The 57,671-nt window shown below is 30.2% G+C and carries 53 protein-coding genes and 1 rRNA gene (1 of these 54 running past the window's edge); 41 read left to right on the forward strand and 13 right to left on the reverse strand.

Annotated features, from left to right (window positions below):
- A 5S ribosomal RNA gene (gene rrf / locus OF377_RS00535) occupies positions 1-90 on the forward strand; the annotation flags it as partial.
- 110 nt (positions 91-200) lie between these two features.
- Positions 201-671, forward strand: coding sequence for a dihydrofolate reductase (locus OF377_RS00540; protein WP_263835955.1), 471 nt, complete (start codon positions 201-203; stop codon positions 669-671).
- Here OF377_RS00540 and OF377_RS00545 read toward each other — a convergent pair.
- Positions 661-1,017 carry an MG284/MPN403 family protein gene (locus OF377_RS00545; protein WP_263835956.1) on the reverse strand — a complete coding sequence of 119 codons (357 nt, stop codon included), beginning with the start codon at positions 1,015-1,017 and terminating at the stop codon, positions 661-663. The two genes, OF377_RS00540 and OF377_RS00545, sit on opposite strands and share 11 nt — an antisense overlap.
- 163 nt (positions 1,018-1,180) lie before the next feature.
- Here OF377_RS00545 and OF377_RS00550 point away from each other — a divergent pair, with 163 nt between their 5' ends.
- From OF377_RS00550 to whiA, 20 genes are all read left to right on the forward strand, one after another.
- Positions 1,181-2,353: a PstS family phosphate ABC transporter substrate-binding protein gene (locus OF377_RS00550; protein ID WP_263835957.1), complete on the forward strand. Its 1,173-nt coding sequence runs from the start codon at positions 1,181-1,183 to the stop codon at positions 2,351-2,353.
- A gap of 9 nt (positions 2,354-2,362) precedes the next feature.
- Positions 2,363-4,534, forward strand: a complete 2,172-nt coding sequence (gene pstA, locus OF377_RS00555; protein ID WP_263835958.1) for a phosphate ABC transporter permease PstA — start codon at positions 2,363-2,365, stop codon at positions 4,532-4,534.
- 161 nt (positions 4,535-4,695) lie between these two features.
- Positions 4,696-5,508, forward strand: coding sequence for a phosphate ABC transporter ATP-binding protein PstB (gene pstB, locus OF377_RS00560; RefSeq protein WP_263836076.1), 813 nt, complete (start codon positions 4,696-4,698; stop codon positions 5,506-5,508).
- A gap of 3 nt (positions 5,509-5,511) precedes the next feature.
- Positions 5,512-6,171: a PhoU domain-containing protein gene (locus OF377_RS00565; protein ID WP_263835959.1), complete on the forward strand. Its 660-nt coding sequence runs from the start codon at positions 5,512-5,514 to the stop codon at positions 6,169-6,171.
- 1,647 nt (positions 6,172-7,818) lie between these two features.
- A complete protein-coding gene (locus tag OF377_RS00570; RefSeq protein WP_263835960.1) occupies positions 7,819-8,106 on the forward strand; it encodes a hypothetical protein in 288 nt (95 codons plus the stop codon).
- On the forward strand, positions 8,093-8,923 hold the full coding sequence (locus tag OF377_RS00575; protein ID WP_263835961.1) for a F0F1 ATP synthase subunit A: 831 nt from the start codon (positions 8,093-8,095) through the stop codon (positions 8,921-8,923). Before OF377_RS00570 ends, OF377_RS00575 begins: the two co-directional genes overlap by 14 nt.
- A 42-nt stretch (positions 8,924-8,965) precedes the next feature.
- Complete coding sequence (locus OF377_RS00580; RefSeq protein ID WP_318032039.1) at positions 8,966-9,283, forward strand: F0F1 ATP synthase subunit C; 318 nt, start codon at positions 8,966-8,968, stop codon at positions 9,281-9,283.
- Between the two features lie 51 nt (positions 9,284-9,334).
- Positions 9,335-9,958, forward strand: a complete 624-nt coding sequence (locus tag OF377_RS00585; RefSeq protein WP_263835962.1) for a F0F1 ATP synthase subunit B family protein — start codon at positions 9,335-9,337, stop codon at positions 9,956-9,958.
- Positions 9,959-9,963: 5 nt separating this feature from the next.
- Complete coding sequence (gene atpH / locus OF377_RS00590) at positions 9,964-10,500, forward strand: ATP synthase F1 subunit delta (protein WP_263835963.1); 537 nt, start codon at positions 9,964-9,966, stop codon at positions 10,498-10,500.
- 18 nt (positions 10,501-10,518) lie between these two features.
- Positions 10,519-10,797 (forward strand): F0F1 ATP synthase subunit delta, encoded by a 279-nt coding sequence (locus OF377_RS00595; protein WP_263835964.1) that lies wholly within the window; start codon positions 10,519-10,521, stop codon positions 10,795-10,797.
- Between the two features lie 17 nt (positions 10,798-10,814).
- On the forward strand, positions 10,815-13,007 hold the full coding sequence (gene atpA, locus OF377_RS00600; RefSeq protein WP_263835965.1) for a F0F1 ATP synthase subunit alpha: 2,193 nt from the start codon (positions 10,815-10,817) through the stop codon (positions 13,005-13,007).
- 1 nt (position 13,008) lies between these two features.
- Positions 13,009-13,833 (forward strand): hypothetical protein, encoded by an 825-nt coding sequence (locus OF377_RS00605; RefSeq protein ID WP_263835966.1) that lies wholly within the window; start codon positions 13,009-13,011, stop codon positions 13,831-13,833.
- Position 13,834: 1 nt separating this feature from the next.
- The gene (atpG, locus tag OF377_RS00610) at positions 13,835-14,692 is read left to right on the forward strand and encodes an ATP synthase F1 subunit gamma (protein WP_263835967.1); all 858 of its coding nucleotides are present in this window, start codon (positions 13,835-13,837) and stop codon (positions 14,690-14,692) included.
- A 24-nt stretch (positions 14,693-14,716) separates the two neighbouring features.
- On the forward strand, positions 14,717-16,105 hold the full coding sequence (atpD, locus tag OF377_RS00615; protein ID WP_263835968.1) for a F0F1 ATP synthase subunit beta: 1,389 nt from the start codon (positions 14,717-14,719) through the stop codon (positions 16,103-16,105).
- Complete coding sequence (gene atpC / locus OF377_RS00620) at positions 16,105-16,512, forward strand: ATP synthase F1 subunit epsilon (protein WP_263835969.1); 408 nt, start codon at positions 16,105-16,107, stop codon at positions 16,510-16,512. The genes atpD and atpC overlap by 1 nt, the downstream gene beginning before the upstream one ends.
- A gap of 122 nt (positions 16,513-16,634) precedes the next feature.
- The gene (locus tag OF377_RS00625) at positions 16,635-20,777 is read left to right on the forward strand and encodes an AAA domain-containing protein (protein ID WP_263835970.1); all 4,143 of its coding nucleotides are present in this window, start codon (positions 16,635-16,637) and stop codon (positions 20,775-20,777) included.
- 145 nt (positions 20,778-20,922) lie between these two features.
- On the forward strand, positions 20,923-21,852 hold the full coding sequence (gene hprK / locus OF377_RS00630) for an HPr(Ser) kinase/phosphatase (RefSeq protein WP_263835971.1): 930 nt from the start codon (positions 20,923-20,925) through the stop codon (positions 21,850-21,852).
- Between the two features lies 1 nt (position 21,853).
- Entirely contained in the window at positions 21,854-22,885 is a 1,032-nt protein-coding gene (gene lgt, locus OF377_RS00635; RefSeq protein WP_263835972.1) for a prolipoprotein diacylglyceryl transferase, read from the forward strand.
- Between the two features lie 8 nt (positions 22,886-22,893).
- Positions 22,894-23,823 carry an NAD(P)/FAD-dependent oxidoreductase gene (locus tag OF377_RS00640; RefSeq protein WP_263835973.1) on the forward strand — a complete coding sequence of 310 codons (930 nt, stop codon included), beginning with the start codon at positions 22,894-22,896 and terminating at the stop codon, positions 23,821-23,823.
- The gene (gene whiA / locus OF377_RS00645; protein WP_263835974.1) at positions 23,810-24,784 is read left to right on the forward strand and encodes a DNA-binding protein WhiA; all 975 of its coding nucleotides are present in this window, start codon (positions 23,810-23,812) and stop codon (positions 24,782-24,784) included. Before OF377_RS00640 ends, whiA begins: the two co-directional genes overlap by 14 nt.
- A gap of 317 nt (positions 24,785-25,101) precedes the next feature.
- On the opposite strand, the gene OF377_RS00650 is transcribed toward whiA, so the two are convergent.
- Together OF377_RS00650 and OF377_RS00655 are read right to left on the reverse strand one after the other, a co-directional pair.
- Positions 25,102-26,013, reverse strand: a complete 912-nt coding sequence (locus OF377_RS00650) for a pseudouridine-5'-phosphate glycosidase (RefSeq protein ID WP_263835975.1) — start codon at positions 26,011-26,013, stop codon at positions 25,102-25,104.
- On the reverse strand, positions 25,995-26,900 hold the full coding sequence (locus OF377_RS00655; RefSeq protein WP_263835976.1) for a carbohydrate kinase family protein: 906 nt from the start codon (positions 26,898-26,900) through the stop codon (positions 25,995-25,997). Before OF377_RS00655 ends, OF377_RS00650 begins: the two co-directional genes overlap by 19 nt.
- Positions 26,901-27,093: 193 nt before the next feature.
- On the opposite strand from OF377_RS00655, the gene nrdF reads away from it, so the two are divergent.
- From nrdF to OF377_RS00725, 14 genes are all read left to right on the forward strand, one after another.
- On the forward strand, positions 27,094-28,113 hold the full coding sequence (gene nrdF, locus OF377_RS00660; protein WP_263836078.1) for a class 1b ribonucleoside-diphosphate reductase subunit beta: 1,020 nt from the start codon (positions 27,094-27,096) through the stop codon (positions 28,111-28,113).
- A gap of 2 nt (positions 28,114-28,115) precedes the next feature.
- On the forward strand, positions 28,116-28,580 hold the full coding sequence (gene nrdI / locus OF377_RS00665) for a class Ib ribonucleoside-diphosphate reductase assembly flavoprotein NrdI (RefSeq protein WP_263835977.1): 465 nt from the start codon (positions 28,116-28,118) through the stop codon (positions 28,578-28,580).
- The gene (gene nrdE / locus OF377_RS00670) at positions 28,573-30,741 is read left to right on the forward strand and encodes a class 1b ribonucleoside-diphosphate reductase subunit alpha (RefSeq protein WP_263835978.1); all 2,169 of its coding nucleotides are present in this window, start codon (positions 28,573-28,575) and stop codon (positions 30,739-30,741) included. The genes nrdI and nrdE overlap by 8 nt, the downstream gene beginning before the upstream one ends.
- A gap of 100 nt (positions 30,742-30,841) precedes the next feature.
- Complete coding sequence (locus tag OF377_RS00675) at positions 30,842-32,593, forward strand: hypothetical protein (RefSeq protein WP_263835979.1); 1,752 nt, start codon at positions 30,842-30,844, stop codon at positions 32,591-32,593.
- Positions 32,594-32,604: 11 nt separating this feature from the next.
- A complete protein-coding gene (locus OF377_RS00680; RefSeq protein ID WP_263835980.1) occupies positions 32,605-33,849 on the forward strand; it encodes a potassium channel family protein in 1,245 nt (414 codons plus the stop codon).
- Positions 33,850-33,863: 14 nt separating this feature from the next.
- A complete protein-coding gene (ligA, locus tag OF377_RS00685) occupies positions 33,864-35,873 on the forward strand; it encodes an NAD-dependent DNA ligase LigA (protein ID WP_263835981.1) in 2,010 nt (669 codons plus the stop codon).
- The gene (locus OF377_RS00690) at positions 35,854-36,552 is read left to right on the forward strand and encodes an MPN527 family putative ECF transporter permease subunit (RefSeq protein WP_263835982.1); all 699 of its coding nucleotides are present in this window, start codon (positions 35,854-35,856) and stop codon (positions 36,550-36,552) included. Before ligA ends, OF377_RS00690 begins: the two co-directional genes overlap by 20 nt.
- Before the next feature lie 75 nt (positions 36,553-36,627).
- The gene (deoC, locus tag OF377_RS00695; RefSeq protein ID WP_263835983.1) at positions 36,628-37,296 is read left to right on the forward strand and encodes a deoxyribose-phosphate aldolase; all 669 of its coding nucleotides are present in this window, start codon (positions 36,628-36,630) and stop codon (positions 37,294-37,296) included.
- Complete coding sequence (locus OF377_RS00700) at positions 37,296-38,828, forward strand: MATE family efflux transporter (RefSeq protein ID WP_263835984.1); 1,533 nt, start codon at positions 37,296-37,298, stop codon at positions 38,826-38,828. The genes deoC and OF377_RS00700 overlap by 1 nt, the downstream gene beginning before the upstream one ends.
- Entirely contained in the window at positions 38,806-40,161 is a 1,356-nt protein-coding gene (locus tag OF377_RS00705) for a DEAD/DEAH box helicase (RefSeq protein ID WP_263835985.1), read from the forward strand. The genes OF377_RS00700 and OF377_RS00705 overlap by 23 nt, the downstream gene beginning before the upstream one ends.
- Before the next feature lie 131 nt (positions 40,162-40,292).
- Positions 40,293-40,985, forward strand: a complete 693-nt coding sequence (locus OF377_RS00710; RefSeq protein ID WP_263835986.1) for a hypothetical protein — start codon at positions 40,293-40,295, stop codon at positions 40,983-40,985.
- A 15-nt stretch (positions 40,986-41,000) separates the two neighbouring features.
- Complete coding sequence (locus OF377_RS00715; protein ID WP_263835987.1) at positions 41,001-42,686, forward strand: ATP-binding protein; 1,686 nt, start codon at positions 41,001-41,003, stop codon at positions 42,684-42,686.
- An 11-nt stretch (positions 42,687-42,697) separates the two neighbouring features.
- Positions 42,698-43,012 (forward strand): hypothetical protein, encoded by a 315-nt coding sequence (locus OF377_RS00720; RefSeq protein ID WP_263835988.1) that lies wholly within the window; start codon positions 42,698-42,700, stop codon positions 43,010-43,012.
- 883 nt (positions 43,013-43,895) lie between these two features.
- Entirely contained in the window at positions 43,896-44,792 is an 897-nt protein-coding gene (locus OF377_RS00725) for a transposase (protein ID WP_263835989.1), read from the forward strand.
- Positions 44,793-44,852: 60 nt separating this feature from the next.
- On the opposite strand, the gene metG is transcribed toward OF377_RS00725, so the two are convergent.
- The 6 genes from metG to ytpR are packed head-to-tail and all read right to left on the reverse strand — an operon-like array spanning position 44,853 to position 50,686.
- Complete coding sequence (gene metG / locus OF377_RS00730; RefSeq protein WP_263835990.1) at positions 44,853-46,394, reverse strand: methionine--tRNA ligase; 1,542 nt, start codon at positions 46,392-46,394, stop codon at positions 44,853-44,855.
- 29 nt (positions 46,395-46,423) lie between these two features.
- A complete protein-coding gene (locus OF377_RS00735; RefSeq protein WP_263835991.1) occupies positions 46,424-47,656 on the reverse strand; it encodes a replication-associated recombination protein A in 1,233 nt (410 codons plus the stop codon).
- Positions 47,649-48,497: a 16S rRNA (cytidine(1402)-2'-O)-methyltransferase gene (rsmI, locus tag OF377_RS00740; RefSeq protein ID WP_263835992.1), complete on the reverse strand. Its 849-nt coding sequence runs from the start codon at positions 48,495-48,497 to the stop codon at positions 47,649-47,651. Before rsmI ends, OF377_RS00735 begins: the two co-directional genes overlap by 8 nt.
- Positions 48,497-49,048 (reverse strand): ribonuclease M5, encoded by a 552-nt coding sequence (rnmV, locus tag OF377_RS00745; RefSeq protein ID WP_263835993.1) that lies wholly within the window; start codon positions 49,046-49,048, stop codon positions 48,497-48,499. Before rnmV ends, rsmI begins: the two co-directional genes overlap by 1 nt.
- Positions 49,021-50,082, reverse strand: a complete 1,062-nt coding sequence (locus tag OF377_RS00750) for a ribose-phosphate diphosphokinase (RefSeq protein ID WP_263835994.1) — start codon at positions 50,080-50,082, stop codon at positions 49,021-49,023. Before OF377_RS00750 ends, rnmV begins: the two co-directional genes overlap by 28 nt.
- Positions 50,063-50,686 carry a YtpR family tRNA-binding protein gene (ytpR, locus tag OF377_RS00755; RefSeq protein WP_263835995.1) on the reverse strand — a complete coding sequence of 208 codons (624 nt, stop codon included), beginning with the start codon at positions 50,684-50,686 and terminating at the stop codon, positions 50,063-50,065. Before ytpR ends, OF377_RS00750 begins: the two co-directional genes overlap by 20 nt.
- A 679-nt stretch (positions 50,687-51,365) precedes the next feature.
- Here ytpR and OF377_RS00760 point away from each other — a divergent pair.
- The 5 genes from OF377_RS00760 (at position 51,366) to OF377_RS00780 (ending at position 54,959) form a co-directional block, all read left to right on the forward strand.
- Entirely contained in the window at positions 51,366-52,229 is an 864-nt protein-coding gene (locus OF377_RS00760) for a DegV family protein (RefSeq protein ID WP_263835996.1), read from the forward strand.
- Complete coding sequence (locus OF377_RS00765) at positions 52,229-53,218, forward strand: NAD(P)/FAD-dependent oxidoreductase (protein ID WP_263835997.1); 990 nt, start codon at positions 52,229-52,231, stop codon at positions 53,216-53,218. Before OF377_RS00760 ends, OF377_RS00765 begins: the two co-directional genes overlap by 1 nt.
- Positions 53,219-53,298: 80 nt before the next feature.
- The gene (rplM, locus tag OF377_RS00770; protein ID WP_263835998.1) at positions 53,299-53,754 is read left to right on the forward strand and encodes a 50S ribosomal protein L13; all 456 of its coding nucleotides are present in this window, start codon (positions 53,299-53,301) and stop codon (positions 53,752-53,754) included.
- Between the two features lie 2 nt (positions 53,755-53,756).
- Positions 53,757-54,149 carry a 30S ribosomal protein S9 gene (gene rpsI / locus OF377_RS00775; protein ID WP_263835999.1) on the forward strand — a complete coding sequence of 131 codons (393 nt, stop codon included), beginning with the start codon at positions 53,757-53,759 and terminating at the stop codon, positions 54,147-54,149.
- 225 nt (positions 54,150-54,374) lie between these two features.
- A complete protein-coding gene (locus OF377_RS00780) occupies positions 54,375-54,959 on the forward strand; it encodes an FMN-dependent NADH-azoreductase (RefSeq protein ID WP_263836000.1) in 585 nt (194 codons plus the stop codon).
- Positions 54,960-55,015: 56 nt separating this feature from the next.
- Here OF377_RS00780 and OF377_RS00785 read toward each other — a convergent pair whose 3' ends face one another.
- The 4 genes in view from OF377_RS00785 to OF377_RS00800 are tightly spaced (at most 1 nt apart) and all read right to left on the reverse strand, a layout consistent with a single transcriptional unit that may run on beyond the window.
- Entirely contained in the window at positions 55,016-56,086 is a 1,071-nt protein-coding gene (locus OF377_RS00785) for a Y-family DNA polymerase (protein WP_263836001.1), read from the reverse strand.
- Positions 56,079-56,807, reverse strand: coding sequence for a TlyA family RNA methyltransferase (locus OF377_RS00790; RefSeq protein WP_263836002.1), 729 nt, complete (start codon positions 56,805-56,807; stop codon positions 56,079-56,081). The genes OF377_RS00785 and OF377_RS00790 overlap by 8 nt, the downstream gene beginning before the upstream one ends.
- Position 56,808: 1 nt before the next feature.
- Positions 56,809-57,357 (reverse strand): hypothetical protein, encoded by a 549-nt coding sequence (locus OF377_RS00795; RefSeq protein WP_263836003.1) that lies wholly within the window; start codon positions 57,355-57,357, stop codon positions 56,809-56,811.
- A protein-coding gene (locus OF377_RS00800; RefSeq protein ID WP_263836004.1) for an ABC transporter ATP-binding protein crosses the window boundary here: on the reverse strand, positions 57,347-57,671 show its final stretch. The gene runs 767 nt beyond the window's last position; only the last 325 of its 1,092 coding nucleotides appear in the window; the start codon falls outside the window, past its right edge — the gene reads right to left on this strand; its stop codon occupies positions 57,347-57,349. Before OF377_RS00800 ends, OF377_RS00795 begins: the two co-directional genes overlap by 11 nt.

The following is a 57,671-nucleotide window of genomic DNA, read 5'->3' on the forward strand; positions in this document are numbered from 1 at the left end:
AAAGTGGAAATACCTGTTCCCATCCCGAACACAGAAGTCAAGCACTTTCGAGCCGAAGATAGTTTAAAACAAAATAGGAAATCGCCACGCAAATTAAATTAAAGAACTGAGTAATCAGTTCTTTTTTTTGTGTCTATGCCAAAACAAAATCGTAAATTATAGTAAAATTATGTATATTGGTAGATTCACAGGAGATTATTATGCTTAAATTTATTTGGTGTCAAACTGGAAATAAAGGTATTGCAAAAGACCAAAAAATTCCTTGGTATGTCAAAAAACAACATGACGCTTTTATTAATGAAATTAAAGGTCATATTGTTGTTTATGGACAGTATCTATTTGCTAACTTTCTTGGAAGCAAAACAATCCCTGAAGCGGATAATATTATTTATTCATCAACTATTCAACCCTCTGCCGATGGCTCGTACAAAGTTATTAATGAACAAAAACCAATTTTAAAATGAGCAGAAAAACAGGATGTGTTTGTTATTGGGGGTACCAAGATTTTTAACATCTTTGTTGATTATGTACAAGAGCTCATTGTTTATGAATTAAAAAATTATTATGATTGTAACCGATTTATGGATATTGATTTTGGAAAATTTCATTTAACTAGTGAGGTTGATGAGGGTGAATATTATCTTAAAAAATACATTCGCATTAGTAAGTAATACGTTCTGCAACTTGGGGGCATAAATTCATTAAAGTAATAAACTCATTTACTGCTTTTTTATGTTTCAAATAAAAACTTGATTGAGAATAATTTAATTGTTTTGCTTCTAACTCGTTGATATAGAGATGAGTTATGATTTCGCAACTTTCACGTGACATATGCATAAGAATTGTTTGTGTGTATTTAACAATTGTTCTGCATCAGTTAATATTTTCACTGTTACGACTAATTTTAGTTAGCGAACACTGATTAACAATATCGAGTGCCATTATTTGGTGTCGCGCTTTCTTATATTCTTGAAAAACAGCTCTAATTTGAGCAACTTTTGATGTAATTACTGGCATATATTAACCTCCATTTATATCTTATTTATACAAAGATTATCACAAGTAGAGAAGAAAAAAATAAAATTAGGACAAAAAACAAGCTATTGCTATATAATGATAAAATAGGAACAAAAAAATTATTAATAAATTAATAAACAACAATATAAAAAGTAGGAAAAAAGTGAAAAAAACAAACAAGTACAAACTTCTTTCTTGACCATTAATTGGGGCTAGCGCAATAAGTTTAATCGCAACAACAGCCTGTACGGTTGGAGAAACAAAAACTATTAATGTTAGTGGTTCATCCACTGTTTACCCATTTATTTCTAATTTATCAGATGTTTATACAAAAATTAATAATGATGTTGATATTATTACGACTCCAAACGGATCAGGTAGCGGTATTAAAGAAGCTCGTGATCTAAAAAAAGATTTTGGGATTGCATCGCGTTTTGCAAATAACAAAGAGATTAATAGCGATTGAGTTAGTAATGAAATTAAAACATTTACATTTGCATGGGACGGAATTGCAATTGTTTATTATGCTCCTGGTCTTGAATCTTTAAATATTAATAAGCAAGGTTTAATAAAACTCTATGAAGGGTTTGCTGGTTATAAAAAAATAACATTTGCAGATTTAGATCCACATGTACCGGCTAATTTTGCAAAAATAACTGTTAAACCATATGCGCGTTCAGGAGGAGCTGCCGCAAGTGGAACCGCAGAAGCGTTTTTAAATAATTCACAATTAGTTAACCATACAGACCTAGTAGACGAAACGTTTAATAATTTAGAAACCGGTAACTACGGTAAAAACACCAAAGTTACAGCAGAAGCAAATTCGCAAGCATTTCAACGAATTGACAGCGATAGAGAACTAGGTTCAATCATTTACTTATCTGCTGGTTTTGTTGAAACTAATATGCAAATTCTATATGACAGAGGTTTTCGAGTAGCAAGTATTGGATATGATAATTACAATGTTAAGCCATTTGATTATGATGTTGTAAATAAAGAATTGGTAGTTAAAGGTGGTAATGTCGCAAGAAGTTATCGTTGGTTTCGACCACTTAACATTATTTTTAGTGTAAACCATGTTGATGAAAAAACCAAAGACTTTTTATGATGAGTTTTAACAAGTGATAAAGCCGAAAAAATCATCAAAAAAACAGGAGGAATTCCGTTAACTGATCACCAAAAACTAATGATGTTTTTTGGTGATCAAAAAAATAAAGATTGACTAAAAGATGAAAAGAAAAATAAAAATTTCTTCTTTTCTGACTTAAAAGTATTTAAAATAAACAATAGCGAACCTATTGATTTGATGGGTTTTTATCAATCGAGTAAGGATTAAAAAACTGGTATGAGTAGGTTAAAAAATAAACAATTGAGTAATAACATTTTTAAAAACATTTCCCTTTTATTTGTTATTTTCTTTGTTTTTATTTTTATTGGTGTTTTCATTTTTATCATTGTAAAATCTATTCCGGGTTTTGAATATTACGGAGTTAAAAAGATTTTATTTAGTAGTGATTTCAATTTGCACTCCTTGGATAAAGCTACAGGAGTTTCGGTTTGGCTACCTTTGGCCATTACATTAGTTGTTTCATTTGGTGCACTATTAATTGCTGCACCAGTGGGTATTAAAGCGGCTACATTAATTAAGTTTCGAATTAAATCTCAACGAATTCAAAAAGTTTTAAAAATCATTATTCTTTCATTAGCTGGTATTCCATCAGTGATTTTTGGCTTGTTTGCAATTAACAGTTTAGGGCCCGTATTGAAAGCAATTTTTCAAACTCAGAGTGTAATGAATGTTTTTACTGCATTCGTAATGTTGTCGTTCATAATTCTTCCAACGATTATTGCAACAACATTAAACGCATATGATGCAGTAGATTACAAATTAATTGAAAACGGTATTGGTATGGGCTCTTCTTATACACGTTCGATTTACAAAATTTTCAAACTTGAGGCTAAAGGTAATATAGCAGTAGGCCTAGTACTTGGCTTAGGTCGTGCGATTGGTGAAACGATGGCTGTTAGTATGATCTTGAGTGACGAAGGTTATAATAACGTAATGAGCGATGGTTTGGTGAAGGTTTTAGGGTCGTCACTGCGTCCGTTAGGTGCATTGATTTCGATTAATATGTTCGGAGAAAATGTGGGTGAGCATTTAAAAGGGTTATTATATGTTTTTGGGATCATTTTGTTTATTGTGGTGATGATTCTGAATGGTTTTGTTTTATATTTGACTCGTAAAAGTAATAAAAATAAACACGCTTGATGAACAAAATTTACTCAACAAATTGGCCGAGTAGTAAATATTATTCCGAACTATTGTAAATATATTTTCGAAAAAGTAAGTTATCAAAATAAATATAAAGTTAGTGTTGATAATTTAAGCGAAGTTAATCAGTATATAACTTATCGAATTCAACATCATAAATTTATTAAGTTGTATGATGTTTATAAAATGTTTTGGGAAATAGTTGCTGGTTTAATTGCTTTTGGATTTCTGTTCTGAATTTCTTTTGATATTATTGTTAACGGTATTCTGACATTTATTAGTCCTAGTTTCGAATCAACAGTGTTTATGTATTCGAAAAATACAACAGGTCAGGCATTAATTAATACTTTATTAATAATTTTTCTTGCACTATTAATTGGTTTTCCAATTGCATTATTTGTTGCTATTTATTTAAATGAATATGCAAAAAACAAAACCCTTAAAAAAATTATTTATTTTTTTGTGGATAGTTTTGGATCTACACCATCAATTTTATTTGGAATGTTTGGTTTAGTGGTATTTATTGAAATTTTTGGGTGAACAGCATCAGGAAGCAAAGGGACATCACTATTAGTGGGTTCATTAACGATTATGTTAGTGATCCTGCCGGTATTAATTCGCTCGATTCAACAAGCATTACAAAGTGTTCCTGATAGTATTCGGATGAATGCTTATGGTTTAGGTAGCTCGAAATGGCAAACAATTCGTAAGTTAATTTTACCCCAAGCAATGCAAGGAATTATTTCTGCGATTTTTTTGACGATTGGACGGATTATTGCAGAAACAGCGCCGCTGTATTTAACAGCAGGTTTAACATCAGCGAAGGGAATTGGATATTTACAATCAGGACAGACATTAACAACGCGAATTTATGCGAATGCAATTATGGCAACCGATTTGAATCAAGCGCGATTCGTACAATATGAAACAGCTTTTATTACTTTATGAATTATGTTATTCCTAATTGTAGTTGGGTATGTGTTAGTTCCCTATATGTCAACTATTAAAATTAATTTAAAAAATTGAATTACTAAACGAAAAGCGTATTATAAAACGGCAATAGTTGATCACTTAGAAATTTTTAGTAGTCAAATTTACAAAAAAAATTTATTAATTACTTTCGAGCAAGCAAAGATTATGAATTATAATCTTGAAACAGTTCAGTACGCAAAAATTAAACATAAAATATATAAAATTAAATATGTCGATGAAACATATATTAACCAAATAATTCAGGCCCAATAATGACAAAAAAAGTAAAAATATATCACTTAAATCAGAAAAAGAACGAATGAAAAAACAAACCAATTGACCAAATCGTCGATTATTTAAATAACAAATCAATTTATAAACGTTGATGATTATTAAAACAACTAAAACATGACGATCGGGTTTTAGTAAAAAAAATGTTAAAAGAAAAAAAGGAAGCATTAAATAAAATTAAAGAAGATTTTAACGAGGCAAATGTTTTTGAGGTTAAAAACTTCAATTTTTGGTACCAAAATGGAGCAAAACATGCATTAAAAGATATTAATGTAGAAATTAAACGATTTAAAGTAACCGCTTTGATTGGTCCATCGGGATGTGGGAAGTCAACTTTTTTACGAAATTTAAATCAACTAAATGATTTGATTGACGGAACAACTTATAGTGGCGAAATTTATTTTGATGGGGTGAATATTCGGTCAAAGAAAATTAGTCAATTAGAGTTAAGAACCCGTGTAGGAATGGTTTTTCAAAAACCAACACCATTTGAAAAAAGTATTTTTGAGAATGTTGCTTATGGGCCTCGTCAAAACGGGATTAATGATTACAAAACCTTATCTGAAATTGTTAAGAACGCACTTATTAACGCTTCATTATGGGATGAGGTTAAGGATAATTTAGATAAACTAGGATCAGCTTTATCTGGTGGTCAGCAACAACGTTTATGTATTGCTCGGGCGATTGCCCAAGAACCTGAGGTTTTATTGATGGATGAACCGACATCCGCACTTGATCCGATTGCAACCGCAAATATTGAAAAATTAATTTTAGAATTAAAACAGAAATATTCAATTGTCATCGTGACACATTCAATGGCGCAAGCACAACGGATTAGTGATGAAACAGTTTTCTTTTATGAAGGCAGTGTTATTGAACAAGACAAAACAAGAAATATTTTTACCCACCCCAAAGATAAGAAAACAAAGGATTATGTTTCTGGAAAGATAGGCTAAATTATGGCAACAAACTATTCAATGATGAAAGAATCACAAACCGAATTATTTGATACTTTTAAAAACTTTTATAAAAGAGTTTTAGACAACACTCAAGATTTATGTGACAAATTAATGAATAAAGATTTAGGTTATAAAGAAATTTGTAATGATGCAGTATTCAAAGAAGAACAAGTTAATTTGATTTACTCAGATTTAATTGATGAGTGTGTATGAACAATTCAAAAAGATCAACCCCGTGCAGGGCATCTAAGGTTTTTTATTTCAGTGATTAACTCAGCAAAAGATTTGGAAAGAATTTCTGATCACAATGAAATTATTAGTGAATATTTTGAAGAATATGATTTCAGTGAACAAGAAAAAATACATTTTTTAAATGCGTTTCAAGCAAGCAATCAAATCCTTTACAAGTTTTTTGATTTGTTTACAATTAACAATTTTAATCCCGAAATGGTTGATGAAGTTAAAGCTATTCGTGATCAATACATGAACGAAACAAACATGAAGCAAATGCGAACGGTTTATATTCATGATGAATTAACTGATGAGGAAATGAATAGTCGTGTCAAATTAATCTTGATGTATCGTCATATCGAACGAAATATTGATCATGCGATTAATATTTTGCAAAACTTTGGGAATATTCATATTACGAGTAAATAAAAAACCAATGAATAAATTCTAGGCTAGAAATTATTGAATGAAAAAATAAAAGATTGTAGACTTAGCAATTATTATTGGTAGGATAAACATAAACGACAAAGAAAATATATTTTTGAGAAAGTCCTAATTCACCTTCAATAACAACATAAGAATTTATCCATAAATAATGGTAGACGCATTAGAAGGGAAAAAGAGACATTATACAGAATTAGGCAAAATAAAAACTGCACCTAACAACTTTATTTCCTTCTGTATAATATTTGCGAATTGGGTGTATTGCATTTACAAGCAATAGTGTTTTAATATCTCAAAATACAAAAAAGTATTATTGCAAATAATTTTCTAGATTCTTTACTTTCATTTTATTCAACCAGAAGTTAAAACTGAAAAAACCAAAAAATTAACCTTAATAGAAAGATAAAGGCTAATTTATTTGTTATTTAATTTCCAGTTTTTTATTCACTAATAATTAAGGTAAAAAAATCTTGGAATTTTAACAATTCTTTTTTCTACATATTTTTGTTATTTATTTTATGTAATTATTAATTTGCTAGAAAATAATTTTTTTCAATTCTTTATTGAAGGCAATTAAGAGATAATTAGCACTTATTGCGCTTAAAATTTTTTGAGATGATCCATTAGTATTATCATTCACTTTGCGATCTAATGACTAACATTTAAATGAGTTATAAATATAAGATTTTGAAATTAATTTTTTTAGTTTAATTAAGACTAAAAGTTAATTTAAAAAACAATTATTCTTTGAAATAATATTAACTCTTTCTATATAACCAGTTAATGTTGTAACATTATTTTCTTGTTTCAATAAACAATACTTCTGCATATTTATTGGTAATTCCTTGATACAACTCTGGAACTATTTAAATTAATAACAACCATCCTGAACATTTTTTATTCTTATCAAAGTATATTTACCTTCATTTTTATATGTTTGAGAAAAGAAATTATAATGAAATAAAAACTTACAAATTTCATTGATTCTTTTAATTTCTCATTTTCAGGCATATATTGTCTTAAAATATTGTTTTAAATAATTCTTTCACCTGGGGATTTATAAGGTTTTCCAAATTTATCAGGAAAGTTATATAAATTGAACCATTGATGAAAAACTGTCTTCATTTCTTCTTCTGAATTATCACTTATAATATTAAAAATACAATTCACAAACAACTATTATCAGGCAAGTTAATAGTTGTTTTTATTCCTATGAAAATAAACTTAACAAATTATTTAGAAAATGCACTTAATAAACCTATAATTATTGACTTTTTGGATAAAGAATTTATATTTTTTGCAAATAAATCATAAATCATTATATTTTTGTATTATAAATAGTTTTTTTATCCTTGTTTATTTATAATATAAATAAGTCAAATTGATTTTGGCTGAAAATATATAAGAGATTGATCAAAAGTGAAATTTAAACAAGCTTGACAAAATTACTTGACATCATTTTTAAGGGTTATAACAATTGGATTTTTAGTATGTCTAGTTGCTATAACCATTTCAAGTAATTTCGTCAACTTTTTTTATACATTTTTGATGTCAATCATATTGATGTTTGGACTGATGACTTTGCGATTGTATGCGATTGATCGTTTATGACACAAAAAGTGCTTAAATGTAGTGTCGGCACAACAACCAATGAATAAAAAACAAAAACGGTTAACAACCGTAGAGTTCGGTTTTGTATTTGCTATTTTTCAAATTCTGCAAACGTTACCGATTTTCATTGGGATTATCGTAAACACATTTGTCCAAACAAACCAGGGTGAGATTTTCAATACGCCTTTTTTGCTATCATTTAATATTTTGATAATTATTGGAAATATGATTAGTCAAATTTACAAACAAAGGCCGAAAAAAATGTTATCCGAACAAAAAATTATGGAGGTGTCAAATGGAAAATTATAAACCACTTGATGTGTTGGTAGCAGTTCCGCATATTGGTGCTGTAATTATGGTAACTTTAATCATTCTAACCATTTCGTTAGTTTACTACTTTAACATTCGTAAACTTAAAGTTCACGATGTTCCCAATCGGTTTGTGTTAATTATTCAAGCAATTGTTAACTTTTTTCGTGGGATCGTTGTTGATACAATGGGACCAAAATATGTCAAATTAGCACCGTGAATTTTATTTACTTTTGTATATATTTTCACAGCAAACATGGTTTCATTATTTGGTTTTAAAGAAGCGACAACTGCACTATCTGTTCCATTAGGAATGGCAATTGCATCTGTCTTTGGTGGACAAATTGTTGCTTTACGTTACCAAAAAGCGTCTTACTTCTTGAAATTTGCTTTCAAAATAAAGGGAATCCCAATTATGATTAACCCTTTAGAAATCGTTTCAAAACTTTCACCAATTATCTCGTTAACTTTCCGTTTATGAGGTAACATTACTGCAGCTGCGATTTTATTAAACATTACTTTCTGAGCCTTCGCAGGTTTTACTGATATTGTGCCGTTTGTCGGATTATCAATTATTGGTGCAGTAACAATTCTCCCAATCTTAATTGGATACTTTACAATGTTTGCTGGAACAATTCAAGCGTTTGTATTCACATTGTTAACATCCGTTACATGAGGATTGGAAATTAAAGAAGGGGAAGAACATTTCGCTCATTTAGCACATAAAAAAGCAGAAAAAGAAGCTGCACAACGTGCTTTAGAAGCAAGTGCGAAACAACCCCAAGAACAAGTAGTTGCAACACAAGCTGCTGCTTAATAAAAAATAATATTCAAAAATTAACTAAGGAGTTAAATTATTATGTCATTTATTGATTTATCAAATGTTATTTCTTCTCACCTAGATGCTTTACCAGAAGGAGCTGCTGCTGAAAAATTCAGTGATGGTGCTGGTCTTGCTTATTTAGGTAAATATATTGGTACTGGTATTACAATGTTAGCTGCAGGGATGGTTGGGTTAATGCAAGGTTTCTCAACTGCAAATGCTGTGCAAGCTGTTGCTCGTAATCCAGAAGCTCAACCAAAAATTCTATCAACAATGATCGTAGGGTTAGCCTTGGCTGAAGCCGTTGCGATTTATGCATTGATCGTTTCTATCTTACTTATTTTCGTTGCTTAGTCTTTTTAAGAAAGCAATATAAAAAATATATTTAAGAAAGGGAAACTATTAGTGAAAAGCAAATTTAATAAAAAACACTTAATAGCTAGTCTATCAGTTGTTGCACTTGCCGCCCTATTTGCGCCTTTTCTAGCAAGTTGTGCAGGGGACATTCCTGAATTACAACCAACTGAAATTATTAATACACTATTCCCTAACTTGTGAGTATTTATTGCACAAGTTGGAGCAATGTTAGTTGTATTTAGTATTATTTTATGATTAGTTTGAAAACCAACTAACAAAATGTTAGACAAACGACGAGCTTATATGGCAAATGAAATTGCTGAGGCTGAAAAAACACGCAAAGAAGCTTTAATCTATTTAGAAGAAGCAAAAAAAGACAAATTAAATGCTCAAGTCGAAGCAGTGCGTATTGTGGCTGATGCTAAATCAGAAACACAAGCATACCGTGAAAATCTAGAGCGTGAAGCACGAGATGTAGCTAATAAAATTATTGCTAATGCTCGTGAAAATGCTGAAGCTGAGCGTGTGAATATGATGAATGTTATGAAACAAGAAGCAAAAGAAGTGGCTTATATCGCTGCTGAAGCTTTGATGAAAAAAGAATTATCACGTGCTGATAATGATAAATTAGTTGATGAATTTATTAAAGAATTAGAAAATTCTAATAAATAATAAATATGAAATCAATTCGATCTGTACAAAAATACGCATATGCACTGTTCGAAATCGCAAGTGAAGAACAAAAGTTGCGAACATACAAGGAACAAACCGAAGTCTTATTAGAAATTAGTTATTTATACCCTGTTTTTTATAACGATTTAATCAACAAAACGATTGATAAAGCTAAAAGAAAATCAATTTTGATGAGTATTTTAGGTGATAAATTTGACTATACTTTTTTAAATTTTATAAGCTTAATAATTGATCGAGATAAAGGCAATTATTTACGCTCAATTTTAAAAAAGGTTTTGAAATTAATTAACAACGGATTGCAAATTAGACGTGTTGTTATTCATTCTGCATTGGAATTAACAGAGCAACAAGTGAATTCAATCAAAGAAGCTATGGGTAAGAAATATAACTGTGAAATAGAAGCAGAACTACGTGTTGATCCTAAAATGATAGGTGGAATTCGTGTTAACTTTGAGTCATTTGAAATAGATGGTTCTTTGCAAACACGCTTATCACAAATAATTTTTGAAAATCAAGCGTAGTCGGTAAATTTAAATAATATGAAAAATAAATTTGAAAGATTTTCGCGTTCTATTATTAACCGTTTAGAAAAATACGGTGATAATGCAATTAATGTTGACGTGCTAACGCGTTATGAATTAACGGATGAACAATTTCAACGATTAAGTGATGCGTTAACCAAAAAATACGGAGCTAAAATTCGTTTACGCGTTTTAATTGACCCAACTATACTAGGTGGGATTGAACTGAAAGTCAGATCCGAAATTTTGGATTCATCACTAAAAACAAAACTAAATAAATTCATCAATATTAAATAAAAAAGAAGGTGCAATGAATGAGTTTAAACAATAAAAATACAACTTCTTTAATAAATGAAATTAAAGAACACATAGAAAAATATTCATCATTAAACACCTCAGCACTAGAAATCGGTAGCGTGATTTCATTAGGTGACGGGATCGCTTTGGTCGATGGCTTAGAAAATGTTATGCTAAACGAAATCGTTCGTTTTGAATCTGGGATTCTTGGAATTGCTTTGAACCTAGAAGAAGATGCTGTTGGGGTCGTTTTAATGGGTGATTACAACAATATTCAAGAAAACGAACGTGTTTATCGAACGAATAACATCGTACAAGTTCCTGTTGGTGATGTAATGTTGGGGCGTGTTGTTAATGCCCTAGGAAAAGCTGTTGATGGCAAAAAAGAAATTGTCGCAACAAAATTTGGTGTAGTTGAAAAAATTGCACCAGGTGTAATGGATCGTAAATCTGTACACCAACCACTTGAAACAGGTATCTTATCAATTGATGCTATGTTTCCAATCGGAAAAGGTCAACGTGAGTTAATCATTGGTGACCGTCAAACCGGAAAAACAACAATTGCAATTGATGCAATTATTAACCAAAAAGGTAAAAATGTAAACTGTGTCTATGTTGCAATTGGCCAAAAAAATTCAACTGTAGCAAACATCGTGCGAACTTTGGAAGAAAATGGTGCAATGGAATATACAACAGTTGTAACAGCTAACGCTAGTGAGTTACCTGCTTTGCAATACTTAGCACCATTCTCTGGAATGACAATTGCTGAAGAATGAATGCACAACGGTAAGGATGTTTTAATTGTATTTGATGATTTATCAAAACACGCGATCGCATACCGTACTCTATCATTATTACTTCGACGACCACCAGGTCGGGAAGCATACCCTGGGGATGTTTTCTACTTACATTCTCGTTTATTGGAACGTGCATGTAAGTTATCAGATGCATTAGGAGCTGGATCAATTACAGCATTACCCATTATTGAAACGCAAGCAGGAGATATTTCAGCATATATTCCAACAAACGTTATTTCTATTACTGATGGTCAAATTTTCATGCAAACAAACCTGTTTAATGCAGGTCAACGTCCAGCGATTGATGCTGGTCAATCTGTGTCTCGGGTAGGTTCTGCTGCGCAAATTAAATCAGTTAAACAAACTGGTGCTGCATTGAAGTTAGAATTAGCTAACTACCGAGAATTAGAAGCATTCTCACAATTTGGTTCTGATTTAGATGAAGAAACAAAAAACATTTTAAAACTAGGTAAGTCAGTAATGGCGGTTATTAAACAAGAACCAAACAAGCCATATTCACAAACTGATGAAGCTCTAATTTTATTTACAGTAAAAGAAAAAATGATTCCAACAATTCCAGTTGAGAAAATTGGAGATTTTAAAGTTTATTTAATTAACTACTTTAAAAATTCACCGTTACGTCGTGATCTAGAACGTAACAAAGCGTTTACAAAAGAAAACACTCCTGCCTTCAAATATGAAATTTGAAAAGCGATGAGTTTATTCTTGAATAACGATGAATCATTAATTCCAAATGATAGTAAATTAAAAGAAGATCGTGATGCTTATTTTGCTAATATTGAGGCATTAGTTGCCCAATGAGATGCTGCTGCACCAAGTGTATGTTTAAAAAAACAAGCTATGCAACAAAAAGATAATGAAGAAACATCTTCTTGTGAGCAAGGATGTAAAGATAGTCAGGAATCAACCGAAGAACTTGAAGTTTTATCAGAAGTTAAGATTGCATCAGAAGATGAAATAAAAACACGTGAAGAACAAGTATTAGTGCGCTCTGATGATGTGGTTTTAGAAAAAGAAAAACAAACAATTATGGTTTCGGTAAGTCCTAATGAAGCAAATGCTTTATTTAACAACAATAAACAAGTGTTATTTTTCAAAGTTACACCTGTACAACCAGTAGATCGTGTTGTTGTTTATACAACAGCTCCTGTACAACAAGTTTTAGGTGAATTTGATTTAGCTGAAATTAAAGTCCTTAATCCACGGACTGCATGACGTAAATACGGAGCAAACTCAGTATTTACTAGTTATAAAGAATTTAGTGAATACTTTGGAAGTAACACCGAAGCCCATGTAATGCTTGCAAGTGCTATTTATAAATACTCAAAACCAAAAGATTTAGCAAGTTATGATATTAAGAAAGGGCCAAGTGGATTCACTTATTTAAAGTAATATGAAATACAATAAATTAAGTTATGCTGAATTCAGCAAATTACCGAAGGTAAAACAAATCTTCACGCCCTGATTTATTTCAGCACTAGTTTATTCCATTGTTTCAATCATTATTGCAGGAACAATGATTGGTTTAGCAAACGAAGGTTTTGACAATGCACGTCGGCTTGTTGTATTAGAAAATGGTAAATATGATTTGAAGCAAGTTCTTGATTTTTGAAATTTTGATACAAAGAACCAAGATACATTGATGTCATTTGTAAATTACGATCCGCATGCTGATTACCAAAGTTGATTGGGTGCTCTTAAAAAACTAAACAAGGGTGATTTACACAATTTAGTACATGCACTACACGATGGTTATTGAGATGAAGCGATTGAACGATTAAATGAACAAGCACAAGCTAATAAAGATGTATTACACGAAATCGTGGAATACATTAGTCATGGAGCACACCATAAAATCGTGAACAACAACTCAACTTGAGGATTTGTTATTAAGGTGTTAGCTAATCCAACTGATTCTTGATTCTCACAAGTTTTAAAATACATTAGTGAAAACAACAGTCACGATTCAGCAATCTGAAAAACACGTTTTGATTTAATTCAAGATAACGCAAATCCAGCATACCATGCATATTACTGAGTCTTTATTGTATTTATGATGCCAAATATGGTTTCATTAATTATTATTGTTGTTAAATTAGCAACTGTTTTAAAACCAAAATTAAACGCAGAACAAAAAGCACAATACAAATTGGAAAAAGCACAAAAAAAATTAAAAACTAAAGAAGCGCCATCTTCATTAACTGCTGGAGCATTATAAAATGTCTTTAGATACCATTAAACGTAGAATAGGTTCAATCCAAACAACAGCTAAAATTACTAATGCAATGAAGTTAGTTGCAACAGCAAAGTTAAAACGTCAACGAGATCGCTTGGCTGCAATTAAAGACTACGCATATGATTACTATGATGTAATGGGTTTATTATTATCTGTTGTCGATGACGTGGACTTTTTAGTCAACGATGGTGCAAAAGATGTTGTGTTGTACATTAACATTAACTCAACAATGGGTCTTGCCGGTTCATTTAATTTTAATGTTAATAAAGTGGTAGATGAACATTTGCGTGATCAAGATATCACTTTTACAATTGGTAAAAAAGGAAAAGATCATTTGCGTGAAGTACGCAAAGAACATGTCATTAACAAATATTTAAATTTACATGATAGTGAATTAACGTTTGATACAGCGATGCAAATTGCCAATGAAGCTCTTGAATTATACGAATCAAAAGCTATCAAACAGATTCGTATCATTTATACAAAGTTTATTAATGCCATTACTTTTGAAGTGAAAACAATTGATGTATTACCGTTTGATAAAAATAGTTTATCAAACAGCGTCAATGCGGGAGAACTTGAAAAGGACAACATCATTTTCCAACCAGATAAAATTTCGGTTATTAAGAAAATATTACCAAGTTATATTGCGACAATTTTATATGGTTGCTTATTAGAATCAAAAATTTCAGAAAACGCTTCACGTCGAAATGCGATGGAAGCATCAACGAAGAATGCGAAGCAACTCGCTGATCATTATAAACAAATTTATAATACACTTCGTCAAACAAAAATTACCAATGAAATTACTGAAATTGTTGCAGGTTCTGATGATGAATAAAATATTTGATAAAGGAGCTTATTTATGAAACAAATAGGAAAAATTCAACAAATCCTAGGTCCTGTTGTCGATGTTTTGTTTAGTCCTGAGGCATTACCTAAAATTAACGATGCTTTAGAACTAGATAATAATGGCAAAAAATTAGTCCTTGAAGTTTCCCAATTAATCGGAGATAATATCGCTCGTTGTATCGCAATGGATACAACAGACGGACTAGTGCGGGGATTAGAAGTAATCAACACCAACGCTCCCATTAGTATGCCAGTGGGAAAACAGGTTTTAGGACGTATGTTTAATGTTACTGGTGATCCGATTGATAACAAACCATCACCAACAGGTAAACGTATGCCAATTCACCGTCCTGCACCATCGTTTGCAGAACAAGCTGATCGAATCGAAATCTTAGAAACAGGTATTAAAGTTGTTGATTTACTTGTGCCCTTTGCAAAAGGGGGTAAGATTGGGTTATTCGGTGGTGCTGGGGTTGGTAAAACCGTTTTGATGCAAGAATTAATTCATAACGTGGCTAAAAACCACGGGGGTTTATCTGTTTTCTCAGGGGTCGGAGAACGTACTCGTGAAGGAAACGATCTGTATTATGAAATGGAAGAAGCTGGTGTTTTAGATAAGACTGCACTGGTTTTCGGACAAATGAACGAACCACCAGGAGCACGTATGCGTGTTGCATTAAGTGGTTTAACAATGGCAGAAGAATTCCGTGATACTTTCGGACAGGATGTGTTGTTATTTATTGATAACATCTTCCGGTTCACTCAAGCTGGTTCAGAAGTTTCAGCTTTATTAGGTCGTATGCCATCTGCGGTTGGTTACCAACCAACATTAGCCTTTGAAATGGGGCAATTACAAGAACGAATTACTTCTACAAAAAAAGGTTCTATTACATCAGTACAAGCGGTTTATGTTCCTGCTGATGACTTAACCGATCCAGCGCCCGCAACAACTTTCTCACACTTAGACGCTAAAGTTGTTTTAGATCGTGCGATCGCTTCTTTAGGACTATATCCTGCCATTTCACCTTTACAATCAACTTCAAGACTATTGGATCCTTTAGTTGTGGGTGTTAAGCACTATTCAGTTGCTCGTCGGGTAATTGAAATCTTACAAAGATTCATGGAATTGCAAGATATTATTGCAATTTTAGGAATGGATGAATTGAGTGAAGAAGACCGTCAATTAGTTACACGTGCACGTAAAGTACGAAACTACTTGTCTCAACCATCACACGTTGCCGAAAAATTCTCTGGCCAACCAGGATTATCTGTTAAATTAGAAGATACAGTAGAAGGATTTAGAAAAATTCTTGATGGTGAATGCGATGACATCCACGAACAACACTTCTTATATGTTGGAAAAATTGATGACGTGTTTGCAAAAGCAAATAAACCTCTATAATGGTTAGTACTCAATTAAAAATTGTTTCTCCATATGCACAATCGTTGACCCAAGAAGTTTATAGTGTTGAACTAAAAACAACAACAGGCCGAATTGCGGTGTTACCTAATCATAACCCTTTAATGGCACCAATCGAAAATCATATTGCTTATATTCGTAAAACAGCAAGTGGTGAACGAATTCCATATGTTATTCTAGAAGGTGTGGCTTATGTAGAAAAACACCAAATTCGTGTGTTTACGGATTTCTTTAAACCGTTAAGTGAAGTTAATGGTGAAGAAATCCAAAGTCAAATTGCGAAGGAACAAAAAGTATTTGAATCATCAGAAGATGATAAAAAGAAAATGCAAATCAAAGCAAACATCAAACTTCACCAAGCAATTTTATTAGCATTAAAAGAAAAATAAAATAAAATAGCCGTAAGGCCATTTTATTTTTTTTATCTATATATTTTGCAAATAATCCAAGCATTCAAAAGGTTTATCTTATAAAATATAAACATATGTTCATCACAAAAGAAGAGGTAAAAATGAAAAAAGCAATTAAGCAAAAATTAATGAATCTTGTAGGTTTATCGCCTAATGATTCTGTAATTTTTGCCAAGTTAAGTGCGAATAAAAATATCGATTTATTCAAATATGTAAACAAAGATGATTTATATGATTTTGTAAATAATAAAATTAGCATTTTAGAATTAGATGCAAACAAGAATGTAGATTTATTTGAACACCAGTTAAAAAATAGTATCAGTTTCGAAGAATTTATGTTGGTATTAAACCAAAATAATGTATCTTTAAGCGATCATAAAACACACTTGTTACGCAAGGATTTTAGTAAAAACAAAGCAAAAATTACACAAATTGCAATTGAACAACTCTTACTTTTTAAAAAACGTTTTATTGCTATCAACCGATTAGCAAAAAACTATTTCGAAGATACAACAGTTTGACCATTGTATTTAGCGTTTAATTTTATTCGGGGGAAAGTTTTAAGTACTTCTGCTTTTAAATCACCACTAACATTGTTCAAAGTTGAGATTCGTGAAGAGAAAAACAAAGTTTTTATTGCGAAGTTGCAAGATGAACCAGTAGTTAATGAGAAATTGCAAATCTTCTTAAAGAATGCTTATAAAGACTATAAATTATCAACAAGTGAATTAGTTTCATCATATAACATTAACAAGATTGCTGAAAATATCAAAGACATATCGGGTTATGATGTTAATTTACCAGTCAATGAATTTGTTAGTTTTGAAAATGAAACAGAAGCAGATGTTATTGCTAGTTCGTCGGGTTTTAGTGTTATTCCTAGTGCCTTATTAGGTGTTTTTGAACCGGACGGTGGAGCCCTAAAAGAAGATTTACAGAAACTAATTGATCAGGAAATCGATCCATTTGAAAAAGATGATGATGCACGTAACAAGTCAACAGAATATTATGAATCAGAGGTAATCAAGAAAAATAATGTTTATGAGATTGATCATCCACTAAATATTTATCAAAAATATGCGGTAGCTTCTTCATTAGCTCAGAATACTTTAATTTATGGTCCACCAGGAACGGGGAAATCAGAAGTTATTGCAAATATTATTTTTAATACATTATTAAAAGGTAAAACAAGTTTGTTGGTTTCAGAAAAAAGAGCAGCACTTGATGTTTTAACAGACCGGATTGGTCCTTTATCAGTGTTTGCGTTGTATATTTATGATTTAACAAACAAAGATGCGTTCTTCAACAAAATTGATAACTTAAATGATTTATTAGGTCCGCAGTGGTATCGTGAAGAATCCCGACGCGGAAAAGTTAAAGAATTACCACCTGTGACATTTACACAAGATGAATCAATGTTCTTTAAAAACTATCAAGACTATAATACTGAATTATTAGACCTAGTTAAGAAGCATTGAACAATTGAAGATTACAATGATGGAATCTATAATATTGATTATGCAGATTATGTTGCAATCAAAAACGAATTAGGTGAAGAAATTATCAATGAATGATTAGGACCAAAAAACTTTGATGATCTAAATAATAAAAAACAAAACCTATTTGAAGCTATTACTGAAATCTTTAATGAATATACAATGTTAGATATTAACGATTTATTTAAAGCATATTTTGATTTTACGAAATTCATTAAAAAATATAAATTGCTAGATGTGTATTCCCAATCAGAAATTATTAAGCATTTACAAACAATTACAAATAAAATCAAAAACAACCAAGAATTGGTTACAAAATTCTTAATGCATGCTAATGCAATTAGCAAAGAAGTTCAAGAATTTAAAGACTTTAGTACAAACCCAAATATTCTCGAAGATGCAAATCACAAAAATTTCTTAAATAAAACAACAAGAGAAAAGAAAATTTTTATTGATAAAATTTCTGATTATTTAAGTTTCCGTCGTGATGTTATTACACGTGATTATGTTTTATCAAGTAAAACAAATCAAGAAATCAAAGTGCTGGTTGAAATTTGCAAAACTTTCTTTACAAACCATAAGAAGATTTTAAGCACCCAAGCAGTTGATAATTGAACTTATCATGATTTCATTGTTAACAATAGTGAAAAAATTGATGATTTCATGAAAACATTTAAGAAACATACAAACGAGGAAGACCAAAAAATCTTATTTGCGGAATTCATTAACAACAGTAAGGTTTTATTAAATAATGACCCAGGTGAAGAATCTTCATTAACTTTACGGGAGGTTAAAGCTCGTGCTAAAGAAATAAGTCCAGTAATTGCCTTGTTTGACGATTTCCTAGTTCATAGCGAATTTTTATCAAAACCACGAATTGCAGAAATTATTCAATACGAGGAATTTGTGGATTATGATTTGGATTACTTAGCGAAATTAAATTCACTTGGAAATATTTATACGCCTTTGATGCAAGAAATCATCAAGGAATGATCTTGATTATCTTTACCTTATTTAAAGAAACTTTATTTGGATCCAATTGTTATTTTTGATTTGGAAAAAGTTAGTCCTGTTATGAGTCAAGTGACTACATTTATTAACCATAATCAATTTAAAAAATTAAAAACAATTGTTTTATGAGAAGGAATAAAAGAAACTATTGGTATTTTTAGTGAAACAAAGGGTTTATTATTACAAGATATTTTAACTCAGATTCGCAAGGAAGCATTGCGTAGTGCCTCATTCATTGGGGAGATTGTTTTTAAACGTTATATTAATAATTTAAGAACATATTTAAGTAAATTGCCAAAAGAAACTAAACAACAAATCACAAACGCATTGCGAATTGCTTCAAGTCGTAGTTGACCTTCAATTTCTCGTTATATTAAAGAATACTATGATGTTTTAAAAATATTATTTCCTATTTGAGTAGCACGACCTGATAATGTTGCAGCATTAATTCCTTTAAACGAAAATGAGTTTGATTATGGTATTTTTGACGAAGCCAGTCAAATGACAATTGAACGAAGTTATCCTATTGTTTATCGTTGTAATATCAAAGTTGTTTCGGGAGATGATAAACAATTAAAGCCAACATCATTTTTCTTAAATAAGCTAGCAAATAGTGATTTTGAATTAGATGATTTTGATCAAGCTGATTCATTATTAGAACGGGCAAAAACATCGTGATGGAATGAATTTCACTTACGTAACCACTACCGTTCAGATTCAAAAGAACTAATTGAGTTCTCGAACAAATACATTTACAATAACAAACTAGAAATCGCTACCAAACAAGGAGCATTTGAAAAAGGAATTGAAGTTGTTAATGTTAATGGAATTTGAGATAAAGGAAACCCAATTGAGGCACACAAAGTTGTAGAAATTTTAGAAGAGAATTGAGATAAATACCAACGAATTTTAATTGTTACTTTTAATGCAGTCCAAGCATTAATGGTTGAAAATTTAATTCTTGACAAAACAAATAACTTTCCAGTTGGATTACAAGAAAAACTAGAAAATAACGAGGTTGTAATTAGTAATTTAGAAAATGTCCAAGGGAACGAGGGGGATTTGGTGATCCTTTCGATTGCATATGGGCACAACAAGGAAGGTGTTTTGCGAAATAACTTCGGACCACTGAACGCTAAAGGCGGGGCAAACCGTTTGAATGTTGCAATTACCCGTGCTCGTAAAAAAATGATTGTTGTTAAATCGCTTTTTGGTAGTGAAATTCAAGTATCAAATGTAAATAATGTTAATGCTTTAACGTTTAAACGTTTTATTGAGTTTATTGACAACATTTCTACAACTAAATCAATAAATGAATCACTCGAAGAAGTAAACAACCAATTATATTTTGAGTTTGAAAACGATTTAGTTAAAGAAATTTATTCTGAACTAACGAAAAAATTATCTAATAAATACCTTGTTTTTCCAAATTGAAACATTGGTACAAAAAAAATTGACATAGTCATTATTCACAAGGATAGCAAAGAAATTTTAAAAACAATTATTCTTGAAAATTGAAAAGATAACCGAAGTGTTCAAATTATGTTTGAAGATATTGATCGTCAATTTTTCCTTGAAGATCGTGGGTATTCAACTTATCGCATTAAAGAATATGAATGATACATTGATAAACACAAAATTATCTCAAGAATTAAGGATTCATTATCTTCAACGAACAATGTTGATAAGATTGACTATGTCTTATGACAACGACAAAATGACAACGTTAATAAATAAGATATTGCATAAAGTTAAAAGATCTAGCCTAGCTAGATCTTTTGTTTATAAGCAATAAAAAAGTTCTCATTTTTAAATATTAATTAAGTTATTTGAGTGTATTTTTAATAAAATTAAAGAATACACTATAAAGGAGCACCTTTATATGGAATGCAAAAGTAAATTAGTTGTTTCCCAATTAGTTAAACGATTTGACTTAGACGTTGTGATGAATAAGGATTGTTTAGATAATCCAATTTCTACAACCGGTATAAGTCGGGTAGGAATTGAATTAACAGGTGAAATTTTATTTCATGAAATTTTATCTATTGTTTATTTTGGTTCAAAAGAATCACAATATTTATCAAAATTTTCAAATTCAATTGTTAGAAAAAAACTCCAATCTATTATCGATCTGAAACCGCCAATGATTTTGTTGGGAAAAAACTTTTTGTACTCTGATATTGTGTTAGCAATTGCAAAGAAATCCCAAGTACCGATTGTCAAAACAAAATATAGTTTTTATGAATTAAATTTTACAATCAATACTTATATTAGCCAAAAATTATCTCACCAGTCGTTAGTACACGGTACCCTCTTAAATATCTATGGAGTAGGTGTTGTTCTAAGTGGTGATTCAGGAATTGGAAAGTCTGAAATTGCGATTGAGTTAATTAAAAAGGGACATATTTTTGTTGCTGATGATGCAATTATTGTCAATCGGATTGGTTATAATGTCTACGGACGTGCGGATGAAAAAACCAAGGATTTTATTGAAATCCGAGGCCTAGGAATTATCAATTTTTCTCGTTCGTTTGGAATTGAAAGAATGATAGATTCCACTAAGATTGAAATTGTAATTCAATTAGTTCGTGTTAAACGGGAACAAAAATATGACTTTGAGCGTTTTGGAAAAGATTTACATTATAAAAATTTTGAAGGTGTAAGTGTTGTCCATTATATGATTCCAGTAATTGAAGGACGTTCAATTGCGGATATTATTGAAACAGCAGTAACAGATTACAAATTAAAGAAATCTGGATATAATTCTGCTGATCAATTTATAAAACAACAAATAACAACAAAGGAGGAATAAAATGAATTATTCATTACAGTTTGCTATTCCGCACGGAAATCTAGCAAACAGTATAGTTGGTGAAGGTCATAATGTTGCTTTTTCATTTGGAGAAAGCTTTCCGGTATATATTTACGGAATCACTTTTATGTCAGGTTTTGTCTTGGCTATTTTAATTTATTCATTGAGATTAAAATTCCATTATAAAGTGCCATTTGACCCCGCTTTCTATTATATTTTTTTGGCTGTTCCAGCAATTTTATTAGGCGCTAGAATTTGGTCGTTTGCGATTGGTGATGCCCAAGTTGGAGAAACAGGTTTCTTTGATTTCAGATCTGGGGGTTTAGCAATTCAAGGTGGAGTTGTTGGTGGTGTTTTAGTGGCACTTATCTGGTTCCCCTTGATTTTGCGAAATCCAAAATATCATGTACGAGATGTAAATGCAGATGGTGAGGTTTATGTTAGACAAGTTAGTGTCTGAGTTTATGCAGATGCTATTATTCCAACTATTTTAGTGGGCCAAGCACTAGGCCGTTGGGGAAATTTTGTAAATGGAGAAATTTATGGAACAGAAACAACACCAGAAGCATTGTCATGATTAAAAAATGCAATGCCAGCAGTATTTGAAGGAATGAAACAACCAATAGCAAATAACCCAAGTTTATTTACTATTTATCAACCGCTTTTCTTATATGAATCGTTCTTTAATGTTGTTTTCTTTGCTATCATTTATTTTGGTTTATCTTATGTTCGCCAATTGCGTGTTGGGGTTGTTGCTTCATCATACTTTATTGTTTATGGTATTATTCGCTTCATTACCGAAACAGCACGTGCTCCACAATACCGATTTACCGGAACATATATTATTAATAGTTTATTATTAATTGGTGGAATTCTTGGGGTAATTTATGTTCAATTTATTACTAGATGAACTCGTAAACGATTTGTTTTAGAGTCGCTTTTCTGATGAATGAACCCAAAGAAAAATCGTCGTATATACAAATTTAGTGAAATTCGTACAGAAAGTGAAAAGTTGTTTTATTGCAACAAATAGGAGGACAAATGTCAAAAATTTATGACACAATAATTATTGGTGCAGGTCCAGCGGGTCTTGCGGCAGCTGTTTATGGTAAACGTAGTGGATTAGATATTCTGGTAATTGAAAAAAATGCTCCAGGAGGAAAAGTTGTTTTAACTTCTACAGTAGAAAATTATTTAGGTTTTGAGAAAATTGATGGTCCCGATTTAGCATATAAAATGTATGACCATGCTGTTAGTTTAGATGTTGAGTTTGCATTTGAAGAAGCTTTAGGTATTGATAAAAAAGATAATTATATATTTGTTAGTACAACTGAAAAGACTTATCAAGCAAAAACTTGTTTAATCGCAACGGGAACTGTTAACCGTCAATTACAAGTTAAAAACGAAGAACGTTTTTTTAACAAAGGGATTTCATTTTGTGCAATTTGTGATGGCCCATTATACAAAAATAAAGATGTTGCAGTTATTGGTTCTGGACGTTCTGCAGTTGATGAAGCAGTTTACTTGGCGGGAATATGCAATAAAGTTTATGTTATTTCTAATAAACCTGCTTTCAAAGCTGATCAGCATACAGTTGATGTATTATTGAAACAAAAAAATGTGGAAATATTCTTTAACAAAGAAACGATTGGTTTTGATGGCGATGATCATTTAAAACAAGTTCATATGATCGATATGATCGATCAAACACCAACAACTTTAAACGTTGCAGCAACCTTTATTTTTATCGGTTTATTACCAACAAAAATAAAAAATAGTAGTGATGATTTATATGATCCTAAGACAAACTTTGTAAAAGTTAATGGACACTATCAAACAGATATTCCAGGAATTTTTGCTGCGGGTGATGTGATTGTTAAAAACATTCGTCAGATTTCTACAGCAACGAGCGATGGGACACAAGCGATCTTACTAATAAGTGAGTATATAAATAAAAATGAGTGAAAGTAATTCGTCATTTAATTATATCGTCCGTGATGAAATTATCTCTTGTAAACACTCTTTAAAGGATTTACAAGAGATTTTTTATCCTATTATTTTAAACCTGGTGCCCGCTGAAGAAGATACGTGAGTTTTTAATTTTCATAACCAATCAATATTAGACTTTGTAATTAACTCAATTGCGGATATTAAGAACTCCTTTCACAAAGAGTTTAATGATATGCAGTACTCATTGGGTTATACAAAACAAAATGAAGTCCAGCAAGTTGTTATTTTTAATGGTGTTGACCGCCTTAAACAAAAACTAAAATGACATAAATACAAAGTGAAGGATTTTGTTTTTAACGATCGGGAAGATACAAAAAATAAAAATAGAAATCGCGCACAAAATTTTATTATAGGAGCATTTCTTGCATATGGTTATTTAAACGATCCTAACAAAGCTTCTAATTTACAAATTAAGGTAAATAATGATTTATTTGCTGAAATTTTTACCAATGCAGCTAAATCTTTCGGGATTCAATTTAAGCGAACACAAAATAAAAGCAAACATATCTTATATTTAAAGAAGCGTGAGGCAATTAGTGATTTTTTAAAAGTTTTAAAAACTAATTTTAGTTATTTAAAATTTGAAGACATTAGAGTTGTTAAAGATTATACAAACAATATGACACGACTAGAAAATATTTATCATTCCAATACTCAAAAGTTAGCAAAACTAGCGGGAGAATTAAAAGTTATGATTGATTATATTGGATTACATAGACCTATTAAACTAGCGAGTTGTTCTGAAGTTTTTCAAACCTACTGTCAATTACGACGCGATGAATTTGTGGGTTCGCTAAACGAAGTTGTCGCAAAACTGCAAGACGATTATGGATATAAAATTACTAAATCAGGCTTGAATCACTTTAATCGCAAAATCAAACAAATGTTTGACGAGATTGTTAGTGAAGAAGAAAAAGAATAAAAAAACAAAGTATGACGACCTACTTTGTTTTTTTATTCTTATGAATGAAATTAAGTTTTAATATATGATTATGAAAGGAGAGTATGAATTTTAATAAATACAGACTATATTGTTTAATTAAAAAATAAACAAATTGTTTATTTTATTGTGAGATATTCAAAGGAATTTATAAATAAGAACTATTTAAAAGGAATTATAAAAAGAAAATATTAATTTCATATCATTCATTGCATTAGCAACTAATCGTTAGTAATTGCTGATGCTATTTTAATTTTAATTGATATAAATATTTTTTGCTGGAGTTTAGCACAACAATTTTATTTTTCTGATTTCTTTGTATAAGCAACAGCAACAAGAGCGGCGACTTTAGCATTATTATAAACTAATTGAATGTTTGCTTCTAAACTTTGACTATTAGTTTGTTCGGTGATTTCCTTTAATAGAAATGGCGTTGTGTCTTTGCCAGTAATTTTTAAATCAACTGCTTTTTGTAGAGCTCGGTTAATATATTGGTTAATGACTTCGTTGGGGATACTATATGCTTTGGGTATTGGATTTGCAAGTATAATTCCAGATTGATCAAGATTTCATTTAGCATGCATTAAATCAGCGACCTCTGTTACAGAATTAATTCTATAAGTAACATCTAAGTCTGATGTAGCAGAATAGAAGGCAGGAAGTTTTGGTGTTTGATAACCCAAAACTTCGACCCCTTTGGTTTCTAAATATTCAAGCGTCAAAGGGAGATCAAGAATAGCCTTAGGACCAGCGCAAACAACAAGAATTGGGGTTTTGGCAATAACTTCTAGGTCATTGGATATATCGAATGTTTCTTGCGCGTTACGGTGTACTCCACCAATTCCACCGGTTGCAAAAACCTTGATTCCCACATGCTGACTAATTAAAGAAGTGGTTGCAACGGTTGTTGCACCAGTTAATTTGTTTGCAAGAACATAACCAAGATCACGAGTGCTAGTTTTATAAACATCTTTGGCAGTTGCGAGATATTCTAAATCTTCATTGCTTAACCCAACTTTAATAACACCTTTAATAATTGCTATTGTAGCAGGGATTGCATTTTGCTCTCGGATGATTCGTTCACATTCTTTAGCCATTGCGATGTTTTGAGGATAGGGCATTCCATGGGAAATAATAGTTGATTCTAAACTAACAACCGCTTGATTATTTGCTAAAGCGTTTTTAATTTCGTCTAAGATTTGGATTTTCATAATTTAATTTCCTTTTCTAAGTTAATGGGATTAAGTTCTAAACTGTTTGTTAAAGGAGAACGCAAAGTAATTAATGACGCACAACTACCTCCGATTAAGAGTTCATAAGGATCACTTTTTTGCGCAAGATAATAAGTGTATAAAAAACCTGCAAGAAAAGCATCACCGGCGCCCGAAACATTAGTTACAGTTGCTAATTGAGCAGGAATTTGGAAAACCTCCTGGTTTTTAAAAAGTAAAGATCCTTTTGACCCCATTGTTATTAAAACTTCAGGGATTTTTAAATCCTGCAATTTTTGAATTAGTTCGTCAAGATTATCAACTTCTAACAAAGTACAAATTTCTAAAAAATTTGCTTTCAAAGTCTGAATTTCGTTTAGAACAGATCGTAAACGAACAATTTTTTTCGCTGATACACCTTCGATATAAACATTTTTAAATTGATTTAAAACATATTTAATAGTTGCTGTTTGCATATTTGCATCACAAATTACAAATGCATAGTCATCAGGATTTAAACGTTTATTTACAAGGTAATTAATATCGATATGATTTACACATGGCATATCATTTATTGCTACCACAAGTTCGTTTTGGTCGTCAAAAACAGAAAGATAAACATCTGTACTATGGGGGTATATTGTTGCAAGTGTATTAATATTGATTGAGCGCAAATAATCAATTGCATTTTCTCCGTATTTATCATTTCCAACATTAAAAACAAAGTCGACATCAAAACCTAAACGAACAAGGTTTTCAGCAATATTTTTTGCAACCCCTCCGTATGTTTGATAAATATTTCCAGGATTTGAATCGTTGTAAATTAACGGTTCTTGAACTGTTGCTAATAAATCAACAGTAACTGCTCCAATAACAAGAATTTTCATTTTAACACCTTTTTAAATAAATTATAAGAGAAAAAATAACTTCTGTATATACAACAATTATTATTCCCTAAAATACTATAAAATATGTAAATTATTGCAGGAATAAGTATTTTATTTTTTCTGGATTTTTAAAAATTTTACCACTATAATTAATAAACACTAGGAGGAGGATTTTATCGTGAATTCCAAAAATATAAAAAGAAAAAACACATATTTTTACGAATCTGTTTCCCCCATTGAATATTATAAAAATGGGTTTAAAGGTCGTTTAAGATCAGTGAATTGAAACTGAATGAATGATGAGAAAGATCTTGAGGTTTGAAACCGAATTACGCAAAATTTCTGGTTACCAGAAAAAATTCCATTAGCAAGTGATATTCCATCATGAAAAACATTAAATGAGGATTGACAACAATTAATTACACGCACATTTACAGGTTTGACACTATTAGATACAATACAAGCAACAGTGTGTGATGTGGAGCAAATTAGAAATTCATTAACTGATCATGAACAGGTTATTTATGCGAACTTTGCTTTTATGGTTGGGGTGCATGCACGATCATATGGTTCAATTTTTTCAACACTTTGTACAAGCGAACAAATTGAAGAAGCCCACGAATGAGTTATTAGCAACGATAAATTACAAGCACGAGCTAAAGAACTAATTCCGTATTATATGAACGAAGATCCGTTAAAATCGAAGGTTGCAGCCGCTCTAATGCCTGGATTTTTATTATATGGGGGTTTTTATTTACCGTTTTATTTGTCTGCACGCCAAAAATTGCCGAACACAAGCGATATTATTCGTTTAATTTTGCGTGATAAAGTAATCCACAATTATTATTCTGGTTATAAATACCAACGCAAAATTGAAAAAATGAGTGCGGAAAAACAGGCTGAAATGAAAACTTTTGTTTTTGATTTAATGTACCGTTTAATTGATTTAGAAAAAGCTTATTTATATGAATTATATGAAGGATTTGATATTGCTGAAGATGCAATTAAATTCTGCTTATATAACGCAGGAAAGTTTTTGCAAAATCTAGGGTATGATTCACCATTTACGGATGAAGAGACAGCAGTTGCGCCGGATGTCTTTGCACAATTGTCTGCGCGAGCAGATGAAAATCATGATTTCTTTTCAGGTAACGGTTCGAGTTATGTAATGGGTGTTTCTGAAGAAACTGAAGATGATGATTGGGATTTCTAATTATGTGTAATGATGTTTATAAATTAATTGAAGAAACACAAGTTAAAAAACCATCAGGTGATGTACTTGTGGTTTATTTTTCGTCTTTTTCGAATAACACACATCGATTTGTGTTAAAAACAGGCTTACGTGCTTTGCGCATTCCAATTGATTTAGATGAAGAATTGAATGTGAATGAAGATTATGTTTTATTTTGTCCAACTTATTCGGGCGGCGGAAATGAAACAAAGGGTGCTGTTCCAAAGCAAGTGATTCAGTTCTTAAATAATAAAAATAACCGTGATCACTGTTTTGGTGTTATTCCTAGTGGAAATACCAACTTTAATGATACTTATTGTCTAGCTGGTCCAGTGATTTCACAAAAACTAAATGTCCCTATTTTATACCAATATGAACTATTAGGTACCAAATACGATGTGGACAATGTTAAAAATATTTTAAATAAATTCTGGGGGAAAAATGAATAAAGAAAATAAAACCAATCGCTTAATAGATAATGATGAATATATTGCTCACAATGCGTTAATTGGGATCCGATCAAATCAGTTTAGTGTGGATTACGAACAAGATAAAATTGCAGTTAAAAAATATATTGCTAGCCAAATTATTCCCAACACTAAGGTGTTTAGCAGCAAAGAAGAAAGAATTCATTGATTAATAAAAAACAATTACTATGACGAAAATGTAGTTAATAAATATAGTATTAAAGATGTTATCGCTCTTGAAGAATATGCAGATAGTTTTAATCATAATTTTTTAAATTTTATGGGTGCTTTAAAGTTTTATAGTACATATTGTTTAAAAACTTTTGATAATAAAGAATATTTAGAAAACTTTGCTCAACGGGTAGTGATGAACGCATTGACATTAGCAGTTGGCAATGTACAATTAGCTAAAGCATTGGTTCAAGATATTATTACTTATAAATTTCAACCTGCAACACCAACGTTTTTGAATGCAGGTAAAAAACAACGTGGTGAGTATGTATCATGTTATTTGTTGCGTGTAGAAGATAATATGGAATCAATTTCTCGAACTATTGCAACAAGTTTACAATTATCAAAGCGAGCAGGTGGGGTTGCGCTATGTTTAACAAATCTGCGAGAGGCAGGAGCGCCAATTAAAAAACTTGCTAATAAATCATCAGGTGTTGTTCCGGTAATGAAAATTTTAGAAGATAGTTTTTCATATGCGAATCAATTAGGTCAACGACCGGGTGCGGGTGTGGTTTATTTAAATGTTCATCACCCTGATGTACTAGCATTTTTAGATACAAAACGGGAAAATGCAGATGAAAAAGTACGAATTAAATCATTATCACTAGGTTTGATTATTCCGGATATTACATTTGAATTAGCAAAAGCTAATCAAAAAATGGCATTATTTTCTCCTTATGATGTTGAACGTGTTTATGGCAAACCGTTAAGCGATATTTCAATTACAAAAGAATACGATAACTTAGTTAATAATCCTGAAATTAAAAAATACTTTATTGATGCGCGAAAATTATTCCAAACGATTTCAGAGTTACATTTCGAAAGTGGTTACCCTTACATTTTATTTGATGATACAGTAAATAATAACTCAGCATTCCCTAACGAACGAATTGTAATGAGTAATTTATGTTCTGAAATCGCTCAACCATCAACAATGACAACATACAACGAGGATTTAAGTATTAAAAACCTTGGAAAAGATATTTCCTGTAATTTAGGATCATTAAATATTGCTAAAATAATGTTTGCTGCAAACGATTTTGGAAATGTGGTTAAACGTGCAATTTATGCTTTAAATACAGTTTCACGAGTAGCTAATCTTGAATGTGCACCAACGGTACAAAACGGAAATAATCAAAATCATGCATTAGGCTTAGGCGCAATGAATATGCACGGGTTTTTGGCAACAAACAAAATTTATTATGATTCTGCAGAAGCATTAGATTTCACCAACATTTTCTTTTACACAGTTGCGTACTATGCATATCAGGCATCAAACGAATTGGTGAAAGATTTTGGTGTCTTTGCAAATTTTAAAGGTTCAAAATATGAAGATGGCACACAGTTTGCTAAATATACAGATGTTCCAGCAGACACTTTTGTTCCTAAGACACAAAAAGTTGCCGATATTTTTAAACAATATAATATTCATATTCCAACCCAAGAGGAATGAAAAGTACTTTCATTAAAAATTCAACAAGAAGGAATTGCCAATTCACATTTATTAGCGATTGCTCCTACTGGCTCGATTTCTTACCTTTCATCTTGTACGCCGAGTTTGCAACCAGTAGTTGCACCAGTAGAAGTGCGTAAGGAAGGTAAAATCGGACGGGTGTACGTGCCTGCTTATGAAATTAATAATGATAATTATAAATATTATCAACAGGGCGCTTATGAACTTGGACCTAATCCGATCATCGATATGGCTGCAGTTGCTCAACAACATATTGATCAAGCAATTAGCCTAACATTATTTATGACTGATAAAGCAACAACACGAGATTTAAATAAAGCATATATTCGTGCTTTTAGCAAAAAATGCGCTTCAATTTATTATGTGCGTATTCGTCAGGATGTGCTTGAAGGATCAGAAAATTACGATGATTACCAATGCGAGTCATGCAAGATTTAATTAATTTACAAATTATGGTTTTAGCAGTTTGCTAACCATAATTTTTTCTTATTAATGTTTTTACTTATAATATATAGAGATATAAGGAAGCGAACAAAATATGTATACCACAAGAAATTCTATTGAATTGGAAATTGAAAAGCTATATAAAGTAATCCATAGTAAAGACAAAAAAGTGGTGGCTTTATATGGCGAGGGAGATGAAAAGGTCTATCAGATATTAAATGATATGATTGTACTGTCTGAACCCAATCTTCCTGAATGATCATCCATTTCAACTGCGCATGAAGAACGTTTAATTGAAGATATTAAAGGTTTTTTATTAGCAAACACTACCCTTGGAAATTTTAAATATTGGGAAAAGGAAACAAAATTAGCATTATGATGAAAAAAACGACGAATTGCCAAAGTCGTTCGTCAAATTGATGAAATTGATAATGCGGTTAATAAAAAGGAAATTCAATCCCGATCGCGAGTTTATTTAATTCCTATTATTACAACCTTTAGTACAATTGGAGCAACAATTGCTGTTCCTCTAATTTCAATTGTTTTTTTACGTACGAAAGAAATTATTGAAGTTTGATCTCGACAAGGATTCATCGGAATTGTTGCCGCATTATTTACTTTAATTGGAGCAATTATCTTATCAAACTTAATTTCTTTATTTAATAACCTGCGTGCCAACCGACGTGATTTACTGGTTTATAACATTGATAAAACATTAAATAATATTTACAAAAAATATTATTTTGAGGAACGTCATACTACCAGTGAGTACGACCCAAATAGCATATATGATAGATTTATGCATTCATCAAAAATGGTTATAAATAAGCATTATACGTTTTTTTATGACACTGTGGACACAAGCAATATTACATATAGTAAATTATTGAAATATATTAAAACCTTGAATTCCTTTAACAATACAGTAATTTTTAATGTTTCGTTTTTTAAATATCTTGATGAACGAAAAGTTTTTCGTAATTTAATTGAGGAAGATAAACGTCTAATTATTCGGTTAGATAAATATAAAACTAAGACAAGTTCGCGACGAATTATGAATTTTTTATCTTACCAATTATCAACAATTTCTAATATTAATTTACGAAAAATGATTAATACATTTCCATACTTTGTGAATAGTATTTATCGGTTTATTGACTACTCTTCAAGTAATAATCAAATCTTATCATTATTACTGGATGTTAAAAAGTTTGCAAGTAGAAATGAAGAGTTTATTCTAAGTAAATTAGCACAATATTATTTTGTTGATTTCTTTCACTTATTAGTTTTTAAAGCACTTGAACCAACAGATTTTGAAACAATGCTATCTGATATTTTAATTTATGGGCGTCCCCGAGAAGCCATTCGTTCTTCAAAATATTATGTACAATTAAAATTAAATGACATTTTGAACCGGAATGTTTCATTATATAAAAACATTGGTTTTATTCTTAATATGAACGACTATTTTGTTGAAGATATTGATAAAAATATTTTTGCTGATTTTGAAAAATTTGGGGAAAAAGCAATTAGTCAAACATATAATAAGCATGATCAAATCAAAGCTCTTAATAATGCTTTAGTGCTTAAAAACTACACTCTTCAAGAGATTGCTGACGATTTAGCTGAGCGTTATGATGCATTATATAAAAACAACCAAGATGAAGATATTTTCATCAAGGTTATCTCTCATAGCAAAGAAGTTTCATTTATTAGCGAATTAGAAGATACCCTAAAACAAGCATCAAACGATGATATTGCAAATTTAATTATTGTTTGCTATAACAAACATCTATACTACCGTTTAATTGACGGCGAGTACGAAATTGTAAACGAAACAATTTAAAAGGAATATTTATGACTAATCTCGAAATTAGAAATTTCAAAAATCAGAACAAATTATTGTATTTCAATAGATTTCGGTTTGCTTTATTCGAGTTTACAGATATGCAAGCTTATGCTAAAATTATGAACCTTCGTTCGGCCATAGCTTTTATTTACCAATTATGTTTAATGATTATGGTTGTTTGTTCTGCTACCATAATCATTTATAATCAAGCAGAGTTGAACAAAAATGCAGCTGAAACTTTAAATTTAGTACACCATCGTTTTATTAAAAACTATTTTTTAGCTTTCTATATTATTAACTATATTTTTTTATTTGATTACTTTTTACGTTGGATATATGCGGATTATTCACAGTATAAATGAAGCCGTCTAAAAGCTTTTTTATTATTTCCGTTTAGATTCACAAGTTTTCTTGATTTTGGATCATTTTTAATTGTGATTATTATTTATCATACAGGCTTAGAGCAAATGATAATGCATCCACAATTTAATACAGATCCTAGTTTATTTAAGGATTTTGTAAATAATGTTGTGTTTATGGATCTTTTTCCCGCAGCCATTTTGTTTAAAATTTTAGGCTTGCATAAAAAAATTATTAATAACACAGTACTAGCTTCTGAAATAAATGTTTTTGGAGAGGTAATTAAACGTCGTTGACGAATTTTGCTATCTTCAATTATTGTAATCTTGGTATTTGCTTTTGTTTTAAGTTTTATTATTTTACGAGTTGAACAAGATTATTATCAACAACATAATATTAATCTTGATAGTGATAAATATAAATTCAAAACGCTAGGCGATTCGCTATGATTTGCTGTGGGTACAATTACCACAATTGCTTATGGTGACTTGGCGCCTGTGAGTGAACAAGGTCGTTTTTTCGCATCATTGATGGGAATTATTGGGGTAACATATTACGGGTTTTTAACGTCTTTATTTGCATCAGGAATTATTTCGGTTTTGAATGAATCTGCGCGTGCAAGAACCAACACAAAACTTTTACAATTTCAATCAGAAAATGAACGCTTACTAAATGATTTTTCTGAAAAAATTATTGATGAATTTAAAAAATATAAAAATCAAGATAAAGATGATGAAGAAAGCGTTAAACAAGATATTCAGAAAGAGCGAATGATTATGTTTAACCAACGAACAGCTCGGAAGAATCCTAAATTGTTAAAGGGATTAGTTGATGACTTTGCTAAGAAAAAAAGTCAAATTAATTGAATTTTAAGAAAACCAAGTAAACGATAATCAATAGGTGTGTTATGAAGGAAGACATTAGACAACGAATCAATGATTTACGTCAATCTTTAAATCAATGAAACTACGAATATTATGCTTTAAGCAACCCCAGTGTACCTGACCATGTGTATGATCAAGCTATGCAGGAATTAATTGCACTTGAGACAAGCAATCCTGAGTTTAAAACTGCTGATTCGCCTAGTATTCGGGTTGGTGGGTTTGTTTTAGATAAATTTAACAAAGTTAAACATCAAACCCCAATGTTATCACTTGCAAACGCTTTTAATGAGAACGATTTAAATAAATTTGTTTCAGATTTGGGTGAATATAAAAACCAAATTAATGGTTTAGTTGTCGAACCAAAAATTGATGGTCTATCAATTAGCGTAATTTATGAAAATTCAACACTTGTCCAAGCGTTAACGCGGGGTGATGGGCAAGTGGGAGAAGATGTAACTCATAACGTCAAAATGATCAAGGATATTCCTTGGTACATTGGTGATGAGTACAAAAATACGCGAATTGAAGTACGCGGAGAAGTTTTTATGAGTAATGAGGATTTTACGCGTTTAAATGATGGTTTGGATGAACAAAACAAGCGATTTGCAAACCCTAGAAATGCAGCTAGCGGAACTCTGCGAAGCTTAGATAATAAAGTTGTTGCAGAACGAAATTTGCAATCATATATGTATTACGTAGTTAACGCCAACGCTATTGGTTTGTTCAGCCAGGAAGATACACTTGCATGGCTGAAGCAACAAAATTTTCATACCAACGAATTGATTAAAACCGTTAAGAATATTAACCAGGTAATGAGTGTTATTGAAAACGTGGGTGATATTCGGTATGATTTACCTTATCAGATTGATGGTATTGTTATTAAAGTTAACAACTATAATCTTTACAATGATATTGGATATACATCAAAATTTCCGAAATGAGCAATTGCTTACAAATTTCCTGCAATAATTAAATCAACCAAACTAAAAGATATTATTATAGATGTGGGACGAACTGGAAAAATTACTTATACAGGATTGCTTGAACCCATTGAGCTTCAAGGCTCTATCATTGAGTATGTTGCTTTGCATAATTATGATTTTATTAAAGATAAAGATATTCGCATTAATGACGTAATTACATTATATAAAGCAGGCGATGTAATTCCGTATGTTGACGAAGTAATTCTTAAAGAACGGAAGGAAGATGCTTGTATTTTTGCACAACCAACAAATTGTCCATCATGTAATTCTATACTAGTTAGAAATGATGAAGAAGTTGATTGGTATTGTTCACAACCTAATAGTTGTATTCAAGTCCAGATTGCAAAAATTATCTATTTTGTTTCTCGTAATGCAATGAATATAGATGGCTTACGGGATAAAATTATTAAGAAATTTTACGAACATAAATTAATTAATGATGTAAGTGATTTGTATCGTTTGAAGGATTATGAGCAAATAATTTATGGTTTAGACCTAAAAATTAAGGAAAAAAGTTTTAATAACATAATTACAAATATTGAGAAATCGAAAAAAAATTCATTTGAACGTTTGATTACTGGTTTAGGAATTCGGTTTGTAGGTCATACTTTAGCTAAAAAACTTGCTCAAAATTTTGGTAATTTAGATTTATTAATGTCCGCAGATTTTGAACATTTAACGCAAGTTGATTTGTGCGGGGAAAAAGCGGCAAATTCATTATTAGATTTTTTTGCTAATCATGATAATAAAATCTTGATTAATAAATTAATTAGTTATGGAATCAATGTTACATATATTTCTGATATTGATTTAAATGCTTATGCAAAAAAGGATGAATATAAAAATAAAACTTTTGTTATTACAGGAACATTTGATCAGCCGCGTAATGAGATTAAAAATATTTTAGAAAACGTTTATCAAATTAAAGTCGCGGGGAATATAAGCGCGAAAACAGATTATCTTTTATGTGGCCAAAACGCAGGCAGTAAAAAAACAAAAGCAGAAAGTTTAGGAGTCAAAATAATTAGTAATGAGTTTTGAAAAAAATAAGTCATATACAAGCGTAAATAAAATTATTTATGACTTTGCTTTAAGTGCAGTGATGTTAGCAATGTTTTTGTTAATTAACTTCTTATCTTCATTTTTAAAATTTAATTTTCTAGTTTTTGATTTTGCGATGGTTAGTGTATTAGTTCTTGCGTATCGTGTACGAATCCGATATGTTTATTTAGTTACAGTTTTGGGAAGTTTATTTAACTTTTTTTACTCATCAGCAAGTTGAATTGGTGTTATGATTGTAAGTGTTAATAATTTAATCTTTATCAGTTGATGTTTATTGTTTATTAGAGTTATTTTTAAAAAATTCTTTCATTTGAAACGTTTTTTATTAATTAATGTTTTGCTAAGTGCCCTAATTACTTCTTTAATTAGTGTTTTATTAAATATAACATTATTTACACCACTATATTGATACACATATCAATTAGTGCGCACGATGAATTTTGTGCAAATTGCTAATAATTATCAACCTAACCCTTATTTATTGAATGCGCCAAATTATTACGCTGGAAACTTTGCATTATATTTGCCTTTTAACTTATTAAAATATTTAGGAGTTATCATATTAGCAATGTTGTTCGTCCGTTTAATCGTTTACAAACCGCGAGTTATGAAGCAGACACAAAAACAAGATAAGCGTTTCAGTTTTAACTACTATCATAAACCTTAAAAAGCCTTTGGATAATATCCTATGGTTTTTTAAATATGTCAAATATATTACAATTAAATAAGACGGTGATAAAAAATGAATAATTATAATAAGTATATCGACCATACATTGCTAGTCAATACAGCTAGTTTTGATGATATTAATAATTTGGTAAATGAGGCTATTGAATACGGTTTTTTTAGCGTTTGTATTCAACCATTTTTTGTAAAATATGCAAAACACCTTTTGCTAGATGAAGATGTAAAAATTACAACAGTTGTTGGGTTCCCCCTAGGAATGAATACGATTGGAGCCAAGATTTTTGAAGCCCAAAAAGCGATTGCAGATGGTGCTGATGAAATCGATATGGTAATTAATATTAATGAGTTACGAAACAAGAATTTTGAGTACTGTTTATGAGAAATTAATGAAGTTAAAAAAGCGATTGGAAACCATATTTTAAAGGTAATTGTTGAAACAGCTGTTTTAGATGAAGAGACAAAAATCTTTGCGGCTAATTTAATTTTAGCTTCTGATGCTGATTTTATTAAAACTTCTACAGGGTTTGCAAGCCAAGGCGCTGTATTAGAAGATATTGTATTATGAAAAGATATCTTAAAGGACAATAAACAAATCAAAGCAGCTGGTGGTGTGAAAAATTTTGATGATTTAATTCGCTTTATCGAGGCAGGCGCAAGTAGAATTGGAACTTCATCAGCTATTAAGATCTTTAAAAACGCAAAGATAGGCGAAAGTGATTATTAATGTTTAACTATTCGCTTAATGATCAAAAAAATAATAATTTTTGACAAAAACATTTTGGAAATAAGGAATTTATAAAAATCGTTTCCAAATTGTTTTTTCCTGCTGTTTTAAATTTTGTTGTTTTAACGATTGTTCCTGTTATTGACTCATTTTTATTAGCTAGTTTTAATGTTGGAGGACACGGAATAGAAGCAAAAACAGCTGCAATTTTGGCTGTGGAAGTTATGTTTTTACCAATTATTCTAATGACCGCAATTACATCAATGGGAGCTACACTAGGGGCTCAGTATTATGGTCGCAAGGACTATATGCGTTTTAAGGAAACAATGAATTTTTCATTGTTTATTGGTTTAATTACAGCGACTTTAATTGCAATTATTGCGGTTATTATTCCTGAACATTTAATTGGTATTTTTAGTGGTTCTGAATTAAAAGAAAACGGGAATCAAAATGATATTGAATCGTTTGCTTTAACCAATAAATTGGCTGCAGATTATTTACGAATCAGTGCTTTTACACTCTTACCATTTATCATTAGTTTTACATATGCAACCGGGATTCGACAAGATAAATCAACAATATGACCGTTAATTTCTGCAATTGTTGCACTAGGTACAAATATTGTTTTGGATCTTGTTTTGGTTAAGGTTTTTCAAAACAATCTATATAGTGCAACTATTTCGGTTGCTGCTGCAACTTTGTTTGCTCGATGGGTAAACGCTATCTTTTTGGTGATATTAAGTCTTTTTAAAAAGGATCGGCCATATTATATTTTCAATCACATGTTTATTAGCCGTTTGATTTTTAGACAAGCAATTAAAGTAGGATGACAAATTGTTATCAACGAGTTTTTATTTGCACTAGGTACAACTATTATTATTGGTTTTATGTTGAATTATTACAGTGACCAAAGGCATGCAATTGCAACAGTTTCATTGCTGATACAATTTGTTGCATTAATGTGGCCTGGTTCAGCAGCAGTAACATCTGTAGTTGTGACTGCGGAACTCGGTGCTCAACGGAACGAATTAGCAAAGCAAAATGCAAAACGTTTAATCAATTGAAGTTATATTATTGCAGCAATTTTAAGTATTATTATTTTGATTTTATCAACATTTATAAACCAATGATTGAACCCACCAGCAAATGACAGTTTAGAAGAACAATTAAAATCACAGGCAATTGTGCAAACTGCAACTTATTTGGAATACACACTGCTGATTAAGGTGATGTTTGAATTTCCGTTTGCCTTTATGTATTCAGCAATTCGTGGTGGGGGAAGCAAATTCCTATTGATTATGGATATTCTTTCAGTTACGATTTGGATGATAATTATTGGTTTAATGACAACAGTTAATGTTGATCCGAATAACAAATACAATATTTATGGAATGTTTGTGATTATGTATTGTGAAAACATTTTTAAATATCTTCTGGGTTGGATCATATTCTTAAAAACAAAATGAAATAAAACAGTTATTTTAGAAGACAAAGAAAGGGGTGTTATTAATGGGAATCAAAACAAAATTTAGAAATTTACAACCATGAATCGATGATGTTTTAGAACAAATAAAAATTAAGACACCAACGCAAATTCAAAAAGATACTTTTGGATACTTGAACAAGGGAAAAAATTTAGTTGGAATTGCAGAAACAGGAACTGGAAAAACATTAGCTTTTAGTTTACCTATTTTAAACAATTTAGATTTTAGTATTGGCTTACAAGCGTTAATTATTGTGCCAACCAAAGAGTTAGCAATGCAAATTAATCATGCTTTGTCACCCTTTAGTGACTATAACAAACACTTGTTTATTAAAGCATTAATTGGTGGTGTTGATCTTGATAAACAAATCAATAAAGATTGAAATAAAAACCAAATTATTATTGCAACACCAAATCGATTAAAATACTTTTTAGAAAATAATTATTTGGATTTACGTAATCTAAAGACATTAGTTTTTGATGAAGCAGATATGTTGATGGAACACGGATTTGTCAACGATCTTGGTTACGTGATGGAACGTGTGAACAAGTTTGATGTCCAAAAAATTAGTTTTTCAGCAACAATTAATGAGATGTTATCAATTCAAATTAAAAAGTATTTTGGAGATACAAAGATTGTTAATAGCGCAACAAATATCTACACGAACAAAAATATTAAACACATCATTGTGCACAACCATGATAAAGATCACTCATTAGCAACAATTATGCGCACAATTGATCCGTATTTATGTTTGATTTTTTGCAACACCAAGAAACAAGTAGAACAATTATACAAAAAACTTTTACAACAAGGCTATAACGTTGGTATGTTCCATGGGGATTTGCAAAAGCGTGATCGAAACAGCGCTTACAAAAAAATGAAAGATCTGCAATTTCAATACGTGGTGGCATCCGATTTAGCAAGTCGGGGACTTGACATTGATGGAGCCAGTCATGTTATTAGTTACGATTTACCAACTGAGAGTGAGTTTTATGTTCACCGTGCCGGTCGTGCCGGTCGAGGAAAATATACAGGGGAGTCATATGTTTTGTATGACAACCGGCAAACATCGAGCGAACTTTTAAAACTTGTGAAAAAAGGAATCGACTTTGCACATAAACGGATTCGTAACAATGAATTAGTGAATTTTAAATACACATGAAAGAAAAATAAACCACCAGTTGATTTTAAAACAAATATCGAAATCAAACAAGCAATTTTACAGGCGGATAAAAAAGTTAAACCTGGTTACAAAAAGAAATTAAAGACTGTAATTGCAAAAATTCAACAAAAAAATAAACGTGCTCATATTGAGAAAAAAATGAATGCCCACCGAATTCGAGGCTATAAAATGAAAAATTCACAACAAGAAAAATAATTTATTAAAAAATATCTATTAACATTATAACACGCTAATAGATATTTTTTAATACTAGTGACCACCAAGAAAATAAAAAAATTATGTAGTAAAATTTACGTTGATAGGATTTAACAAGTTAGGAAAAATATATGGAAATTAGAATTGATTTACACACACATACTACTGATTCAAACCCGTTTGGTTCAAAGGTTACTAATACTGATGATAATGAAATAATGAATGTTTTAAAATACCATAAAATCGACATTGTGTGTTTTTCAGATCATTATGATCTAAATATTAAAAAATATGAGCAGCGGGTGTTGTTAGGAAAACAATACAAACCAGAAATTATTGTGTGACCTGGAATTGAAGTGGATATTACTTCGTTAAATAAAAACAAAAAAGCACAAGTTGTGATTGTATTTGATCCTCATCAGGACATCCAGGAGATTAGGAAATTTTGTCGTAATAATTTTAAACCATGAAAGAATCAATATTTTAAAAGTATTACATACAAACAATTGGTTGAGAAACTAGCAGATTTTAATTGCTTAATTATTCCTCATGTAGGAAAAGCGCGAGATGAGGTTAGTGTGGAGGATTTAATAGGGGTCAGGGTAGATGCATTAGACACCATTGATTTAGACCATAAAAATGTTTTAAAAATGCGTAAAAAAGGGATTTTAGCACCAGAAGTTTATTTTAGCGACACTCACGACTGAAATAATTATCCTCAACATAGTTATTACTACACGAAATTAGAAGTTGAAGATTGTAGCTTTAATAGTGTAAAAAAAGCCATTACTGCTAATAAAATTAACCCTATCAATAAGATATAGGAGATGAAAAAATAAATGATTAATAATATTGTTTTTATTAATAAAAAAACAAGTGAAACATACCAACTTGATTTTTCCCCAAATCTAAATATTATTTTAGGAAAAAAAGGTTCAGGAAAAAGCTCCTTGTTATTAATAATTGCGTTAGCGATTGCTCGCCAAAATGTTAAGAGCCCTGATTTAACATCTTTTTATAATTATTTAGGTTGGGAAGTTAAGAGTATTAGTTATGATGGACAGGTATTTGATAATTCAAGTCATAGAGAAATTAATTATAAATCAAATGAAAAAGAACTCATTTATAACGATTTGCAAAAAGTAATTCCAGGTTATATAACCCAGGATGATAAACGAAAAATATCATTAGATAGCACAGATCTTGTTCAAAAAGAGAAGAAAAATGTTATTAAGAAACTAGTTGATAAAATTAACAGAAACAATCCGTTAGATAATGTTTTTAAAGTTTTTAAAGAACTACAAGATGCAATTAGCGAATATCAAAGTTTAGAAAACGAAAGTGTGAATTTTACATCCTTTTTTCAAACTAAGAAAAGTTTAAAAGATTTACAAAGTAATACAACTAATTTTTACGACGAAATTAAATATGATAGTCGTGATATTGTAAAAAAAATAGATAATGATATAAAAATGCTTGAAGATAAATACACAAATGCTCTAAAAAATTTTCAAAATGATTTTGATAGTTTTCAAACTTTTGTGGACAAATTAAATACTTTGGAAAATCAAACATATAAACTAGTTGATGAATCAACGATTATTAGCTTAAAAGAAAATCAACATGCCATTGATGAATTGTTAAGAAACCAATGTTCTTTATTAGAAAAAACAACAGAGAGATTAACAAAACATAAAAAAATATATCGTATTTTCGAAAACACCTTAAAAGAAAAAAAAGGAGAAATTAATCAACAACGTTCTTTAGAACGCCAAATTTTTGATGACTTCAAAGATGTTAAAAATTATTTTACAAAAACGATTAGTATTTTAAATAATATTCGTGCTAAATATAAAGAAATTATTGATAAACCAATTAATATTGATTGAGATTTTAGTGAATATTACAAAACGAACCATAACTTAACATTTCGGTTGAAACCTTTTGTTATTGATACAGATTCCGAAGGTGATATTTTAAAAAATAACATTATTAAAAAATGTATTTGTGATACAAAACATAATTATCTAGACTTAAATAAAATTAAAATAGATGAATCAAAATGAAAAGGTGTAATTAAAGAACTGATTGAAGACAAAGTTGAATTATACGCTGGTGATAAACGATACAAAGATATGTCTAATGGAGAAAAAACGCTTTTCGGAGTTTTATATGCGATTAAAAGTGTTACTTATGATGTTCAAAACCACAACTATTTATTATTAGATCAAATTGAAGATAACTTAGATTCCCAAACTGTATTAAATGATCTATTGCCTGAAATTAAAAAACAAAGCGAAAATAATAAACAAATTTTTTTAATTACCCACAACGCGAATTTGGGAATTTTATTAGAGGGAAAAGTTATCTCAACAGATATCCACGCAGAAAATATTAGTGACAAATTCAAAAACAACGATGAGGTTATAAACGGGGAAAATGCCCAGTCTACTTATCTAGAGGGTTCATATGAAACTCTAAAAAAACGAAATATGATTTTATCTCAAAAAACAAAACGGAACTAGGAGTATAAAATATGATAACAATTGACTTCAATAAAGAAAATAACAGTATTACTATTAGTTATGACAAATTACGTAAAAATAACAAAGGAAAACATATAGCTGTTAGGATCGACAATCCTAGTGAGCAATGAAACCCAACAAATATCAGCAATTTTTTATCTTTAATTGTAGATACAGAAGAAGCAAGTGTTCCTGATGAAGAAAATAAATTGGATGTAAGGTTGACAGACGTTGCGAAATCAGCAATTGAAAACGAAAAAATTTATCCAATTGAATTTATTTTTGATTTATTCAAAACATTTGCAGATAAATACAACAACAAATAATGTAAAAAAACGAAGTGTTATACTAAAAAACACTTCGTTTTTTGCGCAATAAAGCGCAATATAATAACACCTTTAGTAGATTGTTTAAAAAGTTTTTTAAGTACTAAAAATGTAAACAACAAAAGTTTAGTTACAAAATATAACTTTATTGATTAAAAACAAAAGCAATGCCTAAGTATCCCATAAAAATAATTATTCGATTTTATTCTAGTAGTAAAGTTTCGTGTTAGAACATTCTATTTTAGTTTTAAAGACAAACCAGAAGGCAATATAACACAAAATCAATAATAACAATGTTCTTGACTACAATACTATTAGTTCTAAAACACTTTTATACCTGTATGATTTTCTTGTATTATGCTACAACTTTTCATTGTTTAATGTTTATTTTTCACCTTTGATATATTTTTAAATAAAGCAATATTTTTGTTTATTTATTTTGCAAATTGTTATAAAAAGACAAATAATTTTATTTTGATAGTATAGTTAAGAAAAGGTAAAAAAATTGTAAATTTACACAAAATAAATGCTAATAATTTCATTTTCTGTGTAAATTAATGAACGGTGTGCTATCATTAATTTTGTTTCAAATCATTTTTAAATACAAAACTTAAGTATTTAAAAATAAAAAATCAAATTAATATTGGCAGTAATATTAAAATTAGAAACCGCAATTTTCTAAATTGCTTTGTGGGTATTTTTGTTTGAATTTGAAATAGTATAATTGCCATTTTTTTAAAAAAACAAATATTCCAAACATTTTAATAAGTTATAAGCAAAAAGAAAATATTAAATCAAATTCTTTTTAGCAATACTTTATTGTTTGAAATACATTTTTTATATTAAAATTTTTAGATATTATAAAGGGAATAAATCAATATTTATGCAAAGAAAGCAACAACAATATACCTTATTAGGCGATTTATATAAATATGTAAACCCTACACTGTTACAAGACATCCATATGTCATTTAGATTGATATTAAAACAAATTGTGGAATTAATGCTAGCAGTTGAATTCGAACACTTTATGGGGTATCGCAAATATCATATGTTTGAAGGTAAAAAAAACTACCGAAACGGTTCTTTTAAGAAAACTATCTTTACGCAATTTGGCGATCTTTTAGTCAGTGTTCCACGAGATCGAAATTGTGAATTCCAAACAAGCATTATTAATAGATATTGCAAACATTTGGGAGATGTACAAGCTTTAATTCTTGATCTTTTTGTTTTAGGTTGTCTTAAGAAACCAAAAACATTAATGATTAAGCATATGTATGGAATCAGTCCAGGAACTAAACTTATGAATCTAATGCACCAAAGAATCGATGAGTTTGTGGCTCGTTGATGATTGAAGCCAGTGGAAGCGGTTTATTCTATTGTTTTTGTTAGCAAAATTGATTTAAGTTTCTATCGGAAAAGTAAGCAAAACCACCGGTTTGCTTTAGTTGGATGAGGTATTAATTCGCGCAACGAATTAGAAATCATTGGTTTGTATAAGTGTGATGAAGTTGATGAAAATCCTTACAGCGAAATGGTTGCAAATTGACAAAGTCGTGGAATTAAGGAGATTCATATATTAATGACTGCTTATGAATTAGATAACATTGCAGAACATATAAATGCGGTGTACCCGAAAACGCAGCTTATGGACAATAGTAGTAAAATTCTAAAAAATGATTTGAATGAACATGGTAAGGAAATTATCGATGATTTGAATAAAGTTTACAATGATGGTAATTTAGAAAATTGAAAACTATTTGTTAAAAAATGATGTTAAAAAATACGAATCCTACTTACAAAAAGTGTGATTCGTATTTTAATTGTTATTTATGTTTTTTTATTTTTCAATAATAATTCTTGTAAAAATTGGACTTGCGGTGTTGACACTAAAACCTTTTAAGACTTCGCTTGTTTTTAAGTTTTTGAATGTTAACATTTCGTCAGTAAATCCCATTTGCTTTTGTACATCAACAACAGCATTTTGCAACACTGGTTTATATAAAATAGTACATATTTGAATAACTTTTACCAAAAAGAAAAGTAAGTGTTGCAACAATTGTGTCTCATTATTCTTAAACAACTCTCAAGGTTTTTGTTCTTCAATATACTTGTTAGCATAGTTTAATAAATCCTGCAATACACTTAATGCTTTATCAACTTGGTACTGGTTGATAAAACTAATAAATTGATCAATAAAAGTGTTTAATACAGCTTGTTGTTCATCATTAATTTTTATGTATATCACTTGGTTTTGGTGATATTTTTTTAACATACCGATAGTACGAGAAACCATATTTCCAAAATTATTAGCAAGGTGGGTATTATATGTTTCGATTAAATTATCATAACTAAAAACACTGTCTTTAAACATTGATAAATCAGCAAGCAAATAATAACGAGTTACATCTGCGCCAAAACGATCAATTAAATCATTAGGATCAACAACATTGCCTAAAGATTTTGACATTTTTCCTTCTTTGGTAATGATTCATCCATGCGATAAAATTGTCGAGGGAAGACGAATACCTAAATCATTCAAAAAGATTGGTCAATAAATACAGTGGAACCGAGTAATTTCTTTGGATAATAAATGGACAATTTCTGTTTTATCATCTTGTCAAAATTTTTGAAAAAGTCTATCGTCTGTAGTCATATAACCAGTTGCAGTCAAATAATTCATTAAAGCATCTAATCACACATAAATTACGTGTTCAGGATTTTCTTTAATACTAATTCCTCAATTAAATGTGGTTCGTGAAATCGATAAATCTGATAAATTTTGGACAAAGTTATTAATTAACTCATTTACTCGTTCTTTGGGAATAATAAAATTCGGATGTTTTTGGTAATAGTCTATTAAAAAAGGCGCGCTTTCTTGCATCTTATAAAAATAAGATGATTCAGATTTTTGTTCTAGTATGTGTCCGAAAGAACATGTTTTTTGATTATTTGTATTAAATTGCACATCCGCATCATTGATGTTTTCTTCACAAGAAACACAATAATTTCCAATTCATTGACCAAGGTAAATTTTGTTTTTATCATACAGTTTAGTAAAAATTTTTTGCACACTTGCAATATGATCTTCATCGGTTGTACGAATAAACCGATCATAATTAATTCCTAAACGTGTTCATAAATCAACAAACTTTTGTTGCATTTGATCAACATATATTTGTTCACTAATATTATTTTCTTGTGCTTTAATTTGAATTTTCTGACCATGTTCATCTGTACCGGTTACAAAAAATGTTTCATAACCAAACATTTTTTTATATTTGGCTAGTACATCGGCAATGATAGTTGAATATGCATGACCAATATGAGGTTTACCTGAGGGGTAATAAATAGGGGTTGAGATATAAAATTTTTGAGACATATGAATAATTAAAGAACTCCATTAATGAATTAATATTTTTTGTTAATAAAATGCTGATGCAGCAAATTAATTTTGGTTTCAAGATCGTTATTTTGAGCAATATAATATTTTTTATTCGCCAACTCTTTGGGCAAATAATCTTGCTTAACATAATGATTAGGATAATCATGAGGGTATTTATAACCACTTACTCCTAACCTACTTGCACTTTTATAATGTGCATCACGAATATGGTTAGGAATTAAATATTGCTTGCCATTTTCTATATCATCAAATGCAGTGTTATATGCAAGATAAGATGAGTTTGATTTAGGAGATAAACAAATTTGAATAACAATATTTGACAAAATTTTTGTGTTCTCAGGATAACCTAAATAACGACAAGAATTTATTGCTTGATCAACGCGTGCGCACAAACCAACATTCGCAAGACCAATATCCTCGTAAACACATACTAACAAACGTCGATAAATTGCATCAAAATCACCAATTTTAACTAAACGTGCCAAATAATAAAGACCCGCATCAACATCTGAACCGCGCAAAGATTTGTGAAAAGCAGATTTTAAATCATGAATTTCATTGCCATCTTTATGTCCCAAACTATAAGATCCGCCCATAATCTGACTAAGAAGTTTTTCATCAATAATTTGGTGATCAGGATATAAAAAATTTATTATTTCCAATAAATTTATAATTGCTCGTAAATCTCCGTTTGTGTTGGAAATTAGTTGATTGAATGATTCTTCATTAAAGTATATTTGATAATTAAAAAGATTTTCTAAATGTTGTTTAATTTCATCAGGTTTAATAGGTTGAAATGCGAGCAATTGGCAACGAGATCTTAAAGCAGGGTTAATTGCAAAAAACGGATTTTCGGTTGTTGTTGCAAACAAAATGATTTGGTTTGTTTCAATTAAAGGCAAGAGAATATCTTGTTTATCTTTATTTAAGCGATGGATCTCGTCTATGATAATAATATATTGCTTAGACAACTTAGCGGTTTCAACAATATTTGTTAATTCTTTTTTAGAGTCTAAAACGGGATTAAAAAAATGAAAAGGAATACGTAAGCTTTTTGCTAATACTCGTGCAAAACTTGATTTACCTACCCCAGGAGGACCATGCATAATCAAATTAGTTGCATATTGTTTTTCGATAATTTTAAACAATAAACCATTTGGACCTAATAAATGCTTTTGACCTATTAAATCATTAATGGTTTGGGGATTTTTTAGTTTATGAATTAAATCTTTAAGCATAATTTAACATGATTTTATAAAGTTCACTTGCATTAAGATTATATTGTTGACCGACTTGTTTACAAGCATCTTTTAGACGCATACCATTGTTTACAAGATTTTGAATTTGATTAATAATATTTTCAATGCTTTGATCAACTTCTTCATTTTTAACAACCAGTTGATTGTGATCGATAACGATGACAAATTCACCAAGTTCAGTGATATGCTCGTGCATTTGGGAAATTTTACCAAAGTAAAATGATTCGTTTAATTTAGTTAATTCCCGGCCAATAAAAACATGAACATCGCCTAACACACTTTGGATATCATCCAATGTTTTTTTAATGCGGTGAACCGCTTCATAAACAACAAAGGTAGTTTGGACATTTTTATATTTTTCTAAGACTTCAAGACGTTGTTTTTGGGTTTTGCCTAAAAACCCTAAAAACATAAATGTTGAGGACAACAAACCACTTGCGACTAGTGCGTGCATACAAGCTGATGGCCCGTTAATCACTTCTACTCCGACGTTTTGTTCGTGACATGCGCGAATTAAATTAAATCCAGGATCAGACACAGTCGGATAACCTGCGTCAGAAACAAGCACAGTGGGATAGGATTTGATATAATCTAATGCTTCATTGATTTTTGCTTGCTCTTTAAAATTATCAAAACGAATTAATTTTTTGTAGTCTATCAAGTTAAAAGCATGCAACAATTTTTTGGTTATTCGGGTGTCTTCACATAAAATAACATATGCTTTGTCTAGTGCGTCGATTGCACGTTGATTGAACTCTTGCAAATTACCAATAGGAGTGGCAATCACAGTTAATTTATGAACTGAATCTTTGAGTTTCATTAATAAATTCCTTTCGCAATTAATAGTTCTTGAATTTGTTCAAAACTGAATCGCATCATCACTAAACGTTTATATAATTGCTTGTGGTTTGCGTAACTAATGTGTAATGCTTCACATAGAAGTATACGTTTTTGTTTATTGTCAAGTTTCAAATTTAGATAATCAGACCAAGATAAACTAATATCTAGATTTTGGTTAAAAATAACACTGTGTTTTAATAAAGTTTCGTAAAGGACCTGTGAATTCGCTTCCGCAATGCCAATTTTTTTAGGAACTTTATTTTTCATGTCAGTTTTTTTAATAAAGCATTGTTTGAGCGGGGTTTTGATATACTGGGTAATAATCTTGCGAATTCTTTCTCCTTGGTAATCAGGATCTAAAAATAAAATAACCCCTCGCGTTTTATTAACTTGATCAATCAAAGCTAGGGTTTCTTTATTTATTTCTGAGCCGTTAGTAATAATAAAATCAGCATCAAATAGCGATGCTAATTTTTGTTGATCTGTTTTTCCTTCAACAACAATTACTTCTTTAATTTGTCGTTTGAACATACTGAGGAAAATTGATCACTGAAAAGTTGTTTGGAGTTAAGATCGTGAATTAAGGACATTGATCCATCATTTTGTGAATAAATCTTAATGCATTCACTTAAAGATGGAGCTACACTAACAATATTTAATCAATCGTAGTGGGGGTTTTTAATGGTGTCAGTTATATAAACTTTATCAACAATTCCTGCCTGAATCGCTTGATCAATACGTTCAAGCGCGTTGTTATTAAATAATCCATGTGTTGCCATAATGGTAACAGATGAAGCACCTTGTTGCTTAACAAGTTTTGCAGCACCTAAGATGGTTCCACCTGTGTCAATCATATCATCGATTAAAACGCAGTCCTTATCTTGAACATCCCCGAGAATGTTATTAATTTCTACTTCATTTTTACCACAACGACGTTTATCAACAATCGCCAAACCAGTATTAGTAGCCATTGAGATTTCACGACTTCGTTTCACAGAACCATAATCAGGGGAAACAACAACAACATTGCTTAAATCGTTTTTATGATCGACTGCGTATTTTTTAAATAACATTCATGCACCCTGTAAAGTATCAAAGGGGATGTCAAAAAAACCTTGTTCTTGAGCGGAATGGATATCGTATGTTAAAACATTATTTGCACCAGCTGTTTCGATTAATTTAGCAACTAAACGGGCAGTAATTGGTTCACGAGGATTTGCTTTACGATCTTGTCGTGCGTAACCGAAATAAGGGATAATAACATTAATACTTTTTGCAGACGCACGCCGCATAGCATCGATTGCGATTAAAAGTTCCATTAGTGCATCATTAACTGGTTTAGCAGTTGACTGGATTAATACAATTCGACGATGTCGGACAGATAATAAAGGTTTTACTAAAATCTCCCCATCGGCAAAATGTTCAATTTTGATTGGTGATAATTCAATATTTAATTGACGAGCAATTTCTGTTCCTAAATCTTGAGAATTAGACAACGCAAAGACTAAAACATCTTCACGAATAGCAGATTTTCTTTGGCATTCATTATTGTGAATTTCGGACATTTTTTGACTCCTTTGTGTTTGCATAAACAAATAAACATACGTCATTAACGTGATAAAGGTTTGGATCTAGATCAATGATTCCTTCATCGTTAAACCCACTAACTTGTAATTCTTTTTGTGAACATAACATTCCGAATGAATTCACACCCATTAGTTTTCCTGGAGTGATGAATTGACCGTTGGGCATCATTTGGTTGATACTAGCAACTACAACTAACATATCTTCGCGGACATTGCTTGCCCCACAAACAATTTGAACCATTTGGTTTTCAAGACTAACTTGGCAAACATTTAAATGCGTATTAGGAATTGGTTCAAATGATTTTATTTGACCAACTTTAAAAAATTTAATTTGGTGAATATCAAAAACTAAGTTAGTTATTTTTTGTAATTCTTCAATAAACGTTGTATCAGGTTTTAAAAACCCTACCGCTAAATTGCTAAAATATTGTGATGCATGTAAAACATTAATTCCTACAACAGTTTCATTTGCATATAAAATCACAATATCATCTTTTATTTGGTGTTGATGAGTTAATGGTTGGTCATTAAAACTAACAATTAAACTATCATCAAGTGTGTTCTGATTATAAATAATATACATTGAATCAACTTACTTCCTTCTAGTATATATTATAAGTAAGAGCAGGATAAACAGAAACCCTAAATAGTAAATAAGGAAGGAATTTCTTTATTTATTTATAAAAATAAGTTAGAAATAAATTAATACACCAGTTTTTTATCTTTTATATAAACTAGGGAATGTGCTGAGAAATTACTTTAGTTGGCGTCTAAATCTAGTCCTAATGAATATACCATTAAGCTAATTTCAAAAAGCTTTTTGTCTTAATTGCTTATATTATTTAATATAATACTTTTTTAGTTTTCGTAAATTACAAATAGTATAAAAACAAAAATAAATTAAATATTTTTTCCACTGGTATCTATTGTGTTTGTGTATAAAAATTGTTAGTGATGTCAAAATTTTTATAAAAATAAATTTCTTCTGATGGTTTGGTTATTATGGAATAAAAATTTTATTTTTCGTTATTCAAAATAGGGTAAGTTTTCTTTTTCTGTAAAAAACGATTTATATAAAAAAAGAAAATTTAACAATTAGTTCTGATAATAAATTAATGACTGTAAAAATAAATTAGAAAATAAGAAAAAATAATTTATAGGTTGAAAAAATTAATATTGATTTTTGTCTAACTAATTAGACATTTGAAAGATGTTTTAAAATAAAATATAATTAAACATTATGTAATAAAAGGATGAAGTTTATGAAAACCGCTATTTTAATTGATACAGGAGCAAATGTTGTTGATTTCAACCTGCCGGATGTTTATTTTATTCCTATTGGCTTAACTATTAAAAACCGTTATAATGGGGAAGAAAATGTTTATGATGACGTATTGGATGTTAGTCAGGAACAAATGAAAAATGCACTAGTTGCAAAACATGATATTAAGACAAATTACCCATCAACCGGAAAAGTGATTAATAAACTAGAAACTTTATTTAATAATTATGACCGTGTAATTGTTTTAACTTTATCTTCTGGACTGTCAGGTTATTATTCATCTTTTCAAGTTATTAAAAAAAGTTTTGTACACAAAAACCTATTAGTTATTGACTCAAAAGCAGTTAGTTTAGGTATTAACTGGTTGGTTACTGATTTGCTTGATTATTTAAAGAATAATCCAGATAATGAGATGATTTCTAATTTTGTGGAAAACCAAACACGTAGAATTGTGGGCGGAGTTATTGTATCTGATCTATCACAATTAATTGCTGGAGGTCGGATTTCAAAAATTAAAGGAATGATTGCATCAACATTTAAACTTAAATTAATTATTAAATGAAATTACAAACTAGATTTTGTAGATAAAACATTATCGTTTAGTAGTGCAATTGACAAAACGTTACAAACTATTAATGAAATTAACCAATGAGCCACAAAAGGAATTAAGCGAATTGCGATCCTAACAGATCTGGAAAATAGTGAACAATTAGCAACATTACAAAATTTAGTTGTTGAGCGTTTAAGACAACCTGTAGAAATCATTCACTCATATCTTCCAGGATGTATTTATGCGCATGTAGGAATTAACAACTTTGCGATTATGATTGAGGCGAATGAATAATGATTTATGATGTAGTAATTATTGGAGCAGGACCAGTTGGATTATTTGCTGGTTCAATGGGTGGTTATTTTGGTTTAAAAACCCTTGTTATTGAAACAAGTGATAAGTTAGGCGGTCAAGTAACATATCTATATTTAAATAAAGAAATCAGAGATGTTCCGGGATATACAAGTATTAAAGCAAAAACATATATTCAAAATTTAATCAACCAAGCTCAATCATATGAAAATGTAAATATTAAACAAGATGTTAGCATTGCGTCTTACTCGAGAAACGAATTTAATCATTTTGTATTATATGATCAAAATAGTGAAGTAATTGCGGAAACAAAATACATTATTTTTGCTTATGGTAAAGGCGGGTATACACCAATTCGTTTAGATCAATTAGTTGCACCAGATGCAATTAATTGTCAAAACATTTTATATTCTGTACACAATGACAACATTGATTTTAATAACAAAAAGATTGTTGTTTTAGGTGGGGGAGATAGTGCGCTGGATAATAGTGTGTATTTAACAGACAAGTTTGAAAATGTCGATGTCTCTTTAATTGTAAGAAACGAGATTAAAGGCCACTCATGAAGCGTAAATGATTTAGCAGTGCGCAATATTAAAGTTTTTAAACAGACAAAAATTAAAGCAGTTAGTCCTAATGAGTTATCTTTAGTTCAAAAAAGTGATGAAAATACCACAAAGGAATTTACTTTAGATTTTGATTATATTTTAGTTCAATATGGGGCAACAATGAATGCGGATATTGTCTTTAAGGATTGAAAATCTCTAAGTTTTGATGAAAAAGACCGTATTTTAGTGAACAGTTTGAATGAAACATCACTTGCAAACACATATGCAATCGGAGATTGTTGTTCATTTAATTCTGGTTTAATGGCACAAGATGTTTATTCAATTATTACAGGTCAAGCAGATGCTTTTAAAGTTTTAAAACGAATTGTATTAGCTATGAAAAACAGCGAAAAAAATAGCTAAATTTTTGGTATAATTATTGAAGTTACATCCAACCCGCAATTTTATATTGTATTTTTTATTATGTTATAAAGGAGATTTTGATGCAAAAATCAACAATGCTTAAAAAAGCAGCAGCTGATGCTCGTCGTAATTGATATGTAATTGATGCGACAGATCTTGTTTTAGGTCGTTTATCAGTTGTTATTGCTGATACTTTAAGAGGAAAAAACAAACCAGACTTTACACCTAATGTGGATGGTGGAGATCATGTTATTGTAGTTAATGTTAACAAAATGATATTAACTGGAAATAAGGCGCAAAATGAAAACTGATACAACCACTCACACTATATTGGGGGTTTAAGAACTCGTTCAGGAAAAGAAATGTTAAGCAAATATGCTGACGAATTATTACGTCGTAGTGTTAAGGGTATGTTGCCTAAAAACCGTTTATCTCGTCAAATTATCAACAAACTACACATTTACAAAACTGCTACTCACCCACATGAAGCACAAACACCAGTGGTTTTAGATTTAAAGAAGGGGAATGGTAAATAATTATGGCTAATACGCAATACAAAGGACTTGGAAGACGTAAGTCATCAGTTGCTCGTGTTCTTTTAACACCAGGAACTGGAAAATTTTTAGTTAATAAAGTTGATCCTAATACATTCTTTCCAAATAAATTAGTAATCCAAGATATGATGCAACCTTTAACTCTACTAAAAGTTGCTGACAAATTCGATGTTGAAGTTAGTGTTTTTGGTGGTGGTTTTAACGGGCAAGCAGGAGCAATTCGTTTAGGTTTAGCTCGTGCTCTAATCGAAGTTAAAGCAGACTACAAATCAGATTTACGTCAAGCTGGATTGGTAACTCGTGATGCACGTGTTAAAGAACGTAAAAAATTCGGTCTTTATGGTGCACGTCGAGCTCCACAATTTACAAAACGTTAAAAATTTATTTTCAAAAATGATTTATATATCAAAACAACCTGAATTATTTTGGGTTGTTTTTTGTTTTCGTTAATCTTAAAGAAGTTAAAAAGAACACTTATTTTAAACTATCAATTTATCTATTTTTTTGTTTTTCAAATTACACAAAATAATATTAACGAACACTTAAATTTTTAGCAAATCTGTGTTATCATAAATAGTATATAAAAATATCTAGAGGTTTTAATGAAAAAAGTTTTATTTCTTGATGGCTCATTTATTACAAATGAAGCATCTTATACAACAAATTTAATGGATTTATATGCAAAAGAATTTGTAAATGTGGAACGAATTAATTTAAATAATTCAGTTTTTAATAAGCAACACTTATCGCAAGATAATTTTCCTCAATATTGAATGGATATTGATGCTGATGCTTGGATTAATAAACTAAAAGAAACTGATTTACTAGTTTTATCAGCAACGTTAGTAAATTTTAATGTTCCTACAGTTGTTAAGAATTTTATTGATGGAATTGCGATCGCAGAAAAAACATTCTCATATACTCGTTCTACCAATGGACAACCAGTTGGTTTATTAGATAATTTAAATGTTGTACTTGTAATTTCTCAAGGTGGACCAGAAGAAGAACTTCCATCTTACCAAAAAGTTTGATTAGAAAAAGTATTTAACTTTGTTGGAGCAAAAACGATTAATTTTATTGAAGTTAACGGAACAAAAATTGCACCTCTTGACAGCGCAAACCCACAAGAGTATGCACAAACACGATTAGCTGAATTCCAAGAAATTGTAAAAAAAATTGGTTTGTAAGATAAATAATATAAAAAGAAGAGGGCATGAAAGCGCCTCTTCTTTTTATATATTTTTTAAAATAAATGAGTTTGTTGCGCTTCTTCATCTGCATACAAAACATCAGCAAATGCAACACCAACAAGTGTTAAAATTTGTTCATTATATAATTTGGAAAATAACTTTAATAAATAATGTAACAAAACAGTCCTATCATTTGTATAATATGGCATTTTCGCTTGCTGACTGTGTTGTTCATAATTTTTATTTTTAATGTAAAAACTCACAACACGAACAACATAGTTATGCGAAATTAATTGTTGGTATAAATCATTAAATAAATTTAACATTATTTGTTTAATGTGTTTTTCGTCATCTGTTGGATTAACACTAATACTGCGACTAATTGTGTGTTCTCGGGTTGTAAAGTTAATTAAATCCACATCATAACTACCTGTTAAATTGCTTATTAAATTATAATAATTACTTCCTAAAATTGCATATACCTTTTGCTGGTTATTTTGGTCTAATAAATCTTTAACTGTAAAAATTTTCTCTTTATTTAGTAAAATGCTGCTTTTATTTCCAATATAAGGGACATCACTAACCAATAAAGGTTCAATTTGCTTACGGATAGAATTTTTATCCAATAAAACGGTATGCCCATTTGGTTTATTTAAATCAGTGGCAATTTTTGCTAATAAAAAATTAACTGAAACACCAATGGAAACCTCAAGATTGATTGATTGCTTAATGCGTTTTTTGATATCTAGTATTAAAAAATTAATGTTGTTATGATATCTAGGAATTAAATTAGTTACATCAATAAAAAGTTCATCTACCGAGTAAATGTAAACTTTAGAACTATATTGATATGCAATTTGTTGAAAATGTTTGGACAAGCGATCATAAAGATCATAATCTGGTTTTAGAACTAAAAGATCTGGAAATAATTTGCGTGCTGTTCCTAAATGCATTGCTGAGTGAATTTTATATTTTCTTGCTGCATAATTTGATGTTGCAATAATTTGGTGGCGTGAACGCATATTACTAACAACGGTTGGAAAATTTCGATCTTTATGTTGATTAATAATAGATGCTTGTGCAAAAAAAGCATCAATATCAATATGCATAATGATTTTAGACATATTTGAAATAGATCATATATTCTTGGTTTTGTTTTTTTGGATCGAAAATATCTACAGCAATGTGAGTTTGATAAACAAAACCATATGATTCTGCGAGCGTTTTAATTTTTTCGATTGCTTGATTTTGAAGTTTAATATTTTTTAAAACTCCCTTGCAAGCGCGCATTGTTTGTTGATTGGTTTCAAATTGAGGTTTAACTAATCATAAAAGATCTAAACCAGTATGTCGTAGGTGTTTAATCGCTTCAAAAGCAAAAGATAAAGAAATAAAAGATAAATCAGCAACAATTGTTGTTACTTCATGACCGATTGGTTTAGTATGCAAATCTTTGATATTAGTTTCATCGAAAACAACTACTCGCGGATCGTTTTTAATTTTGGGATCTAACAGATTAACGCCAACATCCACACAATAAATTTTCTGAGCATTTTGTTGCAAACAAACATCTGAAAACCCACCAGTTGATGCCCCCAGATCTAAAACAATTTTATTACTAAAATTGTAGTGGACAGCTTGTTGAAGTTTTAAAAGTTTATATGCTCCTTTAGAAACATATAGCTGATTAGCGTGACAAATAACTTTGTCATTATCAGAAACTTCAAAAGATGGTTTATTAATGACTTTATTGTTAACGGTGATAAAACCTCGTTTAATAACATCAACGGCCTGAGAACGAGTTTTGATAATTTGTGATGAAACAAGATATAAATCTAAACGCATATTAATTTTTAATATTCTTTTCTAATTGTGTAGCAAATTTTACTAATTCATTATAACTGTTTTTATAAGTTTGGTACGATGGTTTGTTTTCTGTGCTTGACACAATATTATCAACTTGATTTTGTCAGTTTAGTTTTTCTTTATCTGGTAGTTGTTTAATTAAATTATTAACTTTTTGTTTTTGATCTAAATATTCATTGCGGGCTTGTTGTGTATTAAGCTTTTGCATCATTGGCACGCCAATACCTACACAAACTGTAATCCCTAAAAGAAATGAAAAACCATAGAGTAACCATTTATGGGGTTTATAAGTGAAATATTTTTTTAATAAAATATCAAAATGAAACTGATCAAAAAAATCAGTTCCACTTTTAGATAATAAGTAGGGCTTTAAATGATTTATGATTTCTTTTTCAATTTTTTGTTTACGCTCAAAAAAGCGAATAGGAAATAAACAAATACCAAGATATTTGCGTTGCAGTTTTTTGAACCAGTTAGCTTTGTAATTTTCCTTAAAAAAGGATGAAATATATTGAGAATTATTGGTCATCATGAGCAGTTTTTAAATGGTGGTCTTTATCATAATCAGATGGTAGTGCAAAATTTGTAACCTGAACTTTTTGGTAATCTTGGTTTTTGTTTTGGACAATAATTGTGTCCACACCAAAAACATCATGTAGCATTTTTTTATCAATATTTTCAATAATTGAACCATAACGTACAAGTTCTCCGTTTTGAATGACCATAACATTGTTGGCGTATTTAATTCCGGTGTTGATATCATGAATTACTAAAATTATTGTTTTATTAAATTTGGTATGTAGTTTATGTAGTAATTCGATAATTTCTAATTGGCTACGAATA

This window comes from Ureaplasma sp. ES3154-GEN, assembly GCF_025780075.1.
Taxonomy (GTDB): Bacteria; Bacillota_I; Bacilli_A; order Mycoplasmatales; family Mycoplasmoidaceae; genus Ureaplasma.